The sequence below is a fragment of the Dethiosulfovibrio russensis genome (assembly GCF_021568855.1).
Classification (GTDB): Bacteria; Synergistota; Synergistia; order Synergistales; family Dethiosulfovibrionaceae; genus Dethiosulfovibrio; species Dethiosulfovibrio russensis.
Genome location: NZ_JAKGUG010000009.1, coordinates 1 through 55756, shown reverse-complemented (window position 1 = coordinate 55756; position 55756 = coordinate 1). Strand labels below are relative to the sequence as shown.

General features: G+C 53.6%; 62 protein-coding genes, 1 tRNA gene and 1 pseudogene (1 of these 64 cut by a window edge). 49 read left to right on the top strand and 15 right to left on the bottom strand.

Annotated features, from left to right (window positions below; all coding sequences use genetic code 11):
- From ercA to L2W48_RS10250, 9 genes are all read left to right on the top strand, one after another.
- Positions 1 to 962: the 3' portion of an alcohol dehydrogenase-like regulatory protein ErcA gene (gene ercA, locus L2W48_RS10290; protein WP_236099761.1), read on the top strand. Its footprint begins 190 nt before the window's first position; 962 of the gene's 1152 nt are visible here — the last part of the coding sequence; its start codon lies beyond the left edge, outside the window; its stop codon occupies positions 960 to 962.
- Positions 946 to 2277, top strand: a complete 1332-nt coding sequence (locus L2W48_RS10285) for a two-component system sensor histidine kinase NtrB (protein ID WP_236099762.1) — start codon at positions 946 to 948, stop codon at positions 2275 to 2277. Before ercA ends, L2W48_RS10285 begins: the two co-directional genes overlap by 17 nt.
- Positions 2274 to 2672 (top strand): response regulator, encoded by a 399-nt coding sequence (locus L2W48_RS10280; protein ID WP_236099763.1) that lies wholly within the window; start codon positions 2274 to 2276, stop codon positions 2670 to 2672. Before L2W48_RS10285 ends, L2W48_RS10280 begins: the two co-directional genes overlap by 4 nt.
- The gene (locus L2W48_RS10275) at positions 2644 to 4401 is read left to right on the top strand and encodes a putative bifunctional diguanylate cyclase/phosphodiesterase (protein ID WP_236099764.1); all 1758 of its coding nucleotides are present in this window, start codon (positions 2644 to 2646) and stop codon (positions 4399 to 4401) included. Before L2W48_RS10280 ends, L2W48_RS10275 begins: the two co-directional genes overlap by 29 nt.
- 150 nt (positions 4402 to 4551) lie before the next feature.
- The gene (locus L2W48_RS10270) at positions 4552 to 5451 is read left to right on the top strand and encodes a hydroxyacid dehydrogenase (protein ID WP_236099765.1); all 900 of its coding nucleotides are present in this window, start codon (positions 4552 to 4554) and stop codon (positions 5449 to 5451) included.
- 1 nt (position 5452) lies between these two features.
- Complete coding sequence (serC, locus tag L2W48_RS10265) at positions 5453 to 6538, top strand: 3-phosphoserine/phosphohydroxythreonine transaminase (RefSeq protein WP_236099766.1); 1086 nt, start codon at positions 5453 to 5455, stop codon at positions 6536 to 6538.
- A gap of 6 nt (positions 6539 to 6544) precedes the next feature.
- Positions 6545 to 7819: a DUF1015 domain-containing protein gene (locus tag L2W48_RS10260; protein ID WP_236099767.1), complete on the top strand. Its 1275-nt coding sequence runs from the start codon at positions 6545 to 6547 to the stop codon at positions 7817 to 7819.
- Positions 7820 to 7999: 180 nt separating this feature from the next.
- A complete protein-coding gene (locus L2W48_RS10255; protein WP_236099768.1) occupies positions 8000 to 9025 on the top strand; it encodes an ABC transporter substrate-binding protein in 1026 nt (341 codons plus the stop codon).
- 130 nt (positions 9026 to 9155) lie between these two features.
- Positions 9156 to 10670 carry a DUF1846 domain-containing protein gene (locus tag L2W48_RS10250; protein WP_236099769.1) on the top strand — a complete coding sequence of 505 codons (1515 nt, stop codon included), beginning with the start codon at positions 9156 to 9158 and terminating at the stop codon, positions 10668 to 10670.
- A gap of 39 nt (positions 10671 to 10709) precedes the next feature.
- Here L2W48_RS10250 and L2W48_RS10245 read toward each other — a convergent pair whose 3' ends face one another.
- The 3 genes from L2W48_RS10245 to pap form a co-directional block, all read right to left on the bottom strand.
- Positions 10710 to 11735, bottom strand: coding sequence for a ketoacyl-ACP synthase III (locus tag L2W48_RS10245; RefSeq protein ID WP_236099770.1), 1026 nt, complete (start codon positions 11733 to 11735; stop codon positions 10710 to 10712).
- Between the two features lie 144 nt (positions 11736 to 11879).
- The gene (locus L2W48_RS10240; protein WP_236099771.1) at positions 11880 to 12467 is read right to left on the bottom strand and encodes a DUF4412 domain-containing protein; all 588 of its coding nucleotides are present in this window, start codon (positions 12465 to 12467) and stop codon (positions 11880 to 11882) included.
- 46 nt (positions 12468 to 12513) lie between these two features.
- Positions 12514 to 14037: a polyphosphate:AMP phosphotransferase gene (gene pap / locus L2W48_RS10235; protein WP_236099772.1), complete on the bottom strand. Its 1524-nt coding sequence runs from the start codon at positions 14035 to 14037 to the stop codon at positions 12514 to 12516.
- A 177-nt stretch (positions 14038 to 14214) separates the two neighbouring features.
- Here pap and ppk1 point away from each other — a divergent pair, with 177 nt between their 5' ends.
- From ppk1 to L2W48_RS10210, 5 genes are all read left to right on the top strand, one after another.
- Positions 14215 to 16341 carry a polyphosphate kinase 1 gene (gene ppk1, locus L2W48_RS10230; RefSeq protein WP_236099773.1) on the top strand — a complete coding sequence of 709 codons (2127 nt, stop codon included), beginning with the start codon at positions 14215 to 14217 and terminating at the stop codon, positions 16339 to 16341.
- 1 nt (position 16342) lies between these two features.
- A complete protein-coding gene (locus tag L2W48_RS10225) occupies positions 16343 to 17281 on the top strand; it encodes a CHAD domain-containing protein (protein WP_236099774.1) in 939 nt (312 codons plus the stop codon).
- Between the two features lie 15 nt (positions 17282 to 17296).
- Positions 17297 to 18859 (top strand): Ppx/GppA phosphatase family protein, encoded by a 1563-nt coding sequence (locus L2W48_RS10220; RefSeq protein ID WP_236099775.1) that lies wholly within the window; start codon positions 17297 to 17299, stop codon positions 18857 to 18859.
- Positions 18860 to 18888: 29 nt separating this feature from the next.
- Positions 18889 to 20184, top strand: a complete 1296-nt coding sequence (locus tag L2W48_RS10215) for an amidohydrolase family protein (protein WP_236099776.1) — start codon at positions 18889 to 18891, stop codon at positions 20182 to 20184.
- 38 nt (positions 20185 to 20222) lie between these two features.
- Positions 20223 to 20296 (top strand) — tRNA-Gln (locus L2W48_RS10210).
- 281 nt (positions 20297 to 20577) lie between these two features.
- On the opposite strand, the gene L2W48_RS10205 is transcribed toward L2W48_RS10210, so the two are convergent.
- Entirely contained in the window at positions 20578 to 20760 is a 183-nt protein-coding gene (locus tag L2W48_RS10205) for a type II toxin-antitoxin system RelE family toxin (protein WP_236099777.1), read from the bottom strand.
- A 233-nt stretch (positions 20761 to 20993) separates the two neighbouring features.
- Between L2W48_RS10205 and L2W48_RS10200 the strand changes: the two genes are divergently transcribed.
- Complete coding sequence (locus tag L2W48_RS10200) at positions 20994 to 22529, top strand: carbon-nitrogen hydrolase family protein (protein ID WP_236099778.1); 1536 nt, start codon at positions 20994 to 20996, stop codon at positions 22527 to 22529.
- Here the strand turns inward: L2W48_RS10200 and L2W48_RS10195 are convergent.
- Positions 22516 to 22704, bottom strand: a complete 189-nt coding sequence (locus L2W48_RS10195; RefSeq protein WP_236099779.1) for a hypothetical protein — start codon at positions 22702 to 22704, stop codon at positions 22516 to 22518. The two genes, L2W48_RS10200 and L2W48_RS10195, sit on opposite strands and share 14 nt — an antisense overlap.
- Positions 22705 to 22842: 138 nt before the next feature.
- Here L2W48_RS10195 and L2W48_RS10190 point away from each other — a divergent pair, with 138 nt between their 5' ends.
- The gene (locus L2W48_RS10190; RefSeq protein WP_236099780.1) at positions 22843 to 23547 is read left to right on the top strand and encodes a LexA family protein; all 705 of its coding nucleotides are present in this window, start codon (positions 22843 to 22845) and stop codon (positions 23545 to 23547) included.
- A 212-nt stretch (positions 23548 to 23759) separates the two neighbouring features.
- Here L2W48_RS10190 and L2W48_RS10185 read toward each other — a convergent pair whose 3' ends face one another.
- The 6 genes from L2W48_RS10185 to L2W48_RS10160 all read right to left on the bottom strand — a co-directional run bounded on the left by L2W48_RS10185 (position 23760) and on the right by L2W48_RS10160 (position 30663).
- Positions 23760 to 26237 carry a S8 family peptidase gene (locus L2W48_RS10185; RefSeq protein WP_236099781.1) on the bottom strand — a complete coding sequence of 826 codons (2478 nt, stop codon included), beginning with the start codon at positions 26235 to 26237 and terminating at the stop codon, positions 23760 to 23762.
- A gap of 7 nt (positions 26238 to 26244) precedes the next feature.
- Positions 26245 to 27222 (bottom strand): AAA family ATPase, encoded by a 978-nt coding sequence (locus tag L2W48_RS10180; protein ID WP_236099782.1) that lies wholly within the window; start codon positions 27220 to 27222, stop codon positions 26245 to 26247.
- Between the two features lie 319 nt (positions 27223 to 27541).
- On the bottom strand, positions 27542 to 27841 hold the full coding sequence (locus tag L2W48_RS10175; protein WP_236099783.1) for a hypothetical protein: 300 nt from the start codon (positions 27839 to 27841) through the stop codon (positions 27542 to 27544).
- A gap of 34 nt (positions 27842 to 27875) precedes the next feature.
- Positions 27876 to 28346 (bottom strand): hypothetical protein, encoded by a 471-nt coding sequence (locus L2W48_RS10170; protein WP_236099784.1) that lies wholly within the window; start codon positions 28344 to 28346, stop codon positions 27876 to 27878.
- Positions 28347 to 28532: 186 nt separating this feature from the next.
- On the bottom strand, positions 28533 to 29921 hold the full coding sequence (locus L2W48_RS10165) for an SNIPE associated domain-containing protein (RefSeq protein ID WP_236099785.1): 1389 nt from the start codon (positions 29919 to 29921) through the stop codon (positions 28533 to 28535).
- 22 nt (positions 29922 to 29943) lie between these two features.
- Positions 29944 to 30663 (bottom strand): XRE family transcriptional regulator, encoded by a 720-nt coding sequence (locus tag L2W48_RS10160; protein ID WP_236099786.1) that lies wholly within the window; start codon positions 30661 to 30663, stop codon positions 29944 to 29946.
- 160 nt (positions 30664 to 30823) lie between these two features.
- Here L2W48_RS10160 and L2W48_RS10155 point away from each other — a divergent pair, with 160 nt between their 5' ends.
- The 15 genes from L2W48_RS10155 to L2W48_RS10085 all read left to right on the top strand — a co-directional run bounded on the left by L2W48_RS10155 (position 30824) and on the right by L2W48_RS10085 (position 35672).
- Positions 30824 to 31060, top strand: a complete 237-nt coding sequence (locus tag L2W48_RS10155; RefSeq protein WP_236099787.1) for a helix-turn-helix domain-containing protein — start codon at positions 30824 to 30826, stop codon at positions 31058 to 31060.
- Positions 31061 to 31110: 50 nt separating this feature from the next.
- Complete coding sequence (locus tag L2W48_RS10150; protein ID WP_236099788.1) at positions 31111 to 31323, top strand: hypothetical protein; 213 nt, start codon at positions 31111 to 31113, stop codon at positions 31321 to 31323.
- Positions 31324 to 31327: 4 nt separating this feature from the next.
- The gene (locus tag L2W48_RS10145; protein WP_236099789.1) at positions 31328 to 31519 is read left to right on the top strand and encodes a hypothetical protein; all 192 of its coding nucleotides are present in this window, start codon (positions 31328 to 31330) and stop codon (positions 31517 to 31519) included.
- A complete protein-coding gene (locus L2W48_RS10140) occupies positions 31516 to 31785 on the top strand; it encodes a hypothetical protein (RefSeq protein ID WP_236099790.1) in 270 nt (89 codons plus the stop codon). The genes L2W48_RS10145 and L2W48_RS10140 overlap by 4 nt, the downstream gene beginning before the upstream one ends.
- Positions 31769 to 32107: a helix-turn-helix transcriptional regulator gene (locus L2W48_RS10135; protein ID WP_236099791.1), complete on the top strand. Its 339-nt coding sequence runs from the start codon at positions 31769 to 31771 to the stop codon at positions 32105 to 32107. The genes L2W48_RS10140 and L2W48_RS10135 overlap by 17 nt, the downstream gene beginning before the upstream one ends.
- Positions 32104 to 32427 carry a hypothetical protein gene (locus tag L2W48_RS10130; protein ID WP_236099792.1) on the top strand — a complete coding sequence of 108 codons (324 nt, stop codon included), beginning with the start codon at positions 32104 to 32106 and terminating at the stop codon, positions 32425 to 32427. The genes L2W48_RS10135 and L2W48_RS10130 overlap by 4 nt, the downstream gene beginning before the upstream one ends.
- Positions 32428 to 32619 carry a hypothetical protein gene (locus L2W48_RS10125; protein WP_236099793.1) on the top strand — a complete coding sequence of 64 codons (192 nt, stop codon included), beginning with the start codon at positions 32428 to 32430 and terminating at the stop codon, positions 32617 to 32619. It begins immediately after the preceding gene.
- A 2-nt stretch (positions 32620 to 32621) separates the two neighbouring features.
- Positions 32622 to 32849: a hypothetical protein gene (locus L2W48_RS10120; protein ID WP_236099794.1), complete on the top strand. Its 228-nt coding sequence runs from the start codon at positions 32622 to 32624 to the stop codon at positions 32847 to 32849.
- A complete protein-coding gene (locus L2W48_RS10115) occupies positions 32849 to 33061 on the top strand; it encodes a hypothetical protein (RefSeq protein WP_236099795.1) in 213 nt (70 codons plus the stop codon). The genes L2W48_RS10120 and L2W48_RS10115 overlap by 1 nt, the downstream gene beginning before the upstream one ends.
- An 83-nt stretch (positions 33062 to 33144) precedes the next feature.
- Positions 33145 to 33435: a hypothetical protein gene (locus L2W48_RS10110; protein ID WP_236099796.1), complete on the top strand. Its 291-nt coding sequence runs from the start codon at positions 33145 to 33147 to the stop codon at positions 33433 to 33435.
- A 4-nt stretch (positions 33436 to 33439) separates the two neighbouring features.
- Positions 33440 to 34306: a helix-turn-helix domain-containing protein gene (locus tag L2W48_RS10105; RefSeq protein WP_236099797.1), complete on the top strand. Its 867-nt coding sequence runs from the start codon at positions 33440 to 33442 to the stop codon at positions 34304 to 34306.
- On the top strand, positions 34303 to 34731 hold the full coding sequence (locus tag L2W48_RS10100; RefSeq protein WP_236099798.1) for a hypothetical protein: 429 nt from the start codon (positions 34303 to 34305) through the stop codon (positions 34729 to 34731). Before L2W48_RS10105 ends, L2W48_RS10100 begins: the two co-directional genes overlap by 4 nt.
- A 22-nt stretch (positions 34732 to 34753) precedes the next feature.
- Positions 34754 to 34990: a hypothetical protein gene (locus L2W48_RS10095; protein ID WP_236099799.1), complete on the top strand. Its 237-nt coding sequence runs from the start codon at positions 34754 to 34756 to the stop codon at positions 34988 to 34990.
- Positions 34991 to 34994: 4 nt separating this feature from the next.
- Entirely contained in the window at positions 34995 to 35168 is a 174-nt protein-coding gene (locus tag L2W48_RS10090; RefSeq protein ID WP_236099800.1) for a hypothetical protein, read from the top strand.
- Positions 35169 to 35186: 18 nt separating this feature from the next.
- On the top strand, positions 35187 to 35672 hold the full coding sequence (locus L2W48_RS10085) for a hypothetical protein (protein WP_236099801.1): 486 nt from the start codon (positions 35187 to 35189) through the stop codon (positions 35670 to 35672).
- Positions 35673 to 35878: 206 nt separating this feature from the next.
- On the opposite strand, the gene L2W48_RS10080 is transcribed toward L2W48_RS10085, so the two are convergent.
- Together L2W48_RS10080 and L2W48_RS10075 are read right to left on the bottom strand one after the other, a co-directional pair.
- On the bottom strand, positions 35879 to 36160 hold the full coding sequence (locus tag L2W48_RS10080; RefSeq protein ID WP_005659055.1) for an addiction module antidote protein: 282 nt from the start codon (positions 36158 to 36160) through the stop codon (positions 35879 to 35881).
- A complete protein-coding gene (locus tag L2W48_RS10075) occupies positions 36153 to 36461 on the bottom strand; it encodes a type II toxin-antitoxin system RelE/ParE family toxin (RefSeq protein WP_236099802.1) in 309 nt (102 codons plus the stop codon). Before L2W48_RS10075 ends, L2W48_RS10080 begins: the two co-directional genes overlap by 8 nt.
- Positions 36462 to 36553: 92 nt before the next feature.
- Between L2W48_RS10075 and L2W48_RS10070 the strand changes: the two genes are divergently transcribed.
- From L2W48_RS10070 to L2W48_RS10010, 13 genes are all read left to right on the top strand, one after another.
- Positions 36554 to 36754 (top strand): hypothetical protein, encoded by a 201-nt coding sequence (locus L2W48_RS10070; RefSeq protein WP_236099803.1) that lies wholly within the window; start codon positions 36554 to 36556, stop codon positions 36752 to 36754.
- 13 nt (positions 36755 to 36767) lie between these two features.
- The gene (locus L2W48_RS10065; protein WP_156775053.1) at positions 36768 to 37430 is read left to right on the top strand and encodes a tyrosine-type recombinase/integrase; all 663 of its coding nucleotides are present in this window, start codon (positions 36768 to 36770) and stop codon (positions 37428 to 37430) included.
- A gap of 573 nt (positions 37431 to 38003) precedes the next feature.
- The gene (locus L2W48_RS10060; protein ID WP_236099804.1) at positions 38004 to 38534 is read left to right on the top strand and encodes a terminase small subunit; all 531 of its coding nucleotides are present in this window, start codon (positions 38004 to 38006) and stop codon (positions 38532 to 38534) included.
- 2 nt (positions 38535 to 38536) lie between these two features.
- Positions 38537 to 40411, top strand: coding sequence for a terminase gpA endonuclease subunit (locus L2W48_RS10055; protein ID WP_236099819.1), 1875 nt, complete (start codon positions 38537 to 38539; stop codon positions 40409 to 40411).
- A 4-nt stretch (positions 40412 to 40415) separates the two neighbouring features.
- Positions 40416 to 40607, top strand: a complete 192-nt coding sequence (locus L2W48_RS10050; RefSeq protein ID WP_236099805.1) for a DUF6148 family protein — start codon at positions 40416 to 40418, stop codon at positions 40605 to 40607.
- A complete protein-coding gene (locus L2W48_RS10045; protein WP_236099806.1) occupies positions 40591 to 42141 on the top strand; it encodes a phage portal protein in 1551 nt (516 codons plus the stop codon). The genes L2W48_RS10050 and L2W48_RS10045 overlap by 17 nt, the downstream gene beginning before the upstream one ends.
- Before the next feature lie 4 nt (positions 42142 to 42145).
- The gene (locus tag L2W48_RS10040; protein ID WP_236099807.1) at positions 42146 to 44173 is read left to right on the top strand and encodes a prohead protease/major capsid protein fusion protein; all 2028 of its coding nucleotides are present in this window, start codon (positions 42146 to 42148) and stop codon (positions 44171 to 44173) included.
- Between the two features lie 35 nt (positions 44174 to 44208).
- Positions 44209 to 44532 carry a DUF2190 family protein gene (locus L2W48_RS10035; protein WP_236099808.1) on the top strand — a complete coding sequence of 108 codons (324 nt, stop codon included), beginning with the start codon at positions 44209 to 44211 and terminating at the stop codon, positions 44530 to 44532.
- Positions 44532 to 44849 carry a head-tail joining protein gene (locus L2W48_RS10030; RefSeq protein WP_236099809.1) on the top strand — a complete coding sequence of 106 codons (318 nt, stop codon included), beginning with the start codon at positions 44532 to 44534 and terminating at the stop codon, positions 44847 to 44849. Before L2W48_RS10035 ends, L2W48_RS10030 begins: the two co-directional genes overlap by 1 nt.
- A 15-nt stretch (positions 44850 to 44864) precedes the next feature.
- Positions 44865 to 45503 carry a hypothetical protein gene (locus L2W48_RS10025; protein WP_236099810.1) on the top strand — a complete coding sequence of 213 codons (639 nt, stop codon included), beginning with the start codon at positions 44865 to 44867 and terminating at the stop codon, positions 45501 to 45503.
- A gap of 4 nt (positions 45504 to 45507) precedes the next feature.
- Complete coding sequence (locus L2W48_RS10020; RefSeq protein WP_236099811.1) at positions 45508 to 45945, top strand: hypothetical protein; 438 nt, start codon at positions 45508 to 45510, stop codon at positions 45943 to 45945.
- A gap of 16 nt (positions 45946 to 45961) precedes the next feature.
- Positions 45962 to 46732: a hypothetical protein gene (locus tag L2W48_RS10015; RefSeq protein WP_236099812.1), complete on the top strand. Its 771-nt coding sequence runs from the start codon at positions 45962 to 45964 to the stop codon at positions 46730 to 46732.
- Entirely contained in the window at positions 46732 to 47289 is a 558-nt protein-coding gene (locus L2W48_RS10010) for a hypothetical protein (RefSeq protein WP_236099813.1), read from the top strand. The genes L2W48_RS10015 and L2W48_RS10010 overlap by 1 nt, the downstream gene beginning before the upstream one ends.
- 112 nt (positions 47290 to 47401) lie before the next feature.
- Here L2W48_RS10010 and L2W48_RS10005 read toward each other — a convergent pair whose 3' ends face one another.
- Positions 47402 to 47704 carry a helix-turn-helix domain-containing protein gene (locus L2W48_RS10005; RefSeq protein ID WP_236099814.1) on the bottom strand — a complete coding sequence of 101 codons (303 nt, stop codon included), beginning with the start codon at positions 47702 to 47704 and terminating at the stop codon, positions 47402 to 47404.
- Positions 47701 to 48075 carry a type II toxin-antitoxin system RelE/ParE family toxin gene (locus L2W48_RS10000; protein ID WP_268906547.1) on the bottom strand — a complete coding sequence of 125 codons (375 nt, stop codon included), beginning with the start codon at positions 48073 to 48075 and terminating at the stop codon, positions 47701 to 47703. Before L2W48_RS10000 ends, L2W48_RS10005 begins: the two co-directional genes overlap by 4 nt.
- 107 nt (positions 48076 to 48182) lie before the next feature.
- On the opposite strand from L2W48_RS10000, the gene L2W48_RS09995 reads away from it, so the two are divergent.
- From L2W48_RS09995 to L2W48_RS09975, 5 genes and pseudogenes are all read left to right on the top strand, one after another.
- Complete coding sequence (locus L2W48_RS09995) at positions 48183 to 50810, top strand: phage tail tape measure protein (RefSeq protein WP_236099816.1); 2628 nt, start codon at positions 48183 to 48185, stop codon at positions 50808 to 50810.
- 13 nt (positions 50811 to 50823) lie between these two features.
- On the top strand, positions 50824 to 51186 hold the full coding sequence (locus L2W48_RS09990) for a hypothetical protein (RefSeq protein ID WP_236099817.1): 363 nt from the start codon (positions 50824 to 50826) through the stop codon (positions 51184 to 51186).
- Positions 51187 to 51189: 3 nt separating this feature from the next.
- A complete protein-coding gene (locus tag L2W48_RS09985) occupies positions 51190 to 51960 on the top strand; it encodes a hypothetical protein (RefSeq protein ID WP_236116546.1) in 771 nt (256 codons plus the stop codon).
- Positions 51960 to 54413, top strand: a complete 2454-nt coding sequence (locus tag L2W48_RS09980) for a hypothetical protein (protein WP_236116545.1) — start codon at positions 51960 to 51962, stop codon at positions 54411 to 54413. Before L2W48_RS09985 ends, L2W48_RS09980 begins: the two co-directional genes overlap by 1 nt.
- A pseudogene (locus tag L2W48_RS09975) lies at positions 54410 to 55756 on the top strand (hypothetical protein); the annotation flags it as partial. The gene L2W48_RS09980 and the pseudogene L2W48_RS09975, both read left to right, overlap by 4 nt.

Below are 55756 nucleotides of genomic sequence, written 5' to 3'. Positions count from 1 at the left end.
AGTGGCGGATTTTCTCCGGCATAACCTCCAATCCGAGATCGGCCCAGATCATGAAAGGCGTTGACTCGTACATCGAAGGGGAGTGCGACGGCCTGGTAGCGGTCGGCGGTGGAAGTCCCATGGACAGCGCAAAGGGTATCGGGATAGTGGTGTCCAACGGCGGGCATATCCTCGATTTTAAGGGAATAGACAAGGTGGCCGTGCCCATGCCTCCTCTGATCTGTATCCCCACCACCGGAGGCAGTTCCGCCGATGTCTCTCAGTTCGCCATAGTAAACGACGAGAACAGAGGGGTAAAGGTAGCGATAATAAGCAAGGCCATCATTCCCGACATGGCTCTGGTGGACTATCACACTCTTTCAACCATGGACCGTTATCTCACTGCCTGCACCGCTTTGGACGCGTTGACTCATGCTTTCGAGGCTTATGTGTCGACCGGCAGTTCGGCTATATCCGATCTCTACGCTCTTTCCGCCGTCGAACTAATATCGCAGAGTCTGTTCAAGGCACTGGAGGACGACTCGGACCGACGGGAGATAATGATGGCCAGTCTGGAGGCAGGTCTGGCCTTCTCCAACGCCAGCTTGGGAGCGGTTCACGCCATGGCTCACGCATTGGGCGGTTATCTGGACCTTCCCCACGGGGAGTGCAACGCCTTGTTGCTGTCCACCGTGGTGGACCGTAATTTCCACGGCGCTCCCTCCAGGTATAGAGAGTTGGCCCGGAGGATATCGATTCCGGTGGACGGCCTCTCCGACGACGAGGTTCGGGTTAGATTGGTAAAGGCCATTAACGATCTTAGGGAGTCCTCCGGGATATCCGGCGGTCTAAGGGCCAGAGGCGTGACGGAGGATCAGATTCCCCTGTTGGCCTCGAATGCCTTCGACGACCCCTGTATGGTGACCAACCCGGTCAGGCTAGAGAGAGAGGATCTGGAGGATCTGTATGTCAGAGCGCTTTGATGGTCGAGGAGGAAACGGACGGGAGGACGCAGACCTTCGGTTGAAGATCGTGGGTTTGGGAGGCGTGTCCGGCAGAAAGAGCTATTATCCCGAGCTGCAGAGAAAGGTCCGAGAGCTGGAGAGGGAGATAGAGGAGCGTCGTCTCGCGGAGGACGAGCTGAGGCGACTTCGATCTTATCTGGAGAACGTCATAGACTCTATGCCCTCGGTCTTGGTGGCGGTCGACCCCGACTTTAACGTAACCCAATGGAACAGAGGGGCGGAGGTGTTGACCGGCGTGGAGGAACCGAACGCTTTAGGCCGATCTCTGGTGTCGGTCTTTCCCGAGTTGGAGGCTCAACTGGACAGGATAAGGCAGGCCCTGTCGGACAGGGAGCCCCGATTTATGAAGAAGGTCCCGTCCTCATCCGAGGGGGAAGGACGCTTCGAGGATATAACGGTCTATCCCCTGATAGCCAACGGTCTACAGGGGGCGGTCATTCGAATCGACGACGTCACGGAGCAGGTTCGTCTGGAGGAGATGATGATACAATCGGAGAAGATGCTCTCGGTCGGGGGGCTGGCGGCCGGAATGGCACACGAGATAAACAACCCTCTGGCCGGGATACTTCAGAGCGCTGCCGTCCTAAGAAATAGGTTGCTATCCTCCATGCCGGCGAACGAAAAAGCCGCTGCCGAATCGGGCATCCACATGGAGGGATTGCGGCGGTATCTGGACTCCAGGAAGATACCGAGTATGCTGGATGCCATACAGGAATCCAGCGAAAGGGCCGCAGGAATAGTCAAGGAGATGCTCAGTTTCGCCAGAAAGGGGAAGGACCATCTTCCCTGCGATCTTCCGTCTCTGATGGATCGAACCCTGGAATTGGCTAAAAACGACTATGACCTGAAGAAAAAGTTCGATTTCAGGGGGATCGAGATCTTTAAAGATTACGACGACGATCTTCCCGAGGTCAAATGCGAGCCGGGGCAGATTCAACAGGTTTTGCTGAACCTGATGAAAAACGCCTCTCAGGCTATGTGGGAGGCTCATGTGGAGAGGCCGGAACTCTATCTCTCTGTCCTCGACAGAGGGGACTACGTAAGGCTCGTGGTTCAGGACAACGGACCGGGCGTGTCCGACGAGGTTGCCAGAAGGATATTCGAGCCCTTTTTCACCACCAAAAAAGTCGGAGAGGGAACCGGCCTGGGTCTATCGGTGTCGTACTTCATCGTGGTTGAAAACCACGATGGAGCGATGGCTCTGGAGAGGCCCGACGGTGGAGGGTGCAGGTTTATGGTGGATCTTCCTGCAGGAGGGGATGAGCGGGTTTGACTCGTGTTATGGTGGTGGACGACGATCTGAGCGTTTGCGCTACTTTAGTGGCTTTCTTGGAGGATTGCGGTTATGATGTTTTCTCCTTCAACTCCGGGGAAGGTGCGTACGAATGGATTAGATCTAACCGGGTGGACGTGGCCGTAGTCGACCTTCGGCTTCCAGCCATGTCGGGGGATCTGCTGATTCTTCACATGAGGGAGCTTTACCCGGATCTTCCCTGCGTGATTTACACCGGTTCTCCCGATTTCGACCCTGGCTCCCGATACGTTGAGCTGGAGGATGTCCCTGTGTTCAGGAAACCTCTAGTAGATCTGACCGTACTGTTGGACGAGATAGAGGCTCTTTCCCAGGAGGTGTCAAATCATGGCGTCGATCATGGTAGTGGACGATAATGTCTCCGTGAGGGAGAGTCTGGCTCTGTGCCTAGAGGATTTCGGCCACGTAGTGGTGAAACACTCCTCCGGAGAGGATGCCCTAGAAGCCTTGGAGACCGATGTTCCCGATCTCATCTTGCTCGACATAATGATGCCGGGGATCTCCGGACTGGAAGTCTTGGGGCGAGTGGTTCCCCGTTTTCCCGATCTCCCGGTGATAATGGTCTCAGGTGACGGAGACGTGGCCGACGTGGTGAAGGCTATCCGACTGGGAACATGGGACTATCTGATGAAGCCTGTAACGGACGTGGAGATGCTCCGTCACGCTGTGGATCAGGCCTTGGCCAAGGCCTCTCTGAAAAGGGAGAATCGCGAGTATCGCCTGAGGCTGGAGAAACTGGTCAACTCGCAAAACGACGAATTGCGCAGCATCTCCGATTCCCTTCGTCTTGAAAGACAGATGGACGGTCTGACCGGCCTGCCCAACAGGGTGCTTTTTCTGGATAGGCTCGATATGGCCGTGTCGATGACCCGTCATAACGGTACCATGCTGGGGCTATTTCTGTGCGATCTCGACGATTTCAGCTATATAAACGGTTCCTTGGGGCACTCCGCCGGAAACGAGGTCCTCGTTGCCGTTGGGAACAGACTGAAGGCCTTCGAAAACGATGGAGGAACCGTCGCCAGAATAGGGAGCGATGAGTTTGCCTTGATCTTTCCCGGTATAGTGGATCGTTCGGCGGTTTTCAAGACGGCGGAGGATCTGGGTAAGATTCTCTCCGAGCCGATTTCTATGGGAGGGCAGAGGGTCGATCTCTCCATGAGCTGCGGGGTCGTGATATTCCCGGACGACGGAGACGATGATGACGATCTCCTCACCAACGCAGGCGTCGCCCTTCAGGCCGCCAAGATCTCCGGCAAGGGGTCGTTCCGTCTTTTCTCCCAGTCTCTATCCCAGGAGGCTCAGAGCTATTTCCATGTAGGGGCTCACATCAGAGAGGCCATCGATCTGGACGAGTTCGAGGTCTATTATCAGCCTACCGTGAACGCCAGGACAGGGGATATCAACGGAATGGAGGCCCTTCTTCGTTGGCGATCCAGTCGACTTGGAAGGTTCGTCATGCCAGACGAGTTTATCCCTGTGGCGGAGCAGCTGGGGATAATCATTCCCCTTGGAGAGTGGGTTTTACGAAGAGCCTGTTCTCAGTCCTTGAATTGGCTGGAGCTATTTCCAAAACTGCGCCTGTCGGTCAACCTGTCTGCTCGCCAATTCAGTGACCCCGCACTTGTCAGCAAGGTGGAGCAGATCCTTCAGGAGACCGGTTTCCCCTGTGGCTCGTTGGATATGGAGCTTACAGAAAACGTGTTCGTCAAGTCAGAGGATCGGGCGGTGGAGGTCATGAATAATCTGGTCAGAAGGGGGATCGGCATATCCATAGACGACTTCGGTACAGGCTATTCCTCTATGGCCTACCTGAAGAGTTTTCCCGTCCGCCGTCTGAAGATCGACAGGTCTTTCGTCTCCGGTATCCCCGATGACAAGGGAGATCTGGCTATAGCCGAGGCTGTGGTTACCCTGGCCCACTCTCTGGGCAAGGAGGTGGTAGCCGAGGGGGTCGAGACGGCAGAGCAGATGAGGATCCTCGGGGCTATCGGATGCGATGTTTTACAGGGATATCTTTTCAGCCCTCCGATTCCCCATGATCGATTCGATATCCTGCTTTCGGGCGGGCCTATTAGATCGTAAGGGCCTCTCAAATCGATAAAGTAGGGCAATAGACGATAAATTCGACAGGAGTCTTTTTTGCGATGTGGAAATTTCCACTTGCAAAAAGGCTCCTTTCTTTTGTAGAATTACCAAATCTTTCTTTTTATCCTGGCACGAGGAGTGATAGCTATGTTGATACTTATTTCCGACGCGTTCGATCCATCCCTTCCCGATCGTCTGTCTCGTTTTGGCGAGGTCACCGACGATACAGGCAGGCTTCCCGAGGCAGATGTCGTCTTGGTTAGGAGCAAGACCAAATGTACCAGGGACTATATCGAGAAGGCCTCCAACCTAAAGCTGATAATAAGGGGTGGGGTCGGCACCGACAACATAGACAAGGAGTTCGCCGCCTCCAAAGGCATCTCGGTGAGAAACACTCCCAAGGCATCGTCCGTCGCTGTGGCGGAACTGGCCTTCGCCATGATGCTGGCGGTTCCCAACCGTCTCGTCGAGGCCCATAACTCCATGGTTTCCGGTGCATGGGAGAAGAAGAAGCTGAAGAGGACCGAGCTTTACGGCAAAAAACTCACCCTTTTCGGTCTGGGAAACATAGCTGCTGAGGTAGGCAAGAGAGCCTTGGCCTTCGGAATGAAGGTCTCCGCCTACGATCCGTTCGTGAATTTTGAGAGAGCGTCCGATCTGGGAGTAACTCTTGTCTCGGATGTCAAGGAGGCGGTTTCGAAAGGGGACTACATATCCCTCCATCTGCCTTTGACCGACGATACCAGAGGTTTGATAAACTCGGATGTCATCGAAGCCATGAAGGACGGTGCGATTTTGGTGAACACCGGACGGGGCCTGTGCGTGGACGCTGCCGCCGTCGCTGCCGCCCTTGAGAGCGGCAAGCTGGGAGCCTACTGCACCGACGTGTGGCCCAGCGATCCTCCCGCCGAGGACTATCCCTTATTGAAGGCGCCCAGGGTTCTCATGGCCCCCCACATAGGAGCCAGCACCTCGGAAAACCTCCTTCGCATCGGCGATGAGGTTGAGAGCATAATCCAGGAGAACCTGGAGAAAGGAGTCCTGTAATATGACCAGAAAACTGAACTTCTACGCCGGACCGTCGGTACTTCCTCTGGAGGTGTTCGAGGAGATACAGAAGAACATGGTGGAGTACGGCGACTCGGGCCTCTCTCTCATAGAGACCAGCCACAGAAGCACCACCTACGACGAGGTCCACATGGGAGCCATCTCGCTTATAAGGGAGCTTTTCGAAGTTCCGGAGAACTACAAGGTTCTTCTTCTGGGAGGCGGGGCTACACTTCAGTTCGGGATGATACCGATGAACTTCCTTCCTAAAGATGGCCATTGCGATTTCGTCGTATCCGGTTCATGGTCGAAAAAGGCCTACGACGACGCCAAGAAGATCGGTTCGGTAAACGTCCTCTTTGACGGCAAATCCGAGGGATATGTCTCTTTGCCCGATGCCGGAGATATCAAGCCGTCGGACGGATCGTCCTATGTCTACATCACCTCCAACGAGACGATAGGAGGGGTCCAGTGGAAGGATTGGCCCGATACGGGAGACGTTCCCCTGTTTTGCGATATGTCCAGCGATATAATGAGCCATCCCGTTCCGGTGGAGAAGTTCGGTCTGATATACGCCGGAGCCCAGAAGAACCTCGGCCCCGCCGGGGTCACTATCGTGATTGTACGGGATGACATATTGGAGCGTTGCGCCGACGGGCTTCCAGCCTACTTGGATTACAGGACCCACGCCAACAAGGACTCCCTTTACAACACCCCGCCGGTCTTTCCCATCTGGGCTATGAAGCTGGTCTTGGAGAGAATGAAACGAATGGGCGGCATAGAGGCCATGGCCAAACACAATCGTGACAAGGCTTCCCTCGTCTACGACGTAATAGACGGCAGCGACGGCTTTTACCGTTGCCCTGTGGACGAGAGATACCGTTCCGAGATGAACGTAGTGTTCCGTCTTCCCTCGGAGGACCTGGAGAAGGCTTTCGTCGCCGAGGCCACGTCGAAGGGCATGATGGGGCTCAAGGGACACAGAAGCGTCGGAGGCTGCAGGGCCTCGCTTTATAACTCCATGACCGTCGAGGGCGCCGGGGAACTGGCCGAGTTCATGAAGGCCTTCATGAAGGAGAAGAGGTAAGCTCCTATGGCCGATGCCAGAGATAGACTGTCTGCCCTGGGTGTCGCCGTGCCGAAGGTATATCTTCCCGGCGACGGCGTATCCCTCAAGACCTGGTCCGTGGTGGCCTGCGACCAGTTCACCTCCGAGCCGGACTATTGGAGCAAGACGGAGGAACTCGTAGGAGACTCACCCTCGGCCCTCCGGATGATTCTGCCGGAAGCCTATCTCGAGAAGGGACGGATCGAGGATCGAATCTCCGCCATAAACGATACTATGAAGGGTTATCTGGACAGAGGCGTTCTGGCCGAAGCGGGGGAGAACTTTATCCTGGTCGATCGATCCACCTCCTATGTCTCGTCCCGAAAGGGGCTGATCCTGGCGGTTGACCTGGAGAACTACAGTTTCGATAAAGGAGCGGAGGCCATGATCCGTCCCACCGAGGGTACCGTTTTGGAGAGGATCCCTCCCAGGATGGACATCAGGAGAGGTGCTGTCATGGACATGCCTCACATCCTTCTCCTGGTGGACGACCCAAAGGGGACATTGATAGAAACCTTGCATAGCCGTCGGGACGATATGGAGAAGGTTTACGATTTCGAGTTGATCCAAAACGGCGGCCACATCTCCGGCTGGAGGGTACCCGGCGAGATGGAGAACTCAATAGCCGAGGCGCTGGAAGGACTCGTATCCAAGGGATTGCTTTTCGCAGTTGGAGACGGGAACCACTCTTTGGCTGCTGCAAAAGGCATCTGGGAGGAAAACAAGGCCGCTGGAGCCCCTATGGATCATCCGTCCCGTTGGGCTCTCGTGGAGGTGGAGAACGTCCACGACGAAGGGCTGCCGTTCCACCCGATCCACAGAGTCCTCTTTGGCCTTGAGCCGGAGCGCTTTGTGGAGGAGATGGCTAAAGCCTTGGGCGGAAGCTTCAAGGCTGGCGCTCCTGTTACAGGAAGAGACGGAGACGAGCACCGGATAGGGCTCTCCTACGGGACGACCGAGGGAAGCCTTTCCTTCGTCAAAAGTGGCCCGGAGTTGACGGTGGAGCACATCCAGGCATTTTTGGACGACTATCTTGAAGGCCGTGATGACGTTGCCGTAGACTACATTCACGGTGAAGACGTAGTATCTCAGCTTTCCAGGGCGGATGGGAATATCGGGATTCTGCTGCCCGACGTGGATAAGGAGAGCTTCTTCGACAGGATCCGCAATGTAGGACCCTATCCCAGAAAGACATTCTCCATAGGGGAAGCTTCGGAAAAGCGGTATTACCTGGAGACCAGAAGGCTTACCCTGGATTAATTCAAAAGAGGCGCCCCGTTGTCCTGACGGGGCGCCTCTTTTTGACCTCTCATAGTATCGATGGTACAATAAACAGAGTTTACTTATCATCTCGATAATCAATTCCCTTTCCCCTTAATGTTTTTCAACCGGTATTCACGAAGGTCGCCTAGGCGACCATAGACTCAAAGGAGGTATGCAATGCCATATCGTAATCGTTACGTGATAGGTTTTCTAGTGGCCCTTATGTGTTTTATGTCCCTTCCCGCCATGGCGGCAAAGGTTCCCACCATCAAGATGGGTGATTTCAGCTGGGATAGCGTTCAGCTTCATAACAGGATCGCCGGTTTCGTCCTGGAACACGCTCTGGGCGTGAAGGTCGAGTACGAGTTCGCCGAGACCATGCCTATCCTGATGGGTATGTCCAGAGGCGATATCGACGCTACCACCGAGATCTGGTCCGACAACATAAAGGAATCCTGGGAAAAGCTGTTGAAGCAAGGCAAGGTTCTCGACCTCGGGACAACCTATCCGGACGCCGTCCAGGGATGGTACGTGCCTACCTATGTCGTCGAAGGAGATCCCGAGAGAGGGATAGAACCGATGGCTCCTGATCTCAAGACCGTCGAGGACCTGAAAAAGTACAAGGACCTTTTTGCACCTAAGGCAGGAGGAGACAAGGGCAAGGGGCGTTTCTACAACGGTCCGACCGGCTGGGTTACCTATACGGTGAACACGGTCAAGCTGGGGTCCTATGGACTTGATGAGTACTACGAGAACTTCAGTGCCGGTTCCTCTGCAGCTTTGGCGACCGCAGTATTCTCTGCCTACGAAAAGGGCGAGCCGATTTTCGCCTACTACTGGGAGCCCACTCCTCTCATGGGAATGTTGGATATGACCATGTTGGAGGAACCAGCCTACGAGCATTCAGAATGGGACGAGAAGACCTACGGCTGTGCCTTCCCCCCCTCTAAGGTTCACATAGGGGTCAGCACGGCGTTGGTCGAAAAGTCTCCTCATGCCGTAACGATACTTGCCAACTACGAATCTACGCTCGGTCAGACCAACGCTGCTTTGGCCTACGTGGAGGAAAACGACACCTCCATCGAAAAAGGAGCTATCTGGTTCTTGAAAAACTACCCCGATCAGTGGAAAAGCTGGTTCCCCATCGCCAACGATTCCAGGATAGAAAAAGTGGAGGCGGCCTTGAAAAAGGAGAAACTCTAGATATATACTAAGGGATAGGGAAATATAAAGGGGACAGGCGTTTTCGTCTGTCCTCTTTCGTTGATTATCGTAACGATGGACCAAAAGCGTAGGTGCTAGACGCTATTTTAAGGACCTTGGGGGGCTCTTTATGGTCAGGTATGGATTCGACTCGGAGAAATATCTCAGGCGGCAGACGGACGCGATCCTACGTCGAATGGAGGAATTCGATAACAAGCTTTACATAGAGTTCGGGGGGAAACTCATGTTCGACTATCATGCCGCCAGGGTGCTGCCCGGTTTCGAGCCGAACGTGAAGATGAAGCTCCTCGAGAGGTTCAGAGATAAGCTCGAGGTCGTGATATGTATATACGCCGGGGATATCGAGAGAAAGAAGATGAGGGCCGATTTTGGCATCACCTATGACATGGATGTTCTCAAGATAATAGACGATCTCACAGAGAGGGATATTGCGATAGGGGCCGTCGTGATAACCCGTTTCGACGATCAGCCTGCGGCAGTTATGTTCAGGAATAAGCTTGAGCACAGAGGGGTCAAGGTCTACGTCCATAGGTCCACAAAAGGATATCCTACCGACGTGGATACCATAGTGAGCCCCGAGGGGTACGGGGCGAACCCCTATATCGAGACGGAGAGACCGGTGGTGGTGGTCACCGCTCCCGGGCCAGGAAGCGGAAAGCTGGCTACCTGTCTTTCCCAGCTGTATCACGAGCACGGAAGGGGTATCAGGGCCGGTTACGCCAAGTTCGAGACCTTTCCAGTCTGGAATATGCCTTTGAAGCACCCCGTCAACGTGGCCTACGAGGCCGCTACGGCAGACATTGGAGACGTGAACCTGATCGATCATTTTCATCTAGAGGAATACGACGAGAGGACGGTAAACTACAACAGGGATCTCGACGCCTTTCCCCTGCTCAGACATATTCTGGAGAAGATAACCGGGGAACGCTCCCGCTATCGCTCTCCTACCGACATGGGGGTCAACCAGATTTTCTTCGGCATAGACGACGACGATGCGGTTCGATCGGCGGCGACCCAGGAGATAATTCGCCGATATTTTCATTACTCCTGCGATTATCAATCTGGGGCCGTAGAGAAGGCGGCGGTGCAGAAGGTATCCATCCTGATGGAGGAACTAGGGGTGAAGCCGGAGGATCGTTCGGTGGTGGTCCCCGCCAGGAATGCCGCTAGGGACGCAAAAGCCAAGGGAAAAGGGGCCGACGGGGTCTTTTCCGGTGCGGCCATGGAGCTCGCGGACGGCACGGTCGTGACTGGAAAGAACTCCCATCTGTTTCACGCCGCATCCAGTCTGGTCATAAACGCTGTGAAGATACTGGCCGGCATTCCCGACGGAATCGACCTTCTCTCCATAAACGTCATAGATTCTCTGGGGCACCTCAAGAAGGATATCCTGGGAGACAAGATGTTGGGGCTGGATCTGGAGGAGACGATGACCGCCCTCAGCATCTGTGCGGCCACCAATCCTGTAGCGGCCGAGGCGGTGGAGAAACTCAGGGAATTGGAGAGCTGCGAGGTCCACCTCTCCCATATTCCCTTGCCAGGAGACGAGGTCGCCTTTCGAAAGCTGGGGGTGAACCTCACCAGCGACCCCTGTTTCGCATCCCGCTGTCTTTTCGACAGATGAACGAGGCGTGGTTCCGAGGAACCACGCCTCGTTCATCTGTTACATTTGGATAACCGTGGCTCCCCAGGAGTAGCCTACTCCGAAACCGCAGACGAGGACGGTGTCGCCTTTTTTCAACCTCCCAGAGGTCTGAGCTCTTTTCAAAGCCAAGGGTATCGACGAGCTGACGGTGTTCCCCGTCTCCTCCATGTCCACGACGAATCGTTCCTCCGGTATCTCCATTATCTCTCGCAGTTTTTCCAACATCATGTGGGTCGCCTGATGGAAGACGAACAGGTCGATTTCTTCCATGGAGATCCCGTTGTCAGCGAGACATCTCTCTATCACCGGTGGAACCTCTCTGACAGCGAAGGCGAAAACCTCCGGTCCGTTCATATACAGGTTTTCCTTGGTCCTGGAATTCCCGTATCGGTTCGTGTACAGCTCCTTGGTCTCTTCGCAACAGGGAGAAACCGTTCCACCAGCGGGGATTATTAAATCCTTGTGTCCGGTTCCGTCGGTTCCGAGGACGAAACTGCCTATGGTTCCGGGAACTTCTTTCGGTTCGGAGGACACCAGGGTCGCAGTAAATCCGTCTCCGAAGATCGTCCTGGTGCTCTTGTCTCCGGGATGGACGTATCTGGTAAGGACATCTCCGGTGATAAGGAGCACCTTTTCGGCCATACCCGATCTGACCATGGCCGAGGCCATGTAAAGTCCGTAGACGTAGCCGGAGCATCCCAGGTTGTAATCCAGGGCGCCGCAGTCCTTCCTTAGCCCCAGCTTATCGTGGACGATACAGGCGGTGGAAGGCATTATGTAATCCGGCGTCTCGGTGCAGAGAAGGAGCATATCCACCGATTCCCGAGGAATTCCCGATTCCTGGAAAAGCCTCTCCGCCGCAACGGTTGCGAGAACCGACGCTGTCTCGTCTTCTCCTGCTATGCGCCTTTCGTCTATGCCGGTCTTGCTCTTTATCTTGTGTTCCGTCCAGGTCCCGAATTCCTCCACCAGATCCCGGTTCGTCAGCTTTCTTTCCGGCAAATGGTAACTTACATGAGCTATCGCGGCTTCTCTTCTCTCCACGATGATTCCTCCTTTTTTACTCTTGTCTCTAACCTCTTGGGTCTATGGGGAGTTATCATTATACGATAAAAAGCGCCTATTCATAGTACCTGGTCTGAAATACTTCGACGAAAAACCGGAGCCTAAGGCTCCGGTCCGATGATCTCAGAAATTGAGCTCCATTTTACTGTAACCCTCGGGTATGGTAAACAGCTTTTCGTCCTGAGGTCCTTCCTTTATATCGACGTATTCCATTGTGATCGTCCCCATAGGAGTCTCCGACATGGCCTTGACGGCGGTCTCGAGTTTGGGTGAGAACCATATGGTGGAAGGTCCGAAGTCCTCCTCCTGGGGGGTGTGTCTGTATACGTCGCATCTATACTTTCCGACGGTCTCCGACGGAAGCCTCTCTATTTTCCCGTCCTCGTCGGAGATGGTCTGTCCTACCTCCATTTTCAGATCCTCTGGAGAGTTGAGTATCGATTGGCTTTCCTCGCTTTCCTCGTCCTCTCCCATCTCGATGTAGATTTTCTCTGCCGGTACTATGGAGTAGGTCTTGCCTGTTTCCTCGTCGAAAAGGATTACCGCCTCCGGTTGTTCGTGTCGGTGCCATTTCCCCTTGACGAATATCTTGGCTTTGAAGGTCCCTTCCGAACTCTTCGTGACCATGGTGGCCGAGTACTCCGCCGCCTGGGCGGAAGTCGCTATCAGAACGAATATCAGCAGGGTTATGGATATGACCGTTTTTCTCAACTGGGTTGCCTCCTTTGTCTTGTCCTCGATGAGGTTCGGATGGATGTTACCTCGATTCTGTCTTTTTCGACAGGGCCTTCGGTCCCAGTGCCTCTAGTCCGGCGTCGAGAACGGTCTGGAGAACCTTTATCCTGGCGTGTAGCTTCGAGTTGGCCTCGACGATAGTCCAGGGGGCGTAGGTGGTGCTAGTGCGCCACAGCATCTCCTCAACGGCTTTCTCGTATTGGTCCCATTTTTCCCTGTTTCGCCAGTCCTCTTCAGTTATCTTCCACTGTTTGTCCTCGTCCTCTTCTCTAGCCTGGAAACGATTCAACTGTTCTTCCTTGTCTATCTGAAGCCAGAATTTCACGATCACCGCTCCGAAATCGTGCCATTGTTTCTCCATCTCGTTTATCTCGCTGTAGGCTCTCTTCCAGTCTATAGGAGAGCAGAGCCCTTCGATCCTCTCCACCAGGACCCTACCGTACCAGGTTCTGTCGAATATGGCCACGTGACCTGCTTTGGGAAAAGCCTCCCAAAATCGCCATAGATAATGGTGTTTTTTCTCCAGGTCGTTGGGGGCTCCTACCGGGATTACCTGATAGCCTCTGGGGTCCATCTTCTGGGTGAGTCTCTTTATGCAGCCCCCTTTGCCAGCTGCGTCCCATCCCTCGAACGCCACTATCATCGGCCGTCTTTCCCGGTATAGGGCGTATTCCATCTCTCTTACCCTCTCTTGAAGGGACGAGAGTTTTTTCGAGTATTCTTTTTTCGGTATGTCCAGAGACAGGTCGACCTTGGATAAAACCGTCGGGGTGTCGATTTTCTCCTCCAGATCGCTGGTCTCGGTTTGTCCTACGTGAACGGAAGCAGGACTCATTCTGTCCAGGTGCTCCTCTAGCGCCCGGGCTACGGTGGACAGGACCTTAGCCGTAGCGAATCGCCTGTCGTGAGCCTCCACTATCGTCCAGGGAGCGTAGGCTCGATCGCTCTCTCTTATGATGGTCTCCATCACCGGCATTATGTCGTCGTAGTCTTTGTAGGCGTTGAGGCCCTCTTTGTCCCGGACCTCCTGGGCCAGGTCGTTTTTCTTCAGCCGTTTCAGCCTTTTTTTCTGCTCCGACCTGTCTATGTGGAGAAACAGCTTTATCAGCAGGGTTCCGCCGTTTACGATCTGTCTTTCGAAGGATCTTATCTCCTCCATCTTCTCTGCCATAAGGGCAGCCCCGTCCTTTTCGTTCAACCGCCATGAGTCCATCGCCTCTCTGTACCACGAGCGGTTGTAGATAGCCATTCTCCCTCCCTGAGGCTGCATCTTCCAAAAGTGGTACATAGGAGGGTAGAATTTATCGGAGACTATCGTGTCCGTCACGTTGTATACCGAAAAACCTCTGGGGTCCAGGGGCAATATAAGCTCGTTCATGAGGGCCCCTTTACCGGATCCCTCCCATCCCTCGAAGACCACCATTACCGGGATATCGGCATCTCTCTGTCTTCTTTGGAGCTCTCCCAGCCTCTTGGTGAGGTCGTCTTTCATGTCGGAGAATTCCTCTTTGGTAAGCTTTCTGGAAAGATCCATCTTGTCTAACATCTCGGGGCACCTCCTTCATTTTTACCTCTCTGTAACGTTGAATTTATCGATGTGGCTGTAGACTGTTTTAAGTTCCCAGCCCTTGACACAGAGAGTTCGATAGCCTAGTTCTATTTATAGCGGTATTTTTATTATAGCTTTTTTTATCGTCCTTTTGACGAGAGAGGGAGGATACATATGTCCGATTCGAAAAATCTGCCCGATTTACACAACCCCGATCTATATATCAACAGAGAGCTCAACTGGATAGATTTCGACGAGAAGGTTCTGGTCGAAGCCATGGACAGAGATAACCCTCTTCTTGAAAGGGTCAAGTTTCTGTCCATCTTCCATAACAACCTGGACGAGTTTTTTATGGTCCGCGTTTCCGGACTGGTACAGCAATACATAGAGGGGGTCAAGGAGCTCTCGGTGGATGGGCTGTCTCCGGCTGATCAGCTGATGGCAATACGTTCCAGGCTGTCTTATCTGTTGGATCGGGCGGACAGCTGTTGGGATAATCTGAAGGCCGAGCTGCTGGAAAAGGGAATTCCGATCAAAAATTACGCCGAGATCTCCGAGGACGTCAAAGAAGGTCTGAGAAGGTACTTCATAAAGGAGATCTTTCCGGTTATAACCCCTATGGCGATAGACCCTGGAAGGCCTTTTCCCAAGATCTCCAATCTGAGTCTTAACTTTCTCGTTATGCTTCAGGATCCCGGCGAGGCCATTCACTTCGCCAGGGTAAAGGTTCCTGATAGTTTTAAACCTTTTGTAGCAGTTCTTACCGGCAGCGAGTTCTCCGTTTACCGTAAGTTGGGACTCACTTTCAGGAGCGGTGGAGAGTCTCTCTGGATAGAGGAGCTGGTAAAAGCCCATATAGACACGCTTTTTCCCGGATACCGTGTTTTGGAGGCCCATCTGTTCCGTATCACCAGAAACGCCGATATCGAGATCGCCGAGGACGATGCAGGCGATCTCATGGAGGCCGTGGTGGAAGGGGTCGAACGGCGTCATTTCGCCAACGTCGTAAGACTTGAGATCTCCTCCGACATGCCAAAGGAGATGCGCCATTTCCTGATGGGACGGCTCCACCTCGAGAAGTGGCAGGTCATCCGATGTAAGAGACAGATGGGGATGTCCCGTATAATGCAGTTGGTCGGATTGGACAGGCCTGACTTGAAGGACGAGCCCTTTCGCCCCAGGTTGCCCTATCCACTATCGGGAGTGGAACCGTTACTTCCTCAGATAAAGAAAAGGGATCTGGTGTTCTATCACCCCTACGATAGCTTCTCCCCAGTCTTGGATTTCATAAGGCGTGCCGCTTCGGATCCGAACGTACTGGCGATAAAGCAGACCCTATATAGGACCGGCTCCAACTCTCCCATAGTGGCGGCTTTGATGGAGGCCCGTCGTAACGGCAAACAGGTGACGGTCGTGGTGGAGTTAAAGGCCAGGTTCGACGAGGAGCAGAACATAGTGTGGGCTAAAGCGCTCGAGGACGCCGGCGTACACGTCGTCTACGGTCTGCTGGGGTTTAAGATTCACGCCAAGCTATGTCTGGTCATAAGAAGAGAACAGAACAGGCTCAGTCGTTACGTCCATATAGGTACGGGCAACTACAATCCTGGGACCGCCAAGGTATACGCCGATCTGGGATTTTTTACCTCTCGTTCGGCCATATGTGCCGACGTCACGGAGCTTTTCAACGCTATGACCGGCTTCTCCCACCAGCAAGACTACAGAAAAATTCTGGTCTCCCCTATGACGACTAGAAAAGGAATAATCAGCAGGATATACAGGGAGATAGAGAGACAAAAGAGCGATGGAGACGGGTATATCGCCTTTAAGATGAATCAGCTGGTAGATCCTAGAAGCATCAGAGCCCTTTACAACGCCTCCATCGCAGGGGTCAAGGTGGATCTCCAGGTGAGGGGGATATGCTGTCTTAGACCCGGCTTGCCAGGTATCAGCGAGAACATCAGGGTTACGTCCCTGGTTGGACGGTTTCTCGAACACGCCAGGATGTTCTATTTCCGAAACGGAGGTGACGATGAACTTTTTATAGGAAGTGCCGATGTAATGCCCAGAAATCTGGACAGAAGGGTCGAGGTACTGACGCCCATAGAGGATCCTAATCTCCGTCGATCTCTTGTGGACGACCTATTGATGAGACATCTGGAAGACACGGCCAACGCCTGGGAGCTCCTTTCCGACGGAAGCTATGTCAAGGTCTCCTGTTCGGATGAGGAACATCCCTTCGACTCTCAAAGATGGATGATGGACCATCGAGAGGGTTGGAACCCCGTTTTGGAGGATGAGTGACATGAAAGAGCGAGAGAGACACGACTCGTATTGTGGCAGAATTCTGCTGAACCATATGGAGAAGCTGAGGGAGAGTTCGGAAAAACTTCTGTCGAGAGACTCTGACGTCGAGTGGCTTCATAAGGCCAGAGTGGCTACCAGAAGGATTCGATCGGTATTGGAGCTCATGGATGGGCTGTTCTCCGAGTCGGATATCAAGGGATGGAGAAGGAAACTCAGGGATCTCGGCAGAGGATTGGGAGAGGCCAGAGACCTGGACGTGAGGGTGGAGTTCCTCTCCGACGAGGGGAAATGTGGCTACTATGGAACAGTCGGTATCGATAGACTTTCTCTAAGACTGAGGCAGAGGAGGGAGGCCCTGAATCCTTTTTTATTGGATGTCGTCGAAAGTTCCCTTCGGTGGAATCTCTGGGATGCGGTGAGCGATCGCCTAAGGCCTCTGATGGGTAAAAGCTACCTGGACGACGGCAGAGAAGACGATTTCCCCAGGGTGTGGATAGACTCGGCTCTGGAGGACAGGACGTTGCGGGTCGTCGGTCACGATGCCTTCGTGCGAAGCGGATACAACCGAGAGTCGTGGCATCGCCTGAGAAAAGACGGCAAAAAACTTCGCTATACCATGGAGATCTACGATCCTGCCACAGGGGGAGGCTTCAAAAAGTCCATCTCTATCCTGAAGGAGATGCAGGATAGACTGGGGCTTATCCACGATCTGGACCTCTGGATCGAGTGGCTGCCGATCTTTCTGGAGGATGAAAAGGAGAGGACCAGGGTTTATTTCGGCCATATCAGGGGATTTCGCAAGATCGAATCGGACGTGAAAGCCTTTCGGAATTCATTGACAGACCGTTTTTCCTCCGAGAAGGTCGTTTTTATGGAATGGTGGCAAGGACTTTCGGAAGATCGGTTTTGGAACGGTTTGTTAGGAGACGAAATCTAAGGAGGAGGTGGCTCGATGGGGCCGGGAGAGGCAAACGACAGGAGAGCCGCTTTTATAGATCTGGGGACGAACTCCGCCAGGGTCTTGGTCGTCTCTCTGCGTAACGACGGAGTTTTCCACGTGCTGTCGGATCAAAAAGAGTCGGTTCGCCTCGGCGAGGGCGAATTCAAGACTAATATGTTAACTTCAGATGCCATGGATAGAGCGATCCTGGTGCTGAGTCGCTTCGCTCAGTTAGCCCGGAGCCTGGGAGTCTCGGACGTTATGGCCGTAGCTACCTCAGCCACGAGGGACGCGGAAAACGCCGATGTCTTTATCAACAGGGTTAAAAAAGAAGCTGGTCTCGATCTGAAGATTATATCGGGACTGGAGGAGGCCAGGCTTATACACCTGGGAGTGGCCAGAGGCTACCATCTAGGTAACGACGAAGCTCTCTTTATAGATATTGGCGGAGGAAGTACCGAGCTTATCCTGGGAGGACAGAATGATTTTTCCTTTCTGGATTCCCTAAAGGCCGGGACTATAAGGCTTTATAACGATTTTTTCCCCTCCGACTATGTTGGTCCTGTCTCGAAAGAACTCTACAGGGACATGAAGCGCTACGTAAGAGGACGAGGAATCCGCTCTTTAAAACACATAAGATCGTCTCAGTTCAAGAGGGTCTTCGCGTCATCCGGAACGGCTAGACATCTACAGGAAATCGCCGCCGGGCTTTTTCCCGACTTGATAGACGTTCCCGTGGACGGTCCTGTCCTGCCCCTGGACGCGTTGAGAAAGGTCTCTCGAGTTTTATGTCCTATGTCCGCCGACGAGAGGGAAAAGGTAAAGGGCGTGTCCAGCCGAAGAAAGGACATAATAATAACCGGTGCGGCTATCATGGAGACCGTCATGGAGGAGCTCAGCCTCGACAGGGTTACCGTGACCGACAGAAGCCTTAGAAACGGTATGCTCGAGGATTACCTAGTGAAACACGGTCTGATCGAGGGACTTTCCATCAGGGAGGAGAGCGTTCTTCGGCTGGGGCGCTCATGTGGGTTCGACGAACGACACGGAAGGCATATCGCCAAACTAGCCTTGGATCTATTCGACAGTTCCGGGAATTTAGGGCTCCACGATCTAGGTGCAGGCGCGAGAGAGCTTCTTTATTATGCCTCTTTGCTGCACGATATAGGCATGTTCCTTTCCTTCAGCGATCACCATCACCACGGCGCGTATATCGTGAGAAACGCCCAGTTGTTGGGTTTTACCGACATGGAACTTCAGATTATGTCCTCTTTGGTCAACTATCACAGAGGGAAGAGGCCTAAAAAAAACGACCCCATGATTTCCTGTCTCGATGGCTGGGGAATCGCGGTAGTAAGAAAATGCGGCGTTTTCTTGAGGATGGCCGAGAGCATGGACAGGAGCCATCGGTCTATCATCGAGGGGGCCATATTCGAGAGCGAGGGGAAGAGGATTCGTCTATCCTTGAGCCTGAGAGAGCCGGAGGAGTGGGAGCTGGAGAGATGGGCCGTCGAGAGGGATATGACGGATTTTAAGAAAATTTTCGGGCGAACTTTTTCACTTCTAGCGGTATAATATCCTTATCTTCTGATGGAGATGGGGGAATGATTTTGAATAATAGACGACTTTTTGTAGGTTATCTAGAGCTTGACGGACGTATCGATCGTGGCTACGTATTGGCCAATGGCGATAGGATAGAGGCGGTAGGATGGGGAGAGTTGACCGTTTCCGGGTCGGTTCCCGTAAGGGTATTCCATCCCGATGCCGTGATTCGACAGGGACAGTTCAACGCTCATTCTCATCCGGAACAATCCATATATGTCGATATGGTCGATCCCGCCTGGGATCTGGGTACCTGGTGTCGTAACACCATTTACCGTTACAGTCCCTTCCTCACTCCCAGGCAGGTTCGACTGGCATGCCGAAGGGCTTTTTCCAGAATGGCCCTTTACGGTACGTCGACGGTCATGGTCTCCTTCTACCTGCATAACGGCAGGGGAAACCTGTACGATAGAGAGGTCATAGCGGCGGCAAGGGACGTCGGGATCAGGCTTATTTTCGGCAGGATGACCTACGATGTTATATCCAAGGACGCCTATGAGGGAAAGAGAAGGTCCCAAGAGGGGTATTACGAGACCGTCGAGGACGGAGAGAGATATCTCAGGGAGCTTATGGAGCTTGAGGGATCCGATGTCGTGGTCGCGCCGGCAGTTCACAGCATGCACGGTTCCACCGAGGACGCTATCGTGACCGCCCTCCGTGTCGGCTACGAGTTGGATCGTCCCGTCCAGTTTCATCTATCGGAGGACAAGGGAGATGTCGACATATCCCTTGATAGTTATGGATGTCGTCCTGTGGAGTTCCTGGATTCTCTGGTGAGTTCAGGCAAGGTACCTGGTCTTGATAAAATGATAGTGTCCGATTGTTGTTGGGTGGACGAAACGGAGAGGGCCTTGATGGCCGATAGAGGGATTTCCGCAGTCTTGAATCCCAGGATGAACGATAGGGTCGGAGTCGGTTTTACCGACCTTCCAGCCCTGGTCGATTCCTCTATTCCCCTGTTTCTCGGAACCGATGGAGAGGCTAGCAACGACGATCTGTCGTTGGAGAACGAGAGATCCTTCCTTAAGGATCGATATGACGGGGTTGTCTCGCGTTCCGTGATCGATGAGATAGGGAAGGGGACATTTGCCTTCGGAAATAGAAAGATAGGACCTCTCAGACCGGGTCGTCTATGCGATTTCAGGGTGGATGATAAGGACGGAAAGACGGTCCATCTTTTCGTCGGAGCCTCCCAGGTAGTGAGAGACGGTCGACTGGTAAAGCTCGATCTGGAGTCCGACGTGGAGGCACCTCTGAGCGAGGAGATAGAGAAGATGAGAGAGACGGTGGAAATTTAGCCGTTTCTACTCTATAATACCCCTTGCGATGTGTTTTTTGCCCCGTGGTGCAAAGGCAGCACAACGGATTTTGGTTCCGTCGATCCTGGTTCGAATCCAGGCGGGGCAGCCAATGCCTGTGATACCAACAGTTTAGGGCTTTTGATTAAATCAGATAAGCCCTCCAACAACGACGGATTTGCATAATAGCTAATAGGTTAGTCATGGTCAGTCGTGACATGATCCATTGTGATAAGCCCCATCTTTCCCTGTCGCCACAGGGTTGAAGGTGGGGCTTTTGTCATACCCTCATTGTAACCAAGAGGATGCTGTATCATGAAATACTTTTCGGCATATAGCCGGTGAGGCTTATTGAAAAAAGAAGAGGCCCGGAGTTCTGCGCACCGGGCCTCTCTATCCTTTTTTATACACGTCTCCCCTGTGGTCTATAAGCACCACCAGGATGGTGACTTTGCTATCTTCGATCGAGCATATCAGACGGTAATCACCGACCCTGTAACGCCAATAATATCCAAGTTTGCCTACATTTTTAAGGCCTTTTACTGCGGCAACGTCGTACTCAATCGTCCAAGTCAAGCTCAAGCCTCACTTCTTCTGAACTTAACGGCTTAGCCCCTTTTTTCCTGCTCAAGGCCATAGCTTCAGCAGCGAGATAGCAGTCTTCCATGTCGTCCAGATAGTTCTCGATGGACTTACGAGCATGCCAGCTGTTCGTCTAGCCTTATGGCTAGCATATGGACTCCCTATTTCGACGATAGTGTAATATGGTTTTGTAGGTTCACGACCATACACGAAGAGGAGGTGCGATGATGTCGACTTCTAAGAGGTTGAAGATCGCCTGTGTTCAACTGAGAGCTAGAGACGTGGAGGAAAGGCAAGAGTCCTTAAAGGAAGCCCTCGATGGCATAAGAGAGGCCTCTGGGTTTGGAGCTCAGATAGTGGTCCTTCCCGAGGCTGTTTTCCCGGGATATGTGTTGGATCGCTGGGCCGAGGATCCTGACTCTCCGGATGAATCTCGAAGGGCTCTGGAAAGCTTCAGGGAATCCGCCATGGAAAACGGAGTTTATCTGGCCGTAGGTCTGGCACTTCACAAAAACGGAAGCTGGATAAACGGAGCGGTCCTCATCGATCCGGATGGGGAGATCCTTCTGGAGGAAGGCAAGCGTTTTCTGTGGCATTTCGACGATCGATGGTTCAAAAAAGCTCACTCCTACGATTTGGCCGATACCCCTTGGGGCAAGATCGGACTTTTGATATGTGCTGATGCCAGAAATCCCGAAGTGATTCGTAATCTGTCCCGTAAAGGGGCAAATCTGATATTGGATCTTGCCAACCTTACATCTTCTGGAAAGGATGCTGATTTGCTTTTAAATCAGCAGGTAAATTTCATGCTACCGGTAAGGGCCTTTGAAAACTGTGTCTGGATAGCTATGGCCAACAAATCCGGCATGGAAAACCGATCGGTCGTCTACTGTGGAAGATCTGGCATATACGATCCTTCAGGTCGCTCTGTAGCCGCCCTGGAATCGAAGGATCCAGGTGTGCTGGTGGAGGAAATCGATCTGTCCAACTGTCTCAGCATGGTCCCACTCAAAGAGGGTATCTGTGGCACATTGATCGAGGAAAAATTCCCTGTTTTTCAAGGGGAAGCCGCTGTGGTTATGGTCTCTTTGGCTCAATTGGACTGGGATTCACTGGTCGTATTGAATAGGGTAAAGAGCTTTGTCCGCCAGGCCTGGCTTCAGAGAGCCGATCTGTTGGTCCTGTCTCCGCTGCCAGACTCAGATGAGATGGAGTCCTTAGCGATGGAGCTTCTGCTGGATTTATCTCGGTCATATGAAAATATGTGGATCGTCTTTGCCCGAGAAAACGGTCCTAAAGGGCCGATCTCGTGGTCGATCAAAAATGGCCAGGTCTGTAATGTCTCTCTCGGTAGCCACGGCCATGGTCTGGGAGATGCGGTTCCCGTGGTTCGAACCGACATAGGAGCCTGGGGAATCTTGATCGAGGAGGACGGTTACGTGCCGGAGATCTCTAGAATACAGGCGATCGAGGGGGCGGAGATACTCGTTTGGTTTGCCCCTGATGGGCCTATGACGGAGCATCTGGCCAGAAGCAGAGCGGCGGAGAATAAACTGTTTGTGGTAGCCGCAGCTTCTGCATCCGTCGGAGGAAGTCTTATTGCGTCTCCCGACGGAGCCGTTTTATCCCAGGCTTTTGTAGGCGAAGATCAAATGATATCGGCACTATGTCCTCTATGTTTATCCAGAGAAAAATCGGTAGTTCCCGGTACGGACGTGCTTTTAGACAGATCTCCCGAGGATAATATCTTCAGGAACCGGTAGGCATAGCCACCATAGGGCCCTTTTTTTCGAAGAACCCCGAGCTCTCTCGTTCCAGAATTCTGTCCGCCATAGCCTGTGCAGTGAGCACGGTTCGGCGGACCTTTTTTTTATGGTTGATGTCGTATCCTATGAAATGCCCATTTTCTACTATCAGTTTTATGGTGCCTCTGTCCATGGGATCACCTCCAAATATCTTTTATACAGATATTACGACGTCTTTTTCATCGTGTCAACCGATATCTTTGGGGCGGGGTTGTATAAAATATCGGTTTGATGGATAATAGAGTTCGATATAAACCTTGGAGGTGATGCTATGACTCGAGGGGAGAGATTGCGCCGGGTCAGAAAAGATCAGGGTCTTACTCAGACCGAGCTGGCCAGGTTGTCGGGGGTAAAGCAAAACACCGTAAGTCAGGTCGAAAACGATAGAATAGGTCTCTCCATAGAGACTTGGGAAAACTTAGCCTCCGTTTTGGGGTGTTCCGTAGGTTATCTCGTAAGTGGAGAGGGAGATCGAAAAAGCTCCGGGCACAGGGGGTCTACCGGAAAGCTCTCGTTTTCTCAGTGGATAGACGTTCCCATTCTCGACGATACAGCAGTGGCCTGTGCTGGAAACGGCATAGGTGGAATGGCCGAGGTCTATGCAGATGCGGAGGACTCTATAATGCTTCCCGGCGAGCTGTTGGGAACCGTATCGGTGAACGCCGATCGTCGTCCCTTCATAATCACGGTGGAGGGAGATAGCATGGAAGAGGCCGGAATTTTGGATGGAAGTCAAGTCGTGGTAAATCCGGAGGAAGAGGTGTACGATGGCGACCCCGCTTTGGTAAGCTTCGGGCGAAACGGCGATTGGGCGGTCAAATGGGTCTATTGGCAGAGAAACGGAGCGGCGGAGATACGATCGTCCTCCTTGAGATACCCTCCCAGATCCTTTTCCGTGGAAGATATAGACGAAGGGCTATTCCAGATAATAGGTAAGGTAGTCAGGACGTTAGGTAAGCCTAAAAGAGGGGCTTAAGGCCTTTGCGGCCCTTTCCCCAGGACTTCCGAATGGAAGGCTCCGGGTATCCTCGGGGCCTTTTTTCATTAAAAACAGTAGCCGTCCGGGTATTGGACTCTCCCGGACGGCTACGAATATGCTATTGGCGGAGGGTGTGACAGCCATATTTTAGCCTATTGCAAGGATGTAGGTGATTTAGTAGCCACTTTTGTAGCCACTGATATTGTTTGTCATGTTAAACTTATCGGCGTAGCTATAGCTATCTTATTGGCAACAGGAGTGTATATATCCACTTCTTGCGACGGTGTAGTTATGGAAACGATAAGAGAATAACGGGTTTCTTTGTTGTAACACATCAGATTTGCACGCTGTTTCCACCAACCAATACGAGGGATAATCGCCATTAAGTTTGATGATGCGAGTTCAGCCGCTGTGCCTTGCCAAATGTCTGAGTGAAGCGAGCCTTTATCCCTAGTATTAGAGCCGATTTTCCAATGGTCGCTTGGGCTTCCTGTTTGTGTATTTCTATCCGCCTCGTTCCGGTCAGCCTTATTTATACGATAAAGGAATTCCTTCTTTGATTCATTAGGGGATATCAATTCAAATCGTAAAAGGTGTGAAGGGTAACGGTATCGATCTTTCCATCCTCTTTCTCCTGGGCCAGGCTCGATAAAATAAGAGAGGGTCACACGCATTTCAACAGGCATGTCTTGGAGACTCTCAAGCTCTTCTTTAGGCCAAGGTAATTCGTAAAAGTGCATATCCTTTGTGGATGGTGCTGCTGAGCCTCTCTTTTGGAAAGGTTGGATTTTTTCTTGGGCTATTAAGGTCAAAGAATTTGATGCGCAATATAGTGCTTTTTGCAAATCTGGAACGCCATAACCGCAAACTTTAATTAATCTGCGAACGTCAGTTTTGTTTTTCATGCCATTTCCAAAATCCTGAATCATTTGATCGGTCCATTGGGCCGAATGAACCATCAAAGCACGAATCGTTTCTGGCCAATAGTTCGGATATTGTGTCTGAATTTGAGCAGCAAACCATGCGGCTTTTGCTGTTGCACAACTTGTCATCCCAAAGGGTGTGAATTGTGCTACGGTTGGTTGATGATATGTAGACAGATCCATTAAATCGTTACACTGACACACAGAATTATTGAAGCCGCAGGCTAGGTTTCCACCTTCCATCAATATATCCGGTTTTAAGGGCCATTCTGTTCCCCAAGACTGGTTTAAAGAGGTTGTGCTGAAGGGAGATAATCCTCGATATGGTGCCATAGGAATGTATCCTGAAAGAGTGGGGTCTTTTATCTCCCTTTTTTCAGTGTAAGCTCCAACCGTTATAGCATTCCAAGATTGATTGGGATCATTCACGACAGCGTTGCATTGTTTGTAATAATAAGGCATGTAATCGTTGCAGTTCCCTGCGCTAATTATTAATAACCTTTGGGGCTCGTCTGTTGCACCGGAAGTAATTTGGTCTAGTTCAGCCGACCAGGAAGTAGGCCTACCTGGGTTCCTGGTTTCATTAGCTGTTGTTGCCATGCAGAAGATTCTTTTACGATTTGGAGCTTGAATTTCCGCTAAACTGACTCCTTGACTAGTGATGGCTCCCCATAGTTTTTGGTCGTTTCCTCCTGTAGGGGGGATTATTTTTACTGATTCGAGGCAATGGCTAAGAAGTACAGGATTGTTGTTTCCCAATGCACTGCTTAGGTCCCCATATGCGGCGATTCCTGCCATAGAGGTCCCGTGTCCGTTAGAGTCGTTGCTTTGCCAGGTTGGTGTTACTGCTTGACAATCGCTGTCTTTTAATATTGGAGAGAGCAATACGTGTCCATTATTGACGCCTGTATCTAAAAGGCAGACGGAAAAATCATTGTAAGTCCCATTTTTTTGTATTCTACTGAGAAGTTCTTTTGCCCATTCTGATTGCTCATGGGGGGATAAATTATCCCAAAAACTGGAAAGTTCTTTAGAACGGCGAAATTCTGCCAAATGATCAGATAAAAGGATTAGTCTATACAGTTGAGCTCGATTTGCCTTAACTAATTTGACCGCTCTTTCTGGGAAAAAAATGGTATTAGAATCATAATAAATCCTTTGGTTTTTAAGCAGTGATTCAAAATCAGCGACATCGCTTTCTAGGTCGGAACTTAGCCAAACCTCACACCATACGGGGTTGTCGTCAGGAATCAAGTTAACGTCATCTTGCCAAAAGGGTTGAATTGAATCGACTTGTTTTATCTGGGAAATTGTCTCTATAAGAGCGGCATTGGTGTTGCCGTCGTTACGGTAATTATTTATTTTTTTAAGAAAATTCCTCCTTTTTCTGTTGGGGATAAACACAGTTGCATAGGTTGTTTCGTTATCGTCGTTTTCGTTCTCCTTTAGTTTTCTAACATTAAGGAGACGAGCTTTTTTAGATCCTTTAAGGTCTTCAAGTGATTTTGTGGCGAGTTCATAGCCCGCCTCTCCTCCGAACTCTAAATAGACACCTTCTCGGTCAGTTGCATTTATCGCGATTTGTGCGTTTGTGGCTTCTCGCCAGGCTTCGTTAAATTTATTTTTAAGAAAATCTGCATGCGGAACACGTTGACGTTCAGGTCTTATTTTTGAGGGATCATTAGAGTGATCTCTTGGGGGAGTTGTGAATTTTCGTGTTTTTGCTGTGTCTTTAATAAAGAGATGAGGAAGATTGACCTGCATATACCCATTACCTCCTTATGTCACCGCCGCTCTTGGCTTCTTTCCTTTCTTGAATCATGACGATCAAACGATCTTCTTTGACAAGCTCCTTGTCGGATAAAATTGCTTCTTTTATGGCGTCTCGACATGCTCCATCAATTTCACCGTGGCTCAACCCATCGCTTTGTTTTAAGCTTTCGTCCCATTTAAACGAAGATGCATTGACAAAAGTCCCAAGAACATTACATATTAGTTGTTTTCTCTGCTTCTCGTCAGGGTTATCGTAATAGAGGACATCATCAAAACGTCTAAAAAGAGCTTGATCGAGTAGCGAGGGGTTGTTGGTTGCTGCCACTATCAAACTATCAGAAGTATCCTGTTCTATGAATTGCAAAAATGAGTTTAAGACACGCCGCATTTCTCCTACGTCATCGTCACGAGAGCGTTCTCCTCCGATAGCGTCAAATTCATCAAATAAATAAACGGCGAGTTCTTGCTGGATTAGGTCAAATATCTGTCGTAGCTTTGCGCCGGTTTCCCCCATAAATTTTGTTACTAAACGGTCTACCTGTATTGTTTGCAAAGGCAACCCTAGCTCTTTAGCCAGTACTTTTGCTGTCATTGTTTTGCCTGTTCCAGGTGGGCCAATAAGGAGGATCTTTCTACGATGTTTTAAGCCGTAGGCTTTCAACTTTTCCTGTTGGCTATATTCATGGAGAATTCGATCGATTCGTTTCTTATGATCGTTGCTCATAACAAGAGAAGACCGTGGAAGAGTAGGCTCTTCTGTTAAAACTAAGCCACGGAGATCCTTGGGGAAAGATATAATATTAGGGCCACTTTTGCTCTTTTCTTTTAAAATAATATCTCTAATATCATTAGCAAGAGCCATATGCCCTTTTTTAGCTTCATGGGCAGCAACTTGTAGAGCGATACTATAAAATCGCTCTCTTTCGTTGCTGAAGTGAGACCGTATTAGTGATTTTATCTGTTCCGCATTTGCCATGATAGCTATATCCTCCATAATTTGACACGATCATATACTCGCACAAATAAAATAAAACTAAGGCTTTTTACAAACATACTATCATGCCATATGAGGAAGTAAATAGCAAGAGAAGCTCTTTCCTTCTGGGAAACTGTTTTTTTGATTTTATCTAGAAAGATATTAATTCTTCCCAGGCTCTTTTGTGCCATTACCAATTCGAGTTCTCCCTTGGCACCATTCGATTTTTGCTTTCCCTACAGGGTTTGGGCCATCACCCGGATCCTGGTACCGTTGTTTATCATTCCATCCTTCTGCGCTTGGTCTTTGGAACTTACCTCTATTGCCTCCCTATCAGTACTCGTCCGTATTGATCCTCTAACGTAATCTTGCCCAGTGCCGCTTTGAAGAGCGTCGCCAGGAACTCCCGATCTTCCGGGGCCAACCTGCTGACGTTCTTGGCTACGTGGCGGAACTTAAGGTCGATGTCCGGATCCTCCGCCGCCAGCATCTTCATCAGAGTCTCTAGGTCTTCCTCGCTCTGCCCCTTCTTTTTCTCCGTTTCCTGCTGTGTTTCTCCGTCCCGGGCCGAAAGGTATCTTCCGTAGGCTTTGCGGCCGTCTCGTCCGGCGATAGCCATCGAAGGACCTCCTTGTGTTAGGACACTTAGGTGTTTAAGGGTATAACTTCATAAATTGATTAGGTGGATAGTTGACTGGACCCATTAGGTGAACCGTTATCCGCCTTGGAGTTATGTGGGTGACTTTGTCTTGGGCTTTTGTAGTAGCTATGGCGGAAAAATCGTAGTACTCGGCGAGGAACGTAGTTGGCGGCTTTTTCTCTGTCAGCCAGAACTTTACGGCCCCAAGAGGCTCGTATGGGTTTTGCGTCCTGACGATTATGCCGAGATATTTAGCCTCTGGCCGCTCCTTCAAGTTGTTCGGGAGCACCAAGAACCTTCCCCGGTAATAGATCCCCTTCGTGAGTTCGTAGATCCCCGCTACAGGGTCTTTGGAAGAAGCTTCTTTGGCTATTTTCTCTGCTTGTTCGTACCCTATCGGTCCGAATGGCAAGAAGGCCGCACATGCCTTTGTGGTGCAGAATAAGAGAATGGTAAGCACCAACAAAGTAAAAAGCTTTTTCATGGTTGTTCCTCGTCCCTCCCTTTTTCTTTCTTATGTGTTGGTTCCTACCAAGTCGCCACCCCTGACGGTGGTATCCTTCCTCTCCGGGCCGAAAGGTACCTTCCGTAGGCTTTTCGGCCGTCTCGTCCGGCGATACCCATCGAAGAACCTCCTTGTGAAAGTCTTTGATTCGATGGATGGAGAGCTCTAACTCGCAGCCATTTCGTCCTCGCCGTCATCCCAAATGGAAATATCTTCTACGGAAATTTCACGATTTAACCAAGCTTCCTTTGCCTGTGGGTTTTCTGATATCAGACGGTTAATGCTTTGGGTTTCCTGGTATTCTCTTGCCTCTGCTGCCATGGTCCACTTGGCCTCTATCCCCATTCGCGTGACTTCTTCCTTGATTTCTTTGATAGAGGCGTTGAAAAATTCTTTCCGATGGTTGACCTTGTTTACCTGGTTGAAAGCGAAATGTTTATGTAGGTCTCTTTCAAGGGATGGCGCATCCTCGCTCCATATCATAGCGTGGACGTCGAATTTGAATGGGACACTGGCATCTCCTAGCTCTCTTACCCTATCTAATGGTTCAAGTCGTCTTGTCATGCCGATTTTATAGATGTTCTCTCCAAAGGAACCTATGTTGGAAATGACATAGACATAGCCCCTTTTCGTCTGTTGCGCCATAGAAAGAGCTCGTTGGTTCTTTTCTTCGACTTCTTTTAATTTTTCTTTTAGCTCTAGTATTTTTGCTTCCAGCTTGCTCTTTTCTTCGTTTTTTGCTTGATCGTATTTTTTCTTGATCTTGTCCATTGCTTTTTGAAGCAGGTCTTCTTCCTTGGCAGCGTCTTTAATGGCTTTTTCGATTTCTTTTTGTGCTTTCTGTTCTTCTCGCATTTGTTCTTTTATCCGTCGTTGCTCTTCCTTTTCTTCGTATAGCTTCATTTGATACTCGTGAGTAGCATGCACTTCAGAAATTTTTAGACGAAGATATTCATTTGATATAAGGATGGAGTGGCTTTTGCCTAGGCGATTTATGCTTGAGTATGATTTATTGATCCTCTCTTCCATGCGGGGTGCGTTGTTCCATTTCACATTTGAAATAGCTGAGTCACACTCTCCATTGAAAGCTCTCAGCATAAGTTTTGAGTTTCGTTCTATCATCTTCTCGCCTTTTGAGTAGTCTCCATTTACAGTCCACCCAGTTTCGCTTGAGACCGCGACCTTATTCTTTATCATCTTTTTTTGTTTTTCTTTTAGCTCTTTTATCTGAGCCCTGTATTCTTCCGACGTTTCAAAATCGAATTCGGGGTCATACATGCCATAGGATTGTATCTCAAGTTTTTCTTCGCCTTTTTGCAGCTCGGCAAGGGTATCGTTAAGTCGTTCTTCTGCGAGGTCTGTCTCTCTCTTGATTTCCTCAAGTTCCTTTTGTCTTGCGCTGAGCTCATTATTCTTGTCAGATATCTCTTTTTCCAGGTTTGCAACCGGCTCGTATTTTGACAGTTGGTCAAGTCGCTTCCGTTGTTTTTGCAATAAATACAAGAATGCTAGTGATATAGCTACAATCAATATAACAACTAGTTCTATTGACATGCCTTCATCTCCCTATGTTGTGTCAATAAATTTTCCCTATCAGCTTGAACCCCTTCCTTGGCACCTCTCCGATCACTGTTCCCAGCACGTAAAACTCTTCTTCTTCACGTACCTTCTTGTCCAAATAGCTCTCGTTTATCGCTCTTAGGGTTATCCCTCCTTCCTTGTCGAACTCTATTCCCCTGACCATAATCCTGCCGTTGCACATGGCGACGACGATATCGCCGTTTTCAGCTTCTATTCCGGCGGCGAAGAGTAGCCACGCCCCGTCTTCGATCCTGGGGGCCATGGAATCTCCTTCGACCTCAATGATCTTGAAGTCCTTCGTCTGCCAGCTGTAACCGATCAACTCGCTTTCTCGAATTGGGTAGACCGAGGTCATTTCCCATTCGACATCGTGCGCATACAGATTCCCATTCCCACAGCAGGCCTTTACTCCGGAGACTATAGGGATCATCAAGACCTTTTCTCCTACTTGGGATGGGTCTTTGAAAATTCTGGATTCTACCTTGTTTTGTGGCTCTAGCGGGGCGGGGTCATCTGTTTCACCGTTGAGATATGATGACGTGGTCCCCAGGGCCTGCGCAATCAGCTTAAGTGAGTTAGCGTCAGGGTTCCTCTTGTTCCCCTCGTAGTTAATGATTGTGTTGCGTGATAGCCCAGTCATATCAGCTAAGTCCTTTTGATTCAAGCCTGCCTGAGTCCTTAGGCTTTTCATCCTTTCTGCTAGAAGATCCCCCATAATTTCACACCCCAATCTATATGTAATTGTCGTCGATCGTTGGCAAAACGCAAGGAGAAGTGTTTTTGCTTTTTGGGTTGACGTATGTATGCTTAGGGTGTATTGTCTCAGTAAAGCACACGATATTGTGCTCAAGGAGAAAGGGAGGAGGTGATCTTAGATGAGCAAATGGGGCGAAGTTTTGAAGTCAGCGAGAGATTTAGTTGGTATGACCCAGGTTGAAGCGGCAAACAGAACGGGGTTGTCGAGGAACACGATCATAAACTACGAGAAGGGTTATAGAATTCCTGGAGCCGATGAGCTTGAACTTTTAGGTAAGGTGTATAAGCAAACGTTTGTTACTCCGGAATGTTCAAACCCTCCCCTCCCCCGGGAGAAGGAGGAGGTGTCAGCCTGATCCCGGGGGCGCCTAGGGTAGCGTCTCTAGTAGGGGAGCTCCGAGGGGTTGTGGAACTGCTGGGCAACCTTCATCTCAGGAGTGACGAAGCGGGGGAGGTGCTGGCCTTTTTGGAGGATCTGGAGGATGGACAAGCGGACGAGGCGGACACAAAGGTGTTTATCGAGACGCTGACGAGGCAGATCGAGGTATCAGTACGGTTCCTTCGATCGATCGGCGTGAGAGTGGGAAGCATCCAAGAAGGGAGTTCAGTGCCGTCTTAGCAATTTGATCCGAACCATCGGAGAGCTGTACGAGCGATGCGATTCTCCGGAAGAGGTCATGAATCTCCTGCTGGATGTAGGTGACGGAATCAACCACCCGAAGAACGAGGCGTTTATGGATCTCCTGGAAGCCCTGGTCCCCCTGGCCGGGGAGGTGCTGAAGGCGGTGAAACATGGAAAGGAGGAGGAACCATGAAGCGGCTGAGGCCGGTAAATAGATCCTATCGCAATGGTTCGGTCGTCAGGGTGCGTAACAAGTGGGTGGCCATGTCCGATGCCGACACGGCCAAAGCGGTCGTCGAGGTCGCCAGAGGAATGCCGGAGGATGCCACGATCTACGATCTGTACGACGAAACCCGAGATCGAGGGATCCATTCGGATGAGCCTGTGGAATGGGGGCTAAATGATATGGATGTCCGCTGGTGGCGGGAGAGGAGGATGTCGCATGTTCTTCGGCGATGATTTTCAGGGGTTCTGCGTAAAGCTGTCTCAGGGGATCGCCCCTTTGCTGGCCAAGTCGACGGCAAAGCTGTTGAGCCCCGTTTTGGAACAGGCGGTTGCGGATGCCGTGTCCGGTATTGAAAAGGGGCCCGAGCCTCTGTTTCTGAGTCTGGAACAGGTGCTGGCCATATTCCCGGTAGGCAAGTCTACCTGGTGGGAGGGCGTCAAGAAGGGGGATTATCCGGCTCCCTATAGGCTTTCCGATCGCCGTGTTGCCTGGGATGTGGAGGAACTGCGTCAGTTGAAAGCCCGTCTGGTGGCTGAAAAGCGGTGTTCGGCATGAAAAGCAAAAGGTGGAACGGTCAGGTTATGAAGCACCAGAAAACGATGATGGAAAACGATCGCCGAAAGGCCGCCGCCGAGGCGGAGGCGAACCGAATCAGGGCGGCGATGAATTGCCCGGTGGTGTGCCGTATGTCGGCAGGTCGAGAGCTTGCGGAGCTCAGAGACAGGTTGGAGCTGGAACGGGCCGAGCTGGATTATGCGGCTAGGTTGGTCGAGAGATACAAGGATTCGTCGGCCAGAAGACGACAAAAGAAGGCCGAATTGCTTGTGGCCACTCTGGAACGTCGAGTGAGATCCGCGGAAAGGGCGGTGTGTTGAATGAGGTTGATTAAGGCAATCGAGAGAAAACTGAGACATTACAGAAAGGGGCGTTGGTACGAGGTCAACATGGGGGATTACGCCCGGCGGACTCTCTTGAAGGTTATCGACGGTGACATCCGGTCCTGTCTGCGAGATCAGATAACCCTGGATCAGGCGGATGTCCTTTACTCCATGGCGGGGAGGTCGTAGTAATGCGGCGGTTCTTCGGAGAGTCGTTCCGGGAAATGCGTCGTGAGCGTGACGCACTGAGGCGTGAGGTAGCGATGGCCAGGGAGCTTATTGTCGTTCAGGACAGGGCCTTCGACCGTCAGCAAAAGAAACTGGAACGGGCGATAGATGAAAACCTGTCCCTGAAAGAGGATCTGGCCGAGATCGAGACTCGCCTGGGTGGAATAGTCGGCGGTGAGGAGGCGGTTTGATGATCGAACGCCGGTGTTCCATCTGTGGGTCGATCATCGGGAAGGTCATGTACCTGGGGCCTAGATGCACCGATATTTGCGAGGTGTGCGGCAACAGGCTGAGAGATGGATTCGATGTAGGCAAGGACGTGGCGGGACAAATCTACCTGGGGGACGTGTCGGAGGGTCAAAAAAGAACCCGCTCGGCGGCAACCGAACGGGCGTGTATCTAAAGACAAATAAGCAAGGCAGGGAGGTCTCTACTCCCTGCCTCCAAGTATAGCACAAGCAGATATACGGAGAGGACGTGATCTTTATGGAAAGCACCACCACGCAATCGAAGCCGATCCGTCCGGAAAAGAAGGTCCGCCGAGTAGCTCGGAAGGAGCATCGCTGCGACTGGTGCGGAGGGAGTATCTACCCGGACGAGAGGTATGTCTTTCTGGAGTTTTACGTCGGGGGAATCAGAGGGAGCCGGTTCGTAGACCGGAAGTATCACGAGGATTGTTTCGAGGCGATGGAGCACGACCCGGCGGTAAAGTCCGGTCGACATCGTCGCAGAGGCCAGATCAGAGGCTGCACCGTCGAGGAGAGCTACAGGGGGTGACCATGTGGAGCGCAACATAGTAATAGACAACCGAAAGTTCTGGTTCGCCAGGGTGGACATCTCCGTACTGCTGGACGAAGGAATAGACGCCTATGCGAAAGCCACCTACGCCGTACTGTGCGCCTACGCCGGATCGGGCAGGGAATGCTTTCCCAGTGCGGAGACCCTGGCCAAAAAAGTGAAGTGCAGCAGAGACCGACTCTTCAAGAGCCTCAGGATACTGGTGGAGTTCGGAGTCCTGCAGAAGGTGACCCAGTCCAACAAATCATTCCAGACGGTCAACAAATACATCCTTACGGGAGGCGCCGATTCCACTCAGGCAGTCCGCCAAACGGACACCGAGAGTCCGTCAGAAAGACTCCCGCAGTCCGTCTCACGTACCCCCGGTGTACGCCAGGCGGACCCCCGGTGTCCGTCAGACGTACACAGAACTAGAGACATAGAACTAGAACCAAAGAACGATAAAGACATAGTGGGCAAGTCCGCCGAAGACACGGCGGGACTTCCCCTCGACCCCGTGCCCGGGGAGGAGATCGTACCCCAACCGGGGGAGACTCCGCCTCCCTGTCCCTACAGGGCCATAGCCGATCTCTGGGACGAGGTGATGGTCCCTATGGGTAAGCGAGGCGTCAGGATCCTCTCGGAGACCAGGCAGAATACCCTGAGATCCCGATGGAGAACCAAAGGCGACCCCGGAGCCCCTCCCTGGCCATGGGCCGACCTGAAAACCTGGCGGGAGTACTTTTTGTACGTCTCTCAGAGCAAGTTTCTGGTGGACGGCAGATTCTGCGACTTCGACTGGGTGATAAAGGCAACCAACTGGATCAAGATCCGGGAGGGCAAATATCACCAGGAAGGAGACTGCCGATGATCCGTCAGGCCTGCGGTCCCGATCTCGTCGGTGACCTGAGGGAAATGCTGGCCCGTAGGGGCATAGCCGTCAGGGAACGCTCCGAGGAAGAGCGGTGGAACCGGGTCGTGGACTACGTACGTAAAAGGCTGAACTACATAGGCCCCATAACCCGGGAACTCTTTCCGGAAGAACTCTGCGACTACGAAACCCTGGTCGACTGGGGAGAGCACTGCGACAGCTGTAGCAATCCGGCTAAGTGCCCTCACTACGGTTACAGGGGCGAGATCCGGATGAGAAAATACTGGAAAGGCAAACACTATGCCTCGGGCGTGTTCGTGCCCGAATACTACGGCGGGAAATGCGGTGCGTATCTGGATGCCAAGAAGGAGCGGGACAAGAAAGACGCCCCGTCGGGATCTCCCTCCGGAGGCTTCCGGTGGTGAGGGGGATGGGAGGGAGTGAAGAATGAGCACGGTAAAAGATCTATTGGAGCGTATCGCCAGTTACGTCGACAAAGACGAAAGGTGGCTAGACTCGGAGATAGAGTGTTCTGTTGACACGTCAGTCGACGGAGACGAGAAGACCTATGGCGATAGGGTATTTGGATCTTCGGTCTGTGCTATCGAACCCGTCAACGAAGGACCTAACGGTGCTCCGGTGGCTTTGACCATTTGTTTCGAGCTCGAAGAGAAGGTGCCGTAATTCCATGATCCCCGGAGTGTACGATGCCAAGGATCCCGACGAGGTGGTAGCCTGTCGGGCCCCTTGGCCCAAGAACGAATACGGAATGGGGTGCTCCTGGCGACCTGAGGGCTGTCGGGAGTGCCGCTATGCGGTGACCAGGGCTATGATAGAAGGAGAAAAAAGAACGAAGATCTGAAAATAGAGGGGGCATTCCATGAATCGAAGAGACGCCTTGACGGGAATCATAGAGTTGCTTATTCAGTTTCATCCGGAGGGTATCCCTATCCTTCTGGGTGACGTGGCGTGTCCTTCGGGGCTGGAATGGCTTCCTCTCATTGAGGCGGCGCGAGGAAATGACGACTTGGGCGTGAGGATATGCAAAGACTCGTCGGTCTCACAACTATTGGACCAGGTGGGACAGACCGACGAGCTCGACAGGACGTTGAAGGAGATCGGCTGGGATAATGTTGTCGAGGCCACCAGAGCGGTGAGGGCCTTTTCTCCTCGGGACTGGGATATGTTCGTTCTTCATCTGTCCTTCGTAACGGATTATTCCAGGCTTGGGGATAGGTCCCCCCTTCAAGCAGTTGCCGATAAATGCAGAGTGTCCCCGAAGACGGTATCCCGTCGCCGTCAGGAGATCCCGGAGCAGATAGCCCGGCTGGCTTCGATGAGGTTTCAACAGGCCTTGCACTGGTGAAGAAGAAAAGTGCCGATTTTGTCCCTACTAATGGCCCCACTAAGGGGGGTACTGTGTCCCCGATAAGGTAGGTGCTAATTCTTGAGAGGTTGGTATAATTGTATTGTGACATGATAAGACATGAGCCCGGGAGTGCAGGCCCGGGATTTCCCGATAAGCCCCGACGCCCCAGCGCCGGGGCATCTTTCCTATTGATCATAGTTGAACTATGCCGTGACTTTAAGGTGTAGATTCAAAGCCGTCAGGACGGCGAGAAGGGTCTGCAATGTGGGGTTGCCTTTATCGCTTAGGCTTCGATAGAGCTGTTCTCTGGATAGTCCGGTCTTTTTGGCTATTTCACCCATGCCCTTGGATCTGGCTACTACGCCGAGGGCTTGAGCTATGTAGCCCGGGTCGTTCGTCTCGAAAGCGTCTTCGAGGAAGATCTCTATAGCCTCTATGTCGTCGAGTTGCTCGGCGAAATCATAATCATAGAGTTTCTCAGTCATGTTCGTTCACCTCCAGATTTTTGGCTATTTCCTTAGCCTGCTTTATGTCCTGTCTCTGACTGGATTTATCTCCGCCACACAAGAGGATGATCAGGGTTTCTCCTCTTTGTTTGAAGTAGACCCGATAACCAGGACCATAGTGGATTCTCAATTCGGAGATTCCTTCGCCTACCGGGTGACAATCACCGAGGAGTCCGTTTGCTACCCGGAAGAGCCTAGCCGTTATCGTCTTTTGGGCTCGTCTGTCTTTCAGATCGGCCTCCCATTTTTTGTATGTCTCGGTCTGCGTTATCTTTATCATGTCTGCATTGTAATTTATAAACTACAGAGATGCAAGCTTCGGTCCTTCTGGACCGGGGCTTTTTTTATGCCTTGGAATAGGAGGGGTTAGCTATGTACGTTATCTGGTGTCGCAAAGAGGGGCGGGGCGGGTTGCGTGTCGGTGTCTCCGACGCCAGGTATCCCATTCCCTACATGGCGGATCCCATCACCATCGTCGAACCCTGTGACGTGCGCCTCATGAAGCGGTGGCTCAGGCGCAGGGCGAAGAAGGGATGGAGCCTCGAGCGGTTGAGAAGGTCTTGCGAGGGATGAGGAGGGAGCGGGATTGAAATACACGAGTCCCTTCCGAGGCAGGAGGCAGATCAACCGGATGAAGCGGGCCATTCTTGAAAGGCCGGGGAGATTCAGCCGGGAGGCGGCTTTGAGGGATTACGCCCTTTTCGTCTTCGGGATCAATTCGGCCCTCCGGATCGGAGATCTGCTCGACCTCAAGGTGGACGACGTCCTGGCCGGTAGAAGCTGTCGTCTCAGGATAGAGGAGGAAATAAGGCTTCGGGAGGGAAAGACCGGTAACATCCGGACGTTCCCCCTCGTAGACAAAAGCCGGGAGGCCTTAAAGGACTATCTGCGCTACAGGAAGGATCTCAGGGGCTTGGCTAGAGACGAGCCCCTATGGGCCGCCGTCCGCCGGAAGGGAGAGGAGATGCGGGCCATATCGAGGATGCAGGTCTACCGGATGCTGAACGATGCGGCGGTACGAGCCAACGAGGCATCGCCTCCGGCGGAGCGGATCAACCTTCGAACCACGTCCATCGGCTGCCACTCCATGAGGAAGACCCTGGGGTACATGCTCTATTACGAGGGTGATTCGGTGCCTCTGGCGGATATCCAGACCATGTACGGCCACTCGTCGGAGAAGGTTACTCTGCGTTATCTGGGCATCACGAAAGAGATAACGGACGGCCACTACAGGGCCTTGAACCTGTGATTGATTTGGCTTCATAATGCCACACCTTAAATCAATCATGGAGTCGAGCTCGTCTTGTCTGGTCCTCGATCGGGCCGTAGGGGTTAAACATCGGGGTTTTCGGGGCTCATTAGCGCCGAATCGAAGAAAAGAATCCGGTGTTTGCAAGGCTTCCCGGCGTCGGAGGGTTAATAATGAGATGGTCTGAAACGGTCGTTTTTAATCATTTTTCGACTATCTTCGAGAAAAAGCCCGTTTCCGAGTTTAATAATCTTCCGCTCGAAGGCTATCCAAGCCGGTAGTGGGGCGGTTTTCCAAAAGAGGTTGTTCTACGTTACTCCCTGTCATTGAGTTACGCTGTAGAGAATCCCGAAGAGGCCTATTTCGCCCGATTCGAGAAGCCGTGAGCCCGGTAATCGCAAAGGGAAAACGTTACGGGTCCTTCCTGGGGGGTGGGGGCCTCAGGGGTCGGTTGCACCGATGGAAAAATCTCGATTAAAATACGAAATTGGGGTTAAGGGTTAAGCATCAAATATCAATAACTATAGAACATTAAACGCCGAAATGGGGTGGAAACTAGAGTTTACTTAGGGGGTGATCCGCCTGGCGAAGCCCAACATCAAGGTCGAGGGCGACAGGATAATGCTCTCCACCAAAAGATGCGCCGCCTTTTTCGGGGTGACCTCCAAGACGATGTCCGAGTGGAAGAGGTCCGGCTGTCCTCAGGCCGGTAGGGGGTGGTGGGATCCTGAGGAGGTTTATAGGTGGCGGTGCGGACTGGAGACCGACAGCCCCGACAACGACGGTAACTGGCAGGCGGTAAAGCTGAAAGCCGAGGCCGAATATCGCAAGGCGAAGGCGGCTCAGGAGGAGATCCGTCTTAAGGTTCTGGAGGGGCGGTACATTCCGTTCGAGCAGGTTGAGGATGCCTGGGCCGATCGCCTGGTGATCTGCCGGACCAACATGTTCGGCTGGGTCAATACTCTGCCTCCTCTGCTGGAGGGCATGTCTCGGACGGAGATGGAGAAGATTCTGGGAGAGGAGATCCGGATTATCTGGGAGGGGTATTCGAGAGACGGCCCCTTCACACCGGCGGGCAAGAAGGAAAAGGAGGTGGTTCGTTGATCGTGCCTTGGACATTCGCGGAACTTGCGGCCTGCAAGCCTCCGGAAAGGATGACCGTAAGCGAGTGGGCGGACCGTTATCGTATCCTGACTCCCAGGCTTGCCGCCAAGCCCGGACCGTGGAGGACTTCCTACATGCCCTATCTCAAGGGGATCATGGATGCCTGGAACGAGCCGGGAGTGGAGGAGATCGTTCTGTGCAAGGGAGCTCAGGCGGGGGCGTCGGAGGCGGCGAACAACTGTCTGGGTTACACGGCCTGTCAGGATCCCGGGGCGGCTCTGGTGGTGTATCCCACCGAGGACATAGCGGAATGGGCCAGCGAAAACCGGCTTCAGGACATGATAAAAACCAGCAACGTATTCAATGGGATCTTTCGGGAGAGGGAGTCGGATCGTCTGGAGCTTCAGTTTCGGGGAATGTATATAGCTCTCACCGGAGCGAACAGCCCCGCCGCTCTCTCCGCCATGCCTATGAGATACATAATCTTCGACGAGATCGACAAGTATCCGAGGTATTCGGGTCGGGAGGCTAATCCGCTGAAGCTGGGGAAGGAGAGGACCAAGACTTTTCCCAACCGAAAGCTGATGTACATATCCACTCCGACCCTGGAGACCGGGAACATCTGGCGGCTTTTGCAGAGGTGCGACGTCGTCTATCGGTACGAGGTTCCCTGTCCTCGTTGCGGGGAGCTCCTCTCCTTCTCCTTCAAGGATGTGTCGTGGCCCGAGGATCTCACGGAAGCCCTCAGGAAGGAGGACGATCCCACCGCCAGACAGAAGATAATTCGCCAGGTGGAGGATCGGGCGTGGTATCGCTGTCCTCACTGTGAAGGAAGGATAGAGGATCGGGACAAGTCTTTTATGCTGGGCGAAGGCAGATGGGTTTCGGAAGGAGTCGAGCCGGGGAAAATCCGTCGGATAGGTTTCCACTGGAACTCGATATATTCTCCTCAGATTTCGTTCGGTGCCGTGGCTTCGGAGTTCCTTCGGTCGAAAGACAGTCCGGAGGATCTTATGAACTTCATAAACTCCTGGCTGGCCGAGCCCTTCAGGGAGTCGGTGGCCAAGGCGGAGCCGGAGAAGGTTCTGGAGGCTTCCGGAAATTATTCCCGAGGAGAGGTGCCGGACGAGGCTGTGGCCATTACCGCCGGAGTGGACGTCCAGAAGTCGGAGGCCTATTACGTGGTTCGTGCCTGGGGGCCTGGGCTTACGTCCTGGCTTATCGAGTATGGCCGGTTCGACACCTGGAACGAGACGGACCTGCAAGACGGTTTGAGGGCCCATATAGTGGAGCCGGTCTATCGTTTCGGCGACGGTCGTCTGTGTCAGATCGGCTACTGCCTTGTCGACTGCGGCTACAGGACCGACGAGGTTTACGACGCCTGCGTGGTGTACGGCGATGTTCTGGGTCCGGTCAAGGGGGCCTCTCGCAGGATGGACGGTTATTACCGCCGTCACGTGGTGGACCGCAAGGGCCGGAAAGACGGCCTCACCATGCTGGAGGCGAATACGTCTCTGTTGAAGGATTTCATTTTCGGACGTATGACGAAGGAGCCCGGAACTAGAGGGTCGTGGTCGCTTTTCAGAGACTGCCCGAGAGGATACGCCGAGCAGATAGCGTCGGAACACAAGGTGATGGTGACGGATGCCAGGACAGGTTCCAGTCATCACGAGTGGAAGAAGATCTCCGGACACGCCGCTAACCACCTTCTGGACTGCGAGGTTTATGCGACTCTGGCGGCAAGGATGCTCAACCTGCACTACATGCCGACGGAGGAGGAGCGGGAGGCCATGAGGCCGTCGTCTTCTTCCGTGGATTCCGCCGAAGGTGCGGGATGGCTGAAGGGCGGCGGTTCGGGATGGTGGAAAGGGAGGTGATCTAATGACCCTGACGGAAGAACTGGCCATGTACGAAAAGGCCGAGGCCGAGATACTGGAGGGAGGACAGGCCTTCGAGGATAACGGATTGAAGATAGACAGGGCCAACTTGTCCCACATACAGAAACGGATAAAGGAGCTTCGGGGCATGTTGGCCATGGAAGAGGGAGGAGGTCCTCATGTCGTGGTTTGGTAAGGCGGGTTACGTGCTGGACCGGGCCGTGGGACTGGTGTCTCCCGGAGCCGGTGCCAGACGTATGGACGACAGGGCCAAGATGGAGGCCCGATGGGATAAACGCAACTACGACGCCGCCAGGATAGACCGCTACGGAAGCGGTTGGGTGGCGGTGAATAAAAGGCCGGACGAAACCGACCGAGTCTACAGGGATAGGATAAGGGCTCGGGCGAGAGACCTCGAACGGAACAACGGAATAGCTCAGAGCGTTCTGCTTGCGATGGAGCGTCACGTCGTAGGCACGGGGCTACGGCCTCAGGCTAAAATCCTCGATGCCGACGGAACGGAGAACGAAAAGCTGAACCGGGAGATAGAGGCCCTGTGGGAGGTGTGGGCGAAGCCGAAGAACTGCGACATAACCGGCCACGACGGGTTTTACGGTCTTCAGCGGATGATGGTTCGCCGTATGGTTACGGACGGAGAGATATACCCGATTCTCACGGCTCCGGAGGACGGATTCATTCCGCTGCAGATACAGATGATGGAGGCCGACGCCCTTGCGACCTGGATGCCCCGGGCGAAGGATAAGCGGATAGTTTCGGGAGTGGAGGTCAACGAGTACTGGCGTCCTCTGGCCTATTGGTTCTACAGGGACGACATGGAGACGTCCTCTTTCGGCAGAACCACCGAGGCGGTGAGAGTGGATGCCGGGCGGGTGTTGCCGATGTTCGTAAAGACCAGACCTCAGGCGGTGAGGGGTATAAGCCAGTTCGCCCATGTCATGGGCAATATCAGAGACTCGGGAGAGTACATGGATGCCGAACTGATGGCGGCCAGGATAGCGGCGTGCTTCGCCGCCTTCATAAAGACGGGAAGCGGGAACACTCCGTCGATAGGAAGAAACGCCACGGTCCAGGACGCCCTGGGCAGGGATAAGAACGTAACCAGACTCGAGCCGGGAATAGTGAATACCCTTCCGGACGGGGCGGATGTGGAGTTCGCCAACCCGACCCATCCCAACACCGGAGCCTCGGACTTCGTGGCTTTGCAGCAGAGACTGATAGGAGCGGGAACGGGGCAGAGCTACGAGGTGGTGAGCAGGGACGTGAGCCGAACGAACTACAGCTCGGCCAGGGCCGCATCCCTCGAGGACGAGGAAGGATACAAGGTGCTGAGGCAGTTCATGGTCGAGAGGGTCCTCGAACCTCTATGGGAGGCCTTCGTCTGTGCCTGCGTTCTGTCCGGAAAGCTGAACATACGGGATTATTTCCAGCGTCCCGATGTGTACAACCGGTGCCGGTGGGTTCCTCCCGGAAGACAGTGGGTGGATCCACTCAAAGAGGTATCGGCTATCACGAAGGAGATGGAGGCCGGAATAACAACCCTTCAGGATGTATGTGCCTCCAAGGGCAAGGATTGGAGGGAGGTGTTGGAGCAGATATCGCGAGAGAGGGAGTATATGACGTCCCTTAATCTCGGAGGTCTTGCCGGATCTTCCGGGATAGGGCAGGAGGCTCTTTCGTTGATGGCTCTGGATAACGGGAAAGGAGAGTGATTGCGTGACCGGTTTTAGAGGTGAGAGGGCTGGAACCTACTACAGGGATGTCCCTGTAGACGGGACCTACTACAGGGAGATAGCCGGAGTTGAAACCAAGGGCACTGAGAGCTCCAGAACGGTGGAGCTCTCTTTTTCGTCCGAGTCTCCGGTTTCTCGCTGGGGAGAGGTGGAATATCTATCCCACGATCAGGGTGCCGTCGATTTGAAACGATTGGAGGAAATGGGAGTCCTACTCTGGAATCACAAATCCGACGTTCCAATCGGTTCGATAGAGAAGGTCTGGATAGATGAATCTTCCAGGAAGGGGCGGGCACTAGTCCGATTCGACGACGACGAGGAAAGCGACAGGATCTACAGAAAGGTTCTGGCCGGATCTCTCAAGAGCGTATCGGTGGGCTACAGGGTGGAGAACTGGGAAAAGGTTCCGGCCGGTGGTACGTCCAGCAACGGTCGTTTTGCCGGGCCCTGTTACGTGGGTACCAGATGGGAAGGACTGGAGATTTCCATCGTGTCGGTTCCCGCCGATCCGTCGGTGGGGGTGGGACGGAGTGTCGATGAAAAAGGAGGAGATGACGGAGTGAAAAGAAATTTGTCTTTGCCCGGCGACGAAGCCGGGAACGGTGCGGCCCCGGAGGCTAAGAGAAGCGACCTCGCCGGGAACGATGGGAGGGAGGAGAACCGGTCCGCTGCGGACGACCTCCGAAACGGCGAAAGAGGCAACCCTTCTTCAGGGGAAACCGTAGTCCGGGCTATCAGGGCCGAGCGGGAGAGGGTATCGGAGATCCAGGAGATGGGAAGATCCTTCGATATCGATCTTGGCGAATTCATCCGTTCCGGTGCGGAACTCGACACGGTGAGAGCCGAGGTCATGAAAAAGCTCAAGGAGACGCGGCAGGCAATCTCCGTTCCCTGCAGGGTGACGGAGGACGAGAAGGAGAAATTCCGTTCCGCCGCCAGAGATGCGCTCCTGATCCGCGGCGGTCTGCCCGTAGAGGATCCTGCCGCCGGATCCATGGATCTGAGAGGCTACAGGCTGGAGAGAATGGCCGAGGAATGTCTGACCCGGATGGGCGAGCGGGTCGGGGGAAATCCTATGGAGATGATAGGCCGCGCCCTGACCACCTCGGACCTTCCCGTCATCCTGGGAAGCGTTGCGAACGTCTCTCTTATGGAAGGGTGGGGCGTTCAGGAGGAGAGCTATCTTAAATGGATGGACGACTCCGGCGTCGTGACCGATTTCAAGGAACATACCGGGGCGAGGGCCGGAGAGGTGGACGATCTGCTTCCTCTGCCGGAGTCCGGAGAGTACAAGAGCGGATCCATGGGCGAGGAGTCGGAGGCCTGGAAGATAGGGACCTTCGGCCGTATGTTCTCCATATCCAGACAGTCGATCGTAAACGACGCACTGGGCGTACTGACCGATATTCCCCGGAAGATGGGCGAGGCCGCCAGGCGCAAGGTGGCCGACGTGGGCTACCAGGCTTTTCTGGATAACCCCAAGATGGGCGACAAGAAGGATCTTTTCTGTACCCATCACGGAAACCTTCAGCCTGCGGCGGCTTTCAGCTTCACCGATTTCGAGGCCACTTTGACGGCGCTAAGTCTTATGGTGCAGGCCATGAAGCGGCAGACGGACCTTTCCGGAAAGAGGCGGCTGAACATCATTCCCAAGTTCCTGGTGGTGCCGGTGGCTCTGGAGCTTGCGGCCAGGAGGTTCCTCAAACAGACCGAAACTCCTCTGTCGGTGGACACCTCGGCGAACAAAGCCAACGGAGGAGGAGCCAACCCCTACGCCGGAGCCTTCGAGCTCGTGTCCGATCCCAGATTGGACGACGTGAGCGAGACCGCTTTCTACATGGCCGCCGAGAAGGGCAAGACGGTAAAGTTGTTCTTCCTGAACGGGATCAAGGAACCCTATCTGGAACAGCAGCAGGGATGGAACGTGGACGGAACGAGCTACAAGGTGCGAATAGACGTGGGAGCCAAGGCCATGGACTGGCGCGGTTTCCAGAAGAACCCCGGGGCGTAGGCTTCGGGGTTTTCTTTCATAAGGAGGCGATTCGTGTGAGAACTTACGTGGAGATAGGCGGCAGGATGGATTACACGCCGACCGAGGATGTGTCCGTAGACGATGTGGTCGTTTTGGGGGGAAGGATCGGAGTGGCCACTACCGATATACCGGCTGGGAAAACGGGAGTTTTGGCCGTGGTGGGGGTGTTCCGGCTGCCCGCCGTGACGGGGACGGCCTTTGCTCCCGGAGAGGCTCTTTACTGGGACGCCTCTGCCGGAAGCCTGACCAGGGACGGTACGGACGACAAACCCCTGGCGGGGTACGCCTGGACTCCGAAGGCGGCTTCGGCCAACTTTGGAGAGGTGAAGATCGACTGATGGGATCTTTTCGGGATCACCTGACATCTACGGTAGAAGCCCTGTTCAAAGGTGATTGGGCCGACACGGTGGTCTATAACGGCAGCGAGATCCGGGCGATCATCCGCAAGGGCAGGACCGCAACCGACGGAACGGGCTTCGGGTCGGACGGTTCCTCCACGGAAGGAACTTTGAGGATAAGACTTTCCGATGTGGATCCCTGCGAAGGAGACGAGGTCCTCGAGGCCGACGGAAAGGTCTGGTCGGTGGTTAGAGAGATCTCCCGTTCCATGACGACGGCTCTGCTGGAGATCCGGACGGATCGGTCGTTTCTGTAATGGGGAGGTGATCCTATGTCCGTCACAGTTTCCTGGAAGGATATGGCCACTCCATGGGTGGAGGACGTTATCAGGGAGTTTCCCGAATTTCGCCGGAGGGCCTTGAAGTCTGTCGGGTGGATGATGCAGAAGGAGATAAAAAAAGGCATAGAGAGCGGCGCTCCCGGAGGAAGACGCTACGCTCCTCTGTCCGGCGTAGCCCGCGGCGTCAAGGCGAAATCGAAACTCAGGGTCATGAAAAAAAAGAAGGTAAGAAGCGGACCTCTCGGCAAGCTTCGAAAGGCCGTGGGCTATCAGTATAAAGACGACGGCTCCCTGACCGTGGGGTGGCTCTCGAAGAGCGCCGTATATCTGGGGTCTATGCAGGAAAAGGGACGGCGTCTTCCGGTTACCGAAAAGATGCGGCGGTTCTGGTGGTCCGGAGCCAGAGCCAAAAAATGGCCCAAGGTGCTGAAAAAAGGCGTACGTCTTCGGAAAGAGACGAGGGAGATAATCCTACCCGCCAGGCCGACCATAGGTCCTATGAGGGCGGTTCTGGTTCCCAGAATTCCGGGATATTTCGTGAAGAAGATCGACGGTTACATGGAGGACGATATGAAGAGGTCCACGAAAAAGAGCAAGAGAAAATACAGAGTTTACGGAAGCTGGTGGTGACGAGGTGAGATTGACTCAGGTAATGATGGAGATAAGAGACTCCATAGCCCGGTCCGAAGAGGTCCGGGCTTTCTGTTTGGACCGTTTCGGCAGAGAGCCGACCGTGATGGCCGGATATAACGCCCGGCGTCCTCCCGGAAACGACGAGCTTCCTGCGATCGTGGTCGCTCCCGACAGGAGCGATTTCGATGGAGTCGGTCGTGGAGAACACAAGATAGATCTCATGTGGGCGGTGCTGAACGACGGAGGAGAGGAGCGGGACGGCAACAAGATCACGTTCCCCGGCTTTCTGAAGGTGGACGAACTGGGCGAGCTGGTGCTGTCCTCCCTGGAGGCGGTGGGGAGCGAGTACAGAATAACCTACACCGGATACGATCTCTTCAGCTCCGATCAGTCTCCCGCCTTCGTGGGGGAGATGGAGCTGACGGTTACGGAATGGTGAGAGAGGGGCGATAGGAATGGCGAACGTAAGGAATTCCAACGATATAGTTCTGGGATCCGGTCGCATGTTCGTCGACGGCGAGGATGTCGGTCAGCTGAAGGACGATCTGACCTTCGAGCACGGAAAGGAGATGTACGAGCTGAAAGCCGGGTTCCCGGCGACGGTGGTCCTTTCTGCTCTGGTCAGTGAGGAGCTGACCCTGAGCTTCAATCTGCTGGAGACGAACCTGGATATGGTCTGCCGTCTGATGCCGGAGTACGATCCGGTAACAGAAAACGCCGGAACCGCCACCGTCGCCGACGAGCTTGTGACGCTGTTCGATTCCGTCCATACCATGCTCGGCAAGGGCAGGGTGGAGGGGGACGCCACGGTAACCACTGTGGATGGCACGGCTTTGACCGAGGGAGTGGACTATTACCTGGACCGGTTGAACGGAACCATCTACAGAGTGCCCGACTCCGCCAAGATAGCCGACGGCGACGACGTCAAGGCGAGCTACACGTATAAGACCTACGAAAGCAAAGGGTTCGGTGTCGGCGGCGGAACCTCGACGGACAAGACTTTCCGGGTCGATTTCTATCACAAGCGCAGAGACGGAAAGTATCGTCACGTCCGGATATGGAAGGGCAAGGTGAAGGGTAACTTCTCCATGGCGTTCAAGGAGGCTTCCGAGTCGCCTCTGGCCGTGGAGGTTACGGCAATAGCGGACAGCACGAAACCGGCGGGGCGTCAGCTTATGACGGTTATGGATGTGCCGGCGGAGGCGGTCCCTGGAGGGGGCTGGTAATGCGCCATTTCCCCGAGCCTGCCCGGTTGGTCGTTACCATAGGCGGGCGGCCTCATAAACTGCGGTATCTGACGAGGGCGGACGTTTCCGCCCTCGTCGTGTCCATAAGGGAGCTGTGCGACGGCGAGATTCCCGAAGACGGCAGAGAGGCCATGGATGCCTTGCTTGCAGAACGGAGGGTTCTGGACCCTATATTGATGGATGCCTTCCCTACGGCGGATTCCATTCCGGCGGAGGATGCCGATGTGAAGTCCGGTCTATTGGCCATAGTCTGGGAGGTCAACAAGGTGCCGGATATATTGGAGGATCTCAAGACTCACGGTGAGGACGGAGCGGACGACTCGGAGGGGGATCCTCTGGCATGGCCGAAGTTCTGCCTTCATATGAGGCGTAACTTCGGAATAGACGAGGAGACCATGTTCCATCGCTGGACCTACTGGCAGTTCGTGGGCTTTATCGAGGCCGCACAAGAAATCCTGGACCCCGACGACGAGCGGGGCAAGGGAAAGCGACGGACGATAGAGGACCTGGTGAAGGACGGGGTTAGGGGGATGTAGAAAAGAGATTGAACGAGATGATCGACGTGGCTATGGTGGGGTAGAAGTTGATCAATGTTGACTAAAGTCATCAAGGGCCATCGTCGAGATGATGGCCCTTGGTAATGTGCGTTTAAAGCAGAGCGGATATTCCTTTTGATTCCAAGACGTTCAGGAGTTTTCTGGCCGCCCCTGCCGGTTTTTTCGCTCCGGTTTCCCACTTTTGTAGAGTAGATAGACTGACGTTAAGGAGAAAAGCTAAGTTTTTTTGACTTAGATCGTACAAAGAACGAATATGTTTGATGTTCTCCGGAGAATAGTTGGGAACCTTCGGGAGACACATTACGTCGAAGTTTTGCATCTGGTTTTCGGAAAAGCTCCCCGCTTCGTACAGGTCACGAGCTGTTTCGTGCATTTCTTCAAGTATACGGCTCATTTTGACGACACCTCCTTCAATGCGCCATTTCTAGTAGCTAAAGATAGTTTTTGATTTGTCAGAGACAACAACCCTTTTGCCATTTCCTGAAAGGACTCCAGTTCTTTCGAGGATATGTTTGAACGCTCGTTCTTGTTAAATCCATAAATGAAGAACCAGCTATTCTCCTGCTTGGTTGCGACTATCGTTCTTGCGCTACCCCTTTTCCCTTGCCCCGGGAGAGGAATCCTTTTTTTGCAGATGTATCCTCCAAGGTCCGCATCGATTAGACCGGATTCCATCTCTTTTACGGCGGCTATGATGCTGTCGTTGTTGATGCGATTTTTGGACATCCAACGATAAAATGCCTTTGTTATAAATATCCGGTTCATGCTAGTATAGTAGCACTAAGTGCTACTATACGCAACGAAGCTTATTCTCTCGTTCAAAAAGTCGTCCCTCAGGGGCGGCTTTTTTATTTCTCTCCGGAGGTGATCTTTTGTCCAAGCGGGACGTACAGATAAACGTAGGGGCTCGTGTAGATCAGGCCGTGAGCGCCTTCGACAGATTGCAGAAAACCCTCTATCTGAACGGTCACCGCCTGGAGACCTACGGCCAGTCGGTAGGGAAGGTTTTCGATCCGGCTATGAAGGGACTGGTGGCGGCAGGCCTTGCGGCCAAAGCCGCCGCCGCTGGAACCGGATTGGCCGCTTTCTCGGTGGCTCAGGACCTCGAGGAGGCCATGGCGGTCGTAGCCCAGAAAACCGGAGAAGGCGAAGAGGCCCTGAAAGAATACGAGGACATAGTCAGAAGGCTTTTCAGGGAAAACCCGGTGTCCGGATACGGAGAGGTGGCCCAGGCTCTGGCAGCTGTTCGGGTGGCGACCGGGGCCGCCGGTGAGGCTCTGGAGAAACTGACCCAGCAGTATCTGTCCCTGTCGGACGTCACCGGAGTGGATCTCAACAACGCGGTTCGTCTGGGGTCCAGGCTCTTCGGGGACTGGTCGATCTCGACGGATAAACAGACCGAGGCGCTGGATGCGCTGTTCGTTGCGTCCAGATCGACGGGGGCTTCCATAGAAAACCTGGCGGAGAAGGCCGTTACCTATGGAACCAAGTTCAGGCAGCTGGGTTTCTCCCTGGAGGAGGCTCTCGGGTTGTTGGGCAAGTGGGAAAAGGAAGGGGTCAGCACCGAAAAGGCCCTGTCCGGTCTTGGCCAGGCGATAACGAACATGACCCGAAGCGGTGTCCGGAACCTGGTTCAGGGATGGAAGGACCTTACGAATAGCATAAAAAACGCCACCACCGAAGGAGATGCCATAAACAAGGCCGTGAAATACTTCGGCGCCGATGCAGGTCCGGACATGGCGGCGGCTATCAGGGAGAACCGCTTCGAGCTCGGAGCGTTGGTGGAGGTCTTATCGAAGGCCGAGGGAGCGATCGAAACGGCCGACGAGGAAACATCTACGTTGATAGAGTCTCTTCAGTCACTTAGAAATACCGCGAAAGACAAGCTCCTTGAGCCGTTGGGAGACGAGGTGTCTCGATATGTCGCCCACGTTGCCGAACTGCTGGAGGTTCTCGTCGAATGGGCGGACGAGAACCAGGTGCTTAAGGGCTCGGTTGATGCCTTCTTCGAAGGATTGGGGTTAGGCAATATACAAGTGGAAGAGTTCAAAGAGGCGTTGGAGAAGGTCGATGTCGCCTCCTTCACCGATCAGTGCGAGACCTTCGGCAAGATGTTGAAGGCGATCTATCGATCGCTTAAGACCATAGCCGACATGATCCCCTGGGACCTCCTGATAGAACACGCCGATAGCCTGACCAAGATCATAATATACGGGTGGGCCTCCGGTAAGGTTTTGTCCATAGCCGGAGGAGTTCTAAGCCTTGCGGGATCTTTTGGCGACTTGGCCGATATGATGGAAAAGTTCAACAAGGTGGCGACTTTTATCGAGGGTACTTCCATCGCTAAGTGGCTTATAAAAAGCGGAGCGGCATTATCGGAGACGGTCAACAAGTTGGGCGACAGTGGACGACTGTCTCGCTGGGCCAAGGACTTTCGCAACGAGATACGGGCGTTGATCAAGTACAAGGGAGCTTGGTTCTACGAGCTTAAGCTCGCTCTTGGCGGTGCCGGGGCGAATATAGGCCTAGATATGGGGCTTGAGGATCTGGAAGGGTTCGAAGAGGCCTTGAAGGGAGATAAAGAGGCCCTCGAAAGTCTGCCTGAACCGATTCAGGAATGGATAGAGAAGAACAATAAAACGAGTGCATCGCTAAAGGAAACCTCCAAGGCCGTCGAGGATTTGGACGATAAGATCAAAAACGTATCGGATGATATGAAAAAGCTTGAAGAGGACCCGTTTTCTCTAGCTAGTCTATTCGATGATGAAGAGCTTTTTGATAATCCCGACGATCTCCTCGCCAGGTGGGTTAGCGATAAGCCGATCAGAAAGATAGATTTAGCCATCTCGGACCTTAAGGAACGTGTAGAGGAGATAAAAGCCGGCGGCAAAGAGGCGATGGAAACATTGGGAGTCTCCGCCGAAGAGGCCGATGCCGTGATGAGAGACTCCATATTGAAGGCGGTAGAGGAGATAAAGAAGTCTCTTGCCGACGAGGATCCTTATATGGCCACCGCTTTCGTATCCGCCATGGAGAAGATGGGAACGGAGGGGGGAGACGCTCTTATGGCCTCCATAGCCGGGGCCATGGGCAAGGGGCAGGATTCCATCGTAAAGATTCTGACCGGGGCCATTCAGGACGGCTTTATAAAAGGCCCCGCTCTGACAGAGGCCATGAAGCTCATTCAGAAGAAGACGGACGAGCTCGTCAAAAAAACCGGAGATCAGATAGAAAAAGAATATGCCGGTATGAAATTCAGCTCCGCCTTGATGGGAGATCTGAAAGCCTACCACGCCAAGCTGGAGCTTTCCAACCTGGGGGTTCAAAGCAGAATGCCGAATTTCTCCGGCAAGGGCGGATTCGGCGAAACGGTCAACAAGGTTTCCGCCCCTATATCTATACAGATAGGCACGGTCAACGTAAAACGTCCGGAGGATGCGGACAAGACCGGTCGGGAGATCGGCCGGGGGATAGTCAAGTCCTTCGATCTGGGGTACTGAGGAGGGGGTTTTCATGAGCTACGACCCGGTGGCCAACTACGAACTTACGGACATAGAGGAGATCCCCCACGGCGAGATGGTGGTCACAGCCTCGGGGGAGACTGTTTTCGTCCGTCGCCCCGGCGGCAGGGTCCGTTTCAGGGCCACCTTTCAGGGGCATTTCACCTCTCACCCTGCGGGGTTTTTCACGGTCGGCGAGGTCTTCTCCCATCAGGGAATAGAGTACGTGGTGGAGCAGATAAAGCTGTCGGGGCTTCACCGGATAAAGGCAGTCGACGGGGAGTTTTTCGACGGTCGGTCCTACGAGATACAGGCTTTGTCCTCCAGGGCCTACGATGGAAGCCTGGCTATAGACGAACCGATGGCGGGGGAGTAGCCCATGGATAGCGTATGGACAAGTCTGCATATTAGCGGCGGGGAACCGCCTCTCTGTCTGGCTGTCAGCCTGAACGGAGAGCCCGAGACGGCGGTGGCCAACGTTACGAGGCAGGAGACCCACGATGTTTTGACCCTGGAGGTGGAGCCCCGGACTATTCTGTTGTATCTGGAGACTTTGCAGGTCGGCAAGGTCGGCTTGTGTCGTCCGGCGTTTCGATTCGGATCTCTCACGAATGCCGGTAAGCTGACCAGATTGGACGTGTCCTTTAGGGGGCTACGATCGGAGGATATGCAGGTTTTTCGTCCACTCCGCTGGATGTTGTGGCCAGTGGAGGCGGACGCCAGCGTATCGCCTCGGTGGGTGGTGGACCGTCCGGTATTCGGAGAGACCGGACGACTCTGCGACTGGGAGGACCTTTTCATCTCTGGGGCCATGAGATGGACCTCGGAACTCTCCGCCGTCCTTTCCAGAGGCGAGGCGGCGTCGGTGGATCTCTCGGGCGTCCCTGCCTGGGTGTCGGGGCTTCCGGCGTCGGCCCACATGATAAGGCCCTGGGCGGATGTGAACGGCGTGGCTCGGACTACCAGAGAGATTCCGGTGTCGATACATCCATCTGGCGGAGTGGTCTACGGATGGGTCGGATATCTGCCGATGTGGTCGGTTTTCCTGCCGGTCGAGGGCTCCTCCGGCGGAGATCCCATGATCGCGGTGACATCGAGGACCAGGCGGTCGGACGTCGCCGAGGCGGAAGTCGTTTTGGAGGTGAAGTAGTGCGGGAAATACAGGCCCCGGCCCTGCCGGATGGATATGTGGAGTTTTCCTATAGAAGAGAATTACGGGCCCTCATAGGGACATGGCAGGGAAAGGTACTGTTGCCTGCGGGGAGCCCTCCGGAGCTTGGTGGATCTTGGACGGTCCCGGAGATCATGGAAAACGGGCTGGTGTCCCGGGCGGATAAACTGGGGGACGCCGAGGACGGACGGGTGTTGTGGTCTCTATCCGGCTATGATGCGGGGTTCCGGCTCATGAAAAGCCCTTTGCTGCCTCACCAGATAAAAGGATCCAGTCTCGGAGATGTCTTGTCCGAGCTGGCGGAGGGGTGCGGGTTGAAAGCGGATGTAACTCTGGACAGAGACGTCCCGGTGGACGCCCGACACCTGGTTTCGGGCCAGACGGCGGCGAACGCCGTTTTGGATCTCGCCACCCTCGGGGGGGCCGTAGCCTACATGGTTCAGGACGGAACCCTGAAAGTAGCTCCGCCCCGGCCTTGTAAAACCTATCCCTGCAAGGGGTTGAACCTGGACGACGTACAGGCCCGGGATCTGGATCTCGACGGGTATGCCTCCGGCGTGGTGGTTATCCTGGGACGCCGGGGAGACGCTTCCGGTGACGAAGACGGTCCCGGAGGCGGCTATTATGGGACGACTCCCTCCGGATCGTTGAAGCGGGTCTCGAAGCGAGGGACCACCTCTTTGCCGGGTGGAACCTTGTCTTGGAGCTATACCCTCTTGTCGCCTATAAACGTGGTCGAATCCTACGAGGCGACTTTGTTTCTTCCCGGAGCCGGTATCAGAAAAAGTATCGTGTCGAACTACTCCTACGACGTGGAGTCCTCCGTGGTAAGGGTAGGCGACCAGGAACAGCGGCTGTGGAGATTCTGTCTCGTCGAGGCCGGAAGCGTCGAGGACACCGCCGTCGATGCGGTCTATTACGATCATGCCACGGGCGGATTAGCTACCGAGACGGTCGAGCACGTCATGGAGTATCAGGTGAGACGATCCTACGACATGGACAAAACCCACATATTAAAGGAAGTCGTGGAGATCAATTCGTATGATCCCGACAGGCGAAGAAACGACGTACCTTACACCCACAAGACCGAGCGGGCCTGGACGTGGGACGACGATCACGGATACAGAGGACTTACCGAGAGGGAATGGAGCTATGAGGAAAGAGACGTCGGAGAGGCGGACCTGGTGACGGGGTCGGACGGGAACCCTCTTACCTGGGTGGGGAGCGACGGCCAGACCAGGTACATACAGCTTCCGGCCTATCAGACCACCACGATGATAAAGAGGGAGCGGCAGAGACAGATAGACGAGGTTTTCGACGACGACGGTAAATGCGTCACCCGTATAGAGAGGACGACCGACGACAATGGATTGGCGGATATGCTGGAGAGAGGGCTTTTCGGCGACCTTTACGATCCTGCGAACTCCAGGGCCGGGGAGGCCCTGGCTCAGATGAAAACGCTACTGCAAGACGGCTCTATGAGGATAATTCAGGTTCCAGGAGGATCCTCCATCTCGGAGGAGGTCGGAACGCTGTCTCAGCCCGGAAGGAGATACAGGAAAAAGACGTCGGGCGAGGACGGTGGAAACCGCTATATCGACGGGATCTGGTCGGAAGAGACCTGCCCGTTTTTGTGTAGCGACGGAACCTGCGGGGTCGTAGAGTCTCCCTCGGCGGTCTCCGCTCCCGGGACGTCGAGGCCGAAGCCTTCGGGATGGGACGGAAGCGGCGTCGAGACGGTAGACGGGCCGGTCCACTCGACGGGGATCTCAGAGTCGGATTCGGAGGATTACATCGAAGGTGATCCCTGCGGCTATCTGGATAACGGAAAAACTCCGGGGTACGAAAGGTGTTCCAGGTACAAGGCTTTCCGCCATCTGGCGGGGTCTACCTCCGGAACCTCTCCGGTGTCTCCGGCGGTGGGAATGTCCGGAGGAGGAAGTATATGGACGGAGAAGGAGCTGTACATAGACGAGCACCTCTCGGAGGATCGAGCCAGGTCGATAGCCCAGACCATCGCGGATAACATCCTGTCGGTCAAGAAGGTAAGCAGGGGGATAGTGGAAACGGTCACGGTACCCCTGGATATGAGGGTTCATCCGGACGGAGGGGTGATGGCGGTGGAACACAGTTTCGATAAGCTACAAACCTCCATATCCTTCCGGCCTTCGGACACCACTCCGCCGGAGTATCTGATGTTGCTCAACTCCGGGTCCACCGCCGCCAACGTCTACGCCAGGGAGAGTATCGGCAAGGGCAGAAGCGCCTTCGGGCGGGTGGTGGACGTCCGGCCGGACAGGGCTCTGGTCATACTGGGCGGTCGTCCGGTCAGCTGTACCTCCTCCATACGGATCAAGAGAGGAGACAACGCCCTGGTCTTTCTTCCTCCCGGGAGCGTCTCCAGCGGCGTGATTCAGGCGGTGATGAAATGACGAAAGCGAGAGTCTACACGGGGCCGGTCGGGCGGTTGTCCGGCCATGTGTTGGGCAGGGTCCCCTTCGCCGTACCGGAGACGGTTAAAATCCGTCTCCTCGATAGGGAGGCCGGGAAGCCGGACGAATCCGGAGAATTGATCGAGGTATCGGGGAACGGGCGGATCTGGCTTTTCGAGAGCGGTGTATATATATGGAATCGAGAAGAGGGGGTAGGCGAGGGCCTGTCCCCTCTTTCTTTATGCGACGAGGCGGTCCTGTCTGGGTACGACTGGGCTCTGGTCTCCGGCGGCCTGGTCGTGGACGGGGCTTTCGTCTCCGTGGAGATGCCCTGCCCGATGCCCGACGCCGATAACTCCGGCTGGTGGCTGGACCGGTGCGACGATAGCGACACGGCTCCGTTCGTTCCATCTCTCTCCTCTGTTGAGTCGGTTTTCTTCGGCCGGTGGTGCTATACGCCTTTGAGTTTGGCCTACTGCTGGGAGCGGGAGGAGTACCGCAAACTTCGAGAGGCGGCAGACAACTCCAAAGGTCTGGAACGGGCGGCACTTGTCGCCAGGCTGATGGAAGTGGAGCGGTTCGAGATCGGAGATATTGCCGGTCCCTCCGGGGTTTACGGCATGACCTGGTACGACTGCGACCCCGCCGTGGAAGCCGAGATGACAGAGCCTTCCTTCGGCGGGCTGTGGCTGGACGGAGGCGTCTTGTATGGGTCCGGGAACAAGTCGGCTGGGAGGGCCTTGCTGGTGCCTACTTCCTTCGACTCCGACGGCACCTGTCTGGGGTTGTCGGTGGTCCATAGCGGAGAGCTCCAAGGGCAAGAACCGGGACAGGTTATCCCGGTACGAGGCGGAGCTGTCCATGTAGCGGCGGGAGAGGGGGATCCTAGGGGTCGACTGTTGCCGGTCCGTGGTCCTTATGCTCTCCATCTATGGGGGGAGGAAACGAGGCTATATGAGATCGAGGAGGGCTTTCTATCTCCCCGATGGGGTTATCTGGCCCTCCCCGGGGTTCTTTCTCTGGACGGGAAAGTCTCTCTCTGGTGCCCGTACGGAGAAATCCCTTCGAGACTGGGAGGAGCGGCAAAGACCATGGAGCGATGGTGTTTCCCCGGAGAAGCGGAACCGGTCGATGCGGCGGGGCCTTTCCTGATCGCCGAGGGCTTCGATGGGGCGGTTATCACGGATATGCGTACCATGCGGCGGCACATAGTCCCGGAGGTGGGAGATATCCGGGCTTCGGATGAACATTGCTTCGTCCGGTCCCATTCGGCTAACGAGGAGGTCTGCCTTGAAAGTAGCTCCCCGGTGGAGACGGTAGGCGAGGGGGGAGAGCGTTTTTCC

What these genes read in the sequence shown, in the direction of transcription:
- L2W48_RS10285 (WP_236099762.1), top strand. Translation starts at nt 946, where the DNA reads ATGTCAGAGCGCTTTGATGGTCGAGGAGGAAACGGACGGGAGGACGCA.
- L2W48_RS10275 (WP_236099764.1), top strand. Translation starts at nt 2,644, where the DNA reads ATGGCGTCGATCATGGTAGTGGACGATAATGTCTCCGTGAGGGAGAGT.
- L2W48_RS10270 (WP_236099765.1), top strand. Translation starts at nt 4,552, where the DNA reads ATGTTGATACTTATTTCCGACGCGTTCGATCCATCCCTTCCCGATCGT.
- serC (WP_236099766.1), top strand. Translation starts at nt 5,453, where the DNA reads ATGACCAGAAAACTGAACTTCTACGCCGGACCGTCGGTACTTCCTCTG.
- L2W48_RS10260 (WP_236099767.1), top strand. Translation starts at nt 6,545, where the DNA reads ATGGCCGATGCCAGAGATAGACTGTCTGCCCTGGGTGTCGCCGTGCCG.
- L2W48_RS10255 (WP_236099768.1), top strand. Translation starts at nt 8,000, where the DNA reads ATGCCATATCGTAATCGTTACGTGATAGGTTTTCTAGTGGCCCTTATG.
- L2W48_RS10250 (WP_236099769.1), top strand. Translation starts at nt 9,156, where the DNA reads ATGGTCAGGTATGGATTCGACTCGGAGAAATATCTCAGGCGGCAGACG.
- pap (WP_236099772.1), bottom strand. Translation starts at nt 14,037, where the DNA reads ATGTTAGACAAGATGGATCTTTCCAGAAAGCTTACCAAAGAGGAATTC.
- ppk1 (WP_236099773.1), top strand. Translation starts at nt 14,215, where the DNA reads ATGTCCGATTCGAAAAATCTGCCCGATTTACACAACCCCGATCTATAT.
- L2W48_RS10225 (WP_236099774.1), top strand. Translation starts at nt 16,343, where the DNA reads ATGAAAGAGCGAGAGAGACACGACTCGTATTGTGGCAGAATTCTGCTG.
- L2W48_RS10220 (WP_236099775.1), top strand. Translation starts at nt 17,297, where the DNA reads ATGGGGCCGGGAGAGGCAAACGACAGGAGAGCCGCTTTTATAGATCTG.
- L2W48_RS10215 (WP_236099776.1), top strand. Translation starts at nt 18,889, where the DNA reads ATGATTTTGAATAATAGACGACTTTTTGTAGGTTATCTAGAGCTTGAC.
- L2W48_RS10200 (WP_236099778.1), top strand. Translation starts at nt 20,994, where the DNA reads ATGTCGACTTCTAAGAGGTTGAAGATCGCCTGTGTTCAACTGAGAGCT.
- L2W48_RS10195 (WP_236099779.1), bottom strand. Translation starts at nt 22,704, where the DNA reads ATGGACAGAGGCACCATAAAACTGATAGTAGAAAATGGGCATTTCATA.
- L2W48_RS10190 (WP_236099780.1), top strand. Translation starts at nt 22,843, where the DNA reads ATGACTCGAGGGGAGAGATTGCGCCGGGTCAGAAAAGATCAGGGTCTT.
- L2W48_RS10185 (WP_236099781.1), bottom strand. Translation starts at nt 26,237, where the DNA reads ATGCAGGTCAATCTTCCTCATCTCTTTATTAAAGACACAGCAAAAACA.
- L2W48_RS10180 (WP_236099782.1), bottom strand. Translation starts at nt 27,222, where the DNA reads ATGGCAAATGCGGAACAGATAAAATCACTAATACGGTCTCACTTCAGC.
- L2W48_RS10175 (WP_236099783.1), bottom strand. Translation starts at nt 27,841, where the DNA reads ATGGCTATCGCCGGACGAGACGGCCGCAAAGCCTACGGAAGATACCTT.
- L2W48_RS10170 (WP_236099784.1), bottom strand. Translation starts at nt 28,346, where the DNA reads ATGAAAAAGCTTTTTACTTTGTTGGTGCTTACCATTCTCTTATTCTGC.
- L2W48_RS10165 (WP_236099785.1), bottom strand. Translation starts at nt 29,921, where the DNA reads ATGTCAATAGAACTAGTTGTTATATTGATTGTAGCTATATCACTAGCA.
- L2W48_RS10160 (WP_236099786.1), bottom strand. Translation starts at nt 30,663, where the DNA reads ATGGGGGATCTTCTAGCAGAAAGGATGAAAAGCCTAAGGACTCAGGCA.
- L2W48_RS10155 (WP_236099787.1), top strand. Translation starts at nt 30,824, where the DNA reads ATGAGCAAATGGGGCGAAGTTTTGAAGTCAGCGAGAGATTTAGTTGGT.
- L2W48_RS10140 (WP_236099790.1), top strand. Translation starts at nt 31,516, where the DNA reads ATGAAGCGGCTGAGGCCGGTAAATAGATCCTATCGCAATGGTTCGGTC.
- L2W48_RS10135 (WP_236099791.1), top strand. Translation starts at nt 31,769, where the DNA reads ATGTTCTTCGGCGATGATTTTCAGGGGTTCTGCGTAAAGCTGTCTCAG.
- L2W48_RS10130 (WP_236099792.1), top strand. Translation starts at nt 32,104, where the DNA reads ATGAAAAGCAAAAGGTGGAACGGTCAGGTTATGAAGCACCAGAAAACG.
- L2W48_RS10125 (WP_236099793.1), top strand. Translation starts at nt 32,428, where the DNA reads ATGAGGTTGATTAAGGCAATCGAGAGAAAACTGAGACATTACAGAAAG.
- L2W48_RS10120 (WP_236099794.1), top strand. Translation starts at nt 32,622, where the DNA reads ATGCGGCGGTTCTTCGGAGAGTCGTTCCGGGAAATGCGTCGTGAGCGT.
- L2W48_RS10115 (WP_236099795.1), top strand. Translation starts at nt 32,849, where the DNA reads ATGATCGAACGCCGGTGTTCCATCTGTGGGTCGATCATCGGGAAGGTC.
- L2W48_RS10110 (WP_236099796.1), top strand. Translation starts at nt 33,145, where the DNA reads ATGGAAAGCACCACCACGCAATCGAAGCCGATCCGTCCGGAAAAGAAG.
- L2W48_RS10100 (WP_236099798.1), top strand. Translation starts at nt 34,303, where the DNA reads ATGATCCGTCAGGCCTGCGGTCCCGATCTCGTCGGTGACCTGAGGGAA.
- L2W48_RS10095 (WP_236099799.1), top strand. Translation starts at nt 34,754, where the DNA reads ATGAGCACGGTAAAAGATCTATTGGAGCGTATCGCCAGTTACGTCGAC.
- L2W48_RS10090 (WP_236099800.1), top strand. Translation starts at nt 34,995, where the DNA reads ATGATCCCCGGAGTGTACGATGCCAAGGATCCCGACGAGGTGGTAGCC.
- L2W48_RS10085 (WP_236099801.1), top strand. Translation starts at nt 35,187, where the DNA reads ATGAATCGAAGAGACGCCTTGACGGGAATCATAGAGTTGCTTATTCAG.
- L2W48_RS10080 (WP_005659055.1), bottom strand. Translation starts at nt 36,160, where the DNA reads ATGACTGAGAAACTCTATGATTATGATTTCGCCGAGCAACTCGACGAC.
- L2W48_RS10075 (WP_236099802.1), bottom strand. Translation starts at nt 36,461, where the DNA reads ATGATAAAGATAACGCAGACCGAGACATACAAAAAATGGGAGGCCGAT.
- L2W48_RS10070 (WP_236099803.1), top strand. Translation starts at nt 36,554, where the DNA reads ATGTACGTTATCTGGTGTCGCAAAGAGGGGCGGGGCGGGTTGCGTGTC.
- L2W48_RS10050 (WP_236099805.1), top strand. Translation starts at nt 40,416, where the DNA reads ATGACCCTGACGGAAGAACTGGCCATGTACGAAAAGGCCGAGGCCGAG.
- L2W48_RS10045 (WP_236099806.1), top strand. Translation starts at nt 40,591, where the DNA reads ATGTCGTGGTTTGGTAAGGCGGGTTACGTGCTGGACCGGGCCGTGGGA.
- L2W48_RS10030 (WP_236099809.1), top strand. Translation starts at nt 44,532, where the DNA reads ATGGGATCTTTTCGGGATCACCTGACATCTACGGTAGAAGCCCTGTTC.
- L2W48_RS10025 (WP_236099810.1), top strand. Translation starts at nt 44,865, where the DNA reads ATGTCCGTCACAGTTTCCTGGAAGGATATGGCCACTCCATGGGTGGAG.
- L2W48_RS10015 (WP_236099812.1), top strand. Translation starts at nt 45,962, where the DNA reads ATGGCGAACGTAAGGAATTCCAACGATATAGTTCTGGGATCCGGTCGC.
- L2W48_RS10010 (WP_236099813.1), top strand. Translation starts at nt 46,732, where the DNA reads ATGCGCCATTTCCCCGAGCCTGCCCGGTTGGTCGTTACCATAGGCGGG.
- L2W48_RS10005 (WP_236099814.1), bottom strand. Translation starts at nt 47,704, where the DNA reads ATGAGCCGTATACTTGAAGAAATGCACGAAACAGCTCGTGACCTGTAC.
- L2W48_RS10000 (WP_268906547.1), bottom strand. Translation starts at nt 48,075, where the DNA reads ATGAACCGGATATTTATAACAAAGGCATTTTATCGTTGGATGTCCAAA.
- L2W48_RS09990 (WP_236099817.1), top strand. Translation starts at nt 50,824, where the DNA reads ATGAGCTACGACCCGGTGGCCAACTACGAACTTACGGACATAGAGGAG.
- L2W48_RS09985 (WP_236116546.1), top strand. Translation starts at nt 51,190, where the DNA reads ATGGATAGCGTATGGACAAGTCTGCATATTAGCGGCGGGGAACCGCCT.